Consider the following 57,671-nt stretch of genomic DNA (forward strand, 5'->3'; position numbering starts at 1 on the left):
TTGAAAGAGGATTAATCTGATAATTGCTTAAAGAAATCCCAGATAACAATTCCGGTCGTTACCGATACATTCAGCGAGTGTTTAGTTCCGTATTGGGGTATTTCAATACACATATCACAGTTATCAACAACAGATTGTTGAACGCCTTTTACTTCGTTTCCCATGATAACAGCATATTTTTTATCTCTGTCTAACAGCAATTTATCAAGCATAACACTACCTTCAGCCTGTTCTACTGCACAAACGATATACCCTTGTTGTTTCAGGTTATCAACAGCATCATGTGTATCTTTAAAATATTTCCAGTCTACAGTTTCTTCAGCTCCTAAAGCTGTCTTATGGATCTCCGCATGGGGCGGACAAGCCGTAATACCACATAAATAAATAGCCTCTACCTTAAAGGCATCTGAAGTACGAAAGACAGATCCGACATTATTCAGACTCCTAACATGGTCGAGCACAACGATTAACGGTATCTTCTTACTTTCTTTAAAGGCCTCCGGAGTAAGACGGTTCAGTTCTGTTATTTTTAATTTACGCATAACTCTTTTCTTTAGCTGCAAAAGTAGCTAATTAATGTGGATATGCCGTTGAAAAGGTATTGATAAGTAGTGAACAGAAAATGAAAAAAAGTTCTTGCATTATTCAGATTCTTATCTATACTCCTCCTCATTCCGAACACACAACATTTATAACCTATTATTTATGAAGAGCTATTAACAGTGGTTATACACGTATCAACACCCATCAACAGAGATAAACTTTTTCACATGACCAGTTATCAACATAAAACTAATAAAGTCCATAAAATAAAGAAGAACAGTACAAAAGCTATCTTTTATATTGTTGGTATCGTTTTGATAAGTAGTTCATATACTTTAATAACTCCTCAGGCAAGTATTGTAACAAAAATGTATTAACTGTTTCAACAGCATATCATATACATCATATTTTATTTTTAAATTAAAGATTAATATTAATATAATATATAATTGTGGATAACTAGGAGAGAGGCAAGGAAGAACCGGTAGCATTATCGAAGACCGATCTACTCTTTTACAATTTCATATCAGGTATTGAAGTCGGGTAGGATAAGAGTTGTATCACAATATATGATACTCCATTATTACAATATATGCTAAACCAGTATCATATATTGTGATACTATTCTTATAACTTGTGAACATCTGGTTGGTAAACAGTGATAAAATTAGTTTGTTTTAGTCATTGAAGATATTGTATAAGAGAATTATCGGAATGGCTGATAACTATGAATCGATACTTTCCCCGTTCTTTTAAAGATTGTTTTACACTGCTTTCGATGGCTGAAATGAATAAAGTTTTTACCTTTGCACATTATCAACAGTGAGTTGATAAGTATATTAATATAAAGATTATCAGCTATAAAGCCTGATGATAACTTTGTTGATATACTATTTATATCCTCGGAATGAGGTATGGGCGATTATTATATGAACCATTTTAACAGGATATTATATACATCCTATTTATCTTTAGAATTAAAATTAAGAATAATATAATAGATAAATCATGTTGACAAATCAATCGATCGGATATATGGATGCACCGGTTCCCAAAGATATGGATCTGAAGGAAGCCATTGATAAACTTCGCAAAGAAAAGAACGCTATTATTTTAGCGCATTATTATCAAACTGGTGATATACAGGATATAGCAGACTTTGTTGGGGATAGTTTGGCTTTAGCCCAGTGGGCTGCCAAGACTACGGCAGATATAATAGTTCTCTGTGGCGTTCATTTTATGGGTGAAACGGCTAAGATATTGTGTCCGGATAAAAAAGTTCTGGTTCCTGACCTGAATGCCGGCTGTTCTCTGGCAGATAGTTGTCCGGCTCCGGAATTTGCTGAATTTGTAAAGCAGCATCCGGATCATGTGGTTATTTCGTATGTAAATACGACAGCTGCGGTAAAGGCTGTTACGGATGTGGTAGTGACTTCTACGAATGCCCGTCAGATCGTAGAAAGTTTTCCGGAAGGAACAAAGATGATCTTTGGCCCGGATCGTAACCTGGGGAATTATATAAACAGTATTACCGGACGTAATATGTTGCTTTGGGATGGTGCTTGCCATGTCCACGAAGAATTCTCGTTAGAAAAGATACTGGAAGTAAAGAAACAATACCCGGATGCGGATGTGATTACTCACCCGGAATGTAAACAGCCTATTATACAGGTGTCAGACTTCGTTGGTTCGACTGCCGCTCTTTTGAAGCATACTATCAAGTCGGATAAGAAACAGTTCATTGTAGCGACGGAAAGTGGTGTTATTCACGAAATGAGAAAAAAGAGTCCGGATAAAGAGTTTATTCCGGCTCCTCCCAATGATAGCACATGTGCCTGCAACGAATGTAATTTTATGCGTTTGAATACGATGGAGAAGCTTTATAACTGTCTGAAGTTTGAAATGCCTGAAATATTTGTGGACGAAGAGGTACAAAAGAAAGCAATCAGACCGATCAGAAAGATGCTGGAGATTTCTGAGAAGTTAGGATTATAATAGTATAATTGTCCCATCATCCGCAGAACAGAGTCGTATGTTATTTAATTCGATAGAGTTTCTAATTTATCTTCCTATTGTATTTTTGTTATACTGGTTTGTATTCAACAGGAAGATAAAATTACAAAATCTGTTTATAGTAATTGTCAGCTATCTGTTTTACGGATGGTGGGACTGGCGTTTTCTGATATTGATTGCATTTACTTCCTTTTGTAGCTGGTTGAGCGGTGTAGCGATTGAAAAGGCGAGAGAGGGAAACTCATTATCGGAAGATACGCCATCTGTCCGAAAGAAATGCAGATGGATAACCGGAACCAATATTTTCCTGAATTTAGCTATCCTAGGATTTTTTAAATACTTCAATTTCTTTGTTGATAACTTTGTTGAAGCTTTTTCATTTATAGGGATTGCTTTGCATAAATCAACCTTACAGATTATTCTTCCGGTTGGTATAAGTTTTTATACTTTCCAAGCTTTAAGCTATACGATCGATGTATATAGAAGGAGATTGAAACCTACTAAGGACATTGTAGCTTTCTTTGCTTTTGTAAGTTTTTTCCCTCAATTGGTTGCCGGGCCTATCGAAAGGGCTACTAATTTGTTGGTTCAGTTTTATAAACCGCGGGTGTTTACTTATGGGGAGGCTGTAGATGGTATGCGGCAAATCCTGTGGGGATTTTTTAAAAAGATGGTAATTGCTGATAACTGTGCATTGGTAGTCAATGATGTATTCGGTAATTATATGAATTATTCAGCCAGTACGTTGGTCTTAGGTGCTGTTTTGTTTGCTTTCCAGATATATGGGGATTTTTCCGGCTATTCGGATATTGCGATTGGTACAGCCCGGTTGTTCGGCATAACATTAAAGCAGAATTTCAACTATCCTTATTTTTCAAGAAATATTATTGATTTCTGGCGTAGATGGCATATCTCATTAAACACCTGGTTTGTTGATTATGTGTATATACCTTTGGGAGGTAGCAGAAAGGGCCAGTATAAACATATACGTAATATTCTGATTATATTCCTATTGAGTGGATTATGGCATGGAGCAAACTGGACATTTGTAACCTGGGGAATATATCATGGTCTTTTATTTATTCCTTTGTTATTGCTGGATAAGAGGAAACAAGCTGATTCTGGTATGTTTCCTCCCGTTGTTTCGATGTTAATTACTTTTGGGTTCGTTACCCTGGGATGGATCGTGTTCAGGGCAGAAACGCTTTCTGTTGCGTTCGATTATATTAATAATATATTTTCGTCTTCTTTGTTGAGAATACCTAAAGTGAGTGGTGCTAATAATGTAACTGCTATGTTATCACTCGCATTCATCGTTATTCTGTTGTGTGTAGAATGGGTGAACAGGAATAAACCTTTTGGGTTGGATATAGAGAATATACAAAGTTCATTTGTCAGATATTCAATCTATGCCGGTATACTCTTTTCTATTTATTTCTTTGGGGCTGATTCTTCCAATTTTATTTATTTTCAATTTTAAGAAGTTATGGAACTGACAGGTAAGCAGATAAAGAGGTTAGTATTTTTTCTATTATTTGTAATAGTTCTAATGGCCTGTTTGAATAGGGTAACTCCCTGCTTTTTCAGGATGCTGCCAAATGATTATGCCCGTACTAAACTTATACTGAATACAATAAGGGATACAACACAAACTCCTGAAGTTGTTATCTTCGGTAATAGCAGAGGGATGAGTGGAGTAGATGGTTATCTGTTGGAAAGGGAGTTGAGTGATCATCCTGTTGTATACAGTTTTACTTCTACCGGGCAGAAACTGAGTGAGAGTGCTTTATATTATACTTCTTTGCCTGCTTCTGTAAAAACGGTTATTCAATGTCTTGATATAGATGCTTTATCCAAGCCGCTTGATATGGATATACCTAATCAGGTTGCTTTACATATGTATGGTTATAAAATGGATGATCAGACAAAATTGTTGGTACCTGCCTTATATGACGAATTGAATAAATCGGACTGGTACTATAATTATAAGGCCAGGAATTGTTTGTTTTCAGGATTCTCATTTGTTCTTCGTAATCTGTTAGATGATGATGCACCTGAAAATTCTATAGACAATGAATTACGTTATCCGGCGTCTCAGGCTTCCTATAGAAATGAAGCTGTTTATCAACGTGGCCTGGATGAACAGAATAAAGAAAACAAGTTTGAAGCATATGAAATCACTGCTGAATGGAAACGGTTGCTAGAAGAGTCTTATGCTTTTTTTAAAGCGAAAAATATTCAATATTACCTGGTATTAATGCCGTACAATCCTGATATTATATCAGCAAAAAAGACTGAAAAGCAGGAAGCTCTTCAGTCTTATATAAATGAATTGGGATATATTCCCTATATAAATTGTTTTGATTTACTGGAAGCATCCGATTTTTATGATGCAATTCATCCTAATGATAAAGGAGCTAAAAAGATAACCAGGCAGATACTTATTTCACTACCATAATCTTGGTAACTACGCTTTCTTTGGCTTCCGGTGTAGCTGATAATACCAGATAAACTCCTGTCGCAACACGGCCTCCTTTTCTACTTCGGCAATCCCAGGTGAAAGTTCCTCCGGCAGATTTACCCTGATATATGATATTACCTCTCAGATCTGTAATTTTTACATTCGAATCGTTCATTAATCCGACAATTGTAACCCGGTCGCTATGTTCCGGACGCACAGGGTTTGGGTAAGCGTATACATTTGAATAGTCTTCTTTTCCCTCTGTAGCATCGCCCATATAAGATACCAGTCCATTTTCAGTACCAATAAAAACTTCTCCGGTCAGCTGATTTATTGTCAATGAATTAATCTGATTAGATGGGAGAGGAGAGTTAGCTGTTGTAAAGTTCTCAATAGTTTCCATGCCATCTTCGCTAACTAAAAATACACCGGAGCTTTGGGTAGCTATCCATTTACGGTTTCCACCGTCTACAGCAATAGCGTTTATTTGTTCTCCGTCCAGGAAGTTATAAGGAACATCGTTTATTTCATCGGCAGGACGAATAACCCGGCTACATCTTATCTCTTCCAGTTTAGCTTTGGGATTGGTACAGTAAATCGGGCCTCTATTAGTTCCAATCCAGACCTGTCCATTTTTATCTTCAGTAATGCAAAAGTAACCGCTGGCATCGATTGTACCGTTTATATCACTGAATGTTTTTACAAAACGATGTTCGTCATCGCCAGTATCGTCTATGGTTCCATTATCATCAAATATTAAAATGCCGGATTCATTTCCATAGGGAACATTAACCCATTTACGATTATCGGATGTGATTGTTATTTTATCAGCCAAATGGACGTTTGTAAAATCATTGAATTGAAAACTACCCCAGGTTCCGTCAGTTTTTAGTACTTTAAGAACGCTTTCAACTTCACAGTTTGTTGCCCATAAATTACCCTTATTATCAAAAGTTATACCACCTATACGGGTATAATCGTAAGGATTTAAATTTCCTTTGATAGTGTCTAATGCACTGTTTTTATAAGTATAGAGTTGTATAGCTTCTTTATCTTTTAGTTCGGCTATCCCTTCTCCATAAGATGAAATAAAATAATGTTCCGGATCTTCAGGGTCAACTGCTATCCCTGTATAATCCCAAAAATATCTGAATTTATTATTTATCTCATTTTCATCAAAATTAAACCATTTTCCATCTTCATATTCCATAAATGTTCCTGGTCTTCCCCAACGATTTGTCCAGCGACCTCCTCCGATAACTAATAATTTATTTTCATGTGTTGTCATGAAATAATTATAGTTACGTTTCGGATATTGTGTATCATTATTAGTATTTTCCAGAATGACTTGGTATTGATTATTTTTCTTTTGTATACCTTTTATTCCGTTTGTACCTGAAGCTATCCAGAATGTATTAGGATCTTTAAGAGATGCCACACAGTTTATAATACCTACATTGATAACATCTCTGTTAGAATTGGATAAAGAAGAATAAATATATAATTCAGAACTGGTATAAGATATTAGTTTATTGTTTTGAAGAACCATATCTTTCAGGTTATCATTTTTTAATAAACTTTTTACTGTACCGTCTGTCTGTTGATAATAAATACCGCTTTTGTTCTTTTGATTTTGATCGGCTAATAAACAAAGGTTATTTTGAAAGAAACATATTTGACTAATACTATCTGTGTCGAATTCAGATGAAGATAATGCATAAGTTTTCCATTCATTATAATCCAGTAAATTACTATCTAATGAAGCATATATTAAACCAGTAGCAGAAGCTGCATAGATATGGTCATTATTAATAGCAACAGAATATATTACTCTATTTAGTTTATAAGTATCTTTCACTTCTTTTTTATTCATATTCAGAACGATGATTCCAAAATCAGTGGATAGATAAGCAAATTCTTTATATAGGTAGATGCTATTGATAGTTTTATTTGTTACGCTTGAATTATCAAGTAGATAAGATAAGTTATATACACCATTTTCTCCTAATAGATCAATATTTCCGTTACTGTAAGTGATGAGTAAAGTATTTACTTCAGGATTAAAACTTATATGATTTATATCATTATCGCTTAAGCCTGTTTGTCTTGAATAATGAGTAATGCTATTATCTTCTTTGTTATAGCTATATAAAGAACCGTCTGCTACTGCATATACATGATTATTACCTTCGGTAATCTTTGTTGTTGTATAATAAGCTAGATAAGTATTCCATTCTCCTACACTTTTTTGAGCTATAATATAAGGGGCTGTAATACAAATTAATAAAAGAGTATATACTATTCTTCTCATAACTTATTCTGATAATGTAGATAAAAATGCACTCAATTTCTTAACAGCTTCAGCCCGGTGACTGATCGTATTTTTAATATCATTACCCATTTCGGCAAATGTTTGCTCAAAACTGTATGGCTTGAAGATTGGATCATATCCAAAACCGCTTGTTCCACGTTTTTCATTCGTGATCTGACCATTTACTATACCTTCGAACAGATATTCTTTATCATCTAAAATCAGGGCGATAACAGTACGGAAACGGGCATTACGATTTTCTTTCCCATTCATTTCCTGAAGAAGTTTCTTCATATTAGCTTCAGAGTCATGACCAGGGCCGGCGTAGCGGGCAGAATATACTCCGGGTGCATTATTTAAAGCTTCCACTTCAAGACCGGTATCATCGGCAAAACAGTCGTAACCGAATTTTTCTTTGATATAGCGAGCTTTTTGTAAAGCGTTTCCTTCCAGAGTATCAGCTGTTTCCGGGATATCATCGTGACAATTGATAGCAGCTAAACTAATTATTTCAGTGTAACCTGCTGTTATTTTCTGTACTTCATCCAACTTATGTTGGTTATTTGTAGCAAATACGAGTTTCATGTTTGTAAATATATAAATAAAAAAGCACTTCTGTACGATATGTATAACGTATGGAAGTGCTTTAAATTGTTTGAATAATCGTTTTATGTCTTTATCTGATCAAATCCTTCTCCATATACTCCGCGGACGATGCTTTGTGATATGAATGCCTGGTGGTCTATTTGTTTTACCAGGCGGAAGATGGATATGGATTCTGATTTTTTAGCTAACAAGACAACTACTTTGACCGGCTTTTTGGAGTAACCTCCTACGCCATCAAGGATGGTACATCCACGATCCAGATCATGGATGATCCGATCAGCTATCTCATCATATTTTTGTGAGAATATAAGGAATTGTACGGATTGGCGGTTACCGTTTAACACCATGTCGAGGACATAGTTGCTGATAATCATTTCAACAAAACCGAACACGATCTTATCCACATTATGAAATAGGAAGAAAGAAGAGCTGATAATGAAGAAATCACAAAACAACAAGGCACGTCCGATAGATATGTTCTTGTATTTGTTTACAATAGCTCCGATAATATCCGTTCCTCCGGTACTTCCGTTGGCGGAAAATACCAATCCCAATCCAGCACCACAGAGGAGGGCACCGATCATAATGGCCATAAATGGCTGATCATGTAAGATCGGATTTCCTTTCAGCAACCATTCAAAAAATGACAGGGAAGCTGAAAGCGAGAATACTCCAAAGATTGTCTTTATCAGGAACTTAAGTCCTAAAATCTTTAGAGCGGCTAATAGTAAGACAACATTGATAACAAAGTATGAAACCGATACCGGTATGGCGCCGCCAGTGGCAAAGAATATCAATGCACAAATACCACTGACACCACCGGTAACAATCTCATTAGACAGGATAAATGCGTTGAATCCGAAACCGTATAAAATGGTTCCGAACAGAATCATCAGATAATCCTGTATGGAAAAGAAAACTTTATAAAACTGAGCTGTTCTCATTTAGATAACGATATTAACGATCTTACCTGGAACGACAATTACCTTTTTAGGAGTTTTGCCTTCCATCCATTTAGCGGAACTTTCGTGGCTGAGAGCAACCTTTTCTACCTCTTCGCGGGGCATATCAGCCGGGAGTTCCAGATTGAAGCGGGCTTTTCCGTTGAATGAGATGGCGTAAATAACTGAATTTTCTTTCAGATATTCTTCGTTGTGCTGCGGCCACGGAGCATCGCATATCGTTGTGGTATGACCACATACATGCCATAACTCTTCTGCAGTATGAGGTGCAAACGGGGCAAGTAATATGATCAATTGCTCCAGGATAGCACGCTTATTGCATTTCAGGCTGCCTAATTCGTTAATACAGATCATGAAAGCACTGATAGAAGTATTAAAAGAGAAATGCTCGATATCGAATGTAACTTTCTTGATCAGTTTATGTAATGATTTTAATTCTTCAGCTGTCGGTTCAGTGTCTGTGATCTGTAAGCTTTCCGTATTGCCATAGAATAAAGCCCACAGTTTCTTCAGGAAGCGGTGAACACCGTCGATGCCGTTCGTATCCCAGGGTTTAGACTGTTCCAACGGGCCTAAGAACATTTCATACAGACGCAAGGTATCCGCACCGTATTTGTCTACGATCATATCCGGGTTTACTACGTTGAACATAGATTTGGACATCTTTTCAACAGCCCATCCGCAGACGTATTTGCCATCTTCCAGTATGAACTCTGCTGTATGATATTCCGGACGCCAGTTTTTGAAAGCTTCGATATCCAGGATATCGTTGGAAACGATGTTTACATCCACATGGATAGGAGTTACTTCATACTGGTCTTTCAGGTTCAGAGATACGAATGTGTTGGTATCTTTGATACGATATACGAAGTTGGAACGTCCCTGGATCATACCCTGGTTGATCAGTTTCTGGAATGGTTCATCTTCGCAAATGACACCCATATCATACAGGAATTTATTCCAGAAACGGCTGTAGATCAGGTGACCGGTAGCATGTTCCGTACCACCTATATACAGGTCTACATTGCGCCAGTATCCGTTCACATCCTTATCGACCAATCCTTTATTATTGTGCGGATCCATATAACGCAGGTAATAAGCGGATGAACCGGCAAATCCCGGCATTGTGCAAAGTTCCAGCGGGAAGATTGTTTTGTTATCTATTTTGGATGTTTCTACAACTTCTTTGTTTACAGAATCCCAGGCCCATTTAGTAGCATGTCCCAATGGAGGTTCGCCTGTTGCGGTGGGCAGGAATTTATCTACTTCCGGCAATTGCAGGGGCAGTGCTTCCATCGGCAGCATCTGAGGCAGTCCGTTGGCATCATAATACACAGGGAACGGTTCGCCCCAATAACGTTGACGGCTGAAGATAGCGTCACGCAGGCGGTAGTTTATTTTTACACGTCCTAACTTATGCTCTGCTACAAATTTCTTGGTAGCGGCAATAGCTTCTTTAACAGTCAATCCATTCAGTGACAACTCGCAATAAGGAGTTACATCCGGTCTCGGTGAGTTGCAGACGATACCTTCTTTAGCGTCGAAACTTTCTTCGCTTATGTCGCAGCCTTCGATCAATGGGATGATAGGCAGGTTGAAATGTTTGGCGAAAGCATAGTCGCGGCTATCGTGAGCCGGAACAGCCATGATAGCTCCTGTTCCGTAACCGGCCAACACGTAATCGCTGATCCATACAGGCACTGCATCTCCGGTGAACGGATTGATTGCATACGATCCGCTGAATACACCTGTTACCTGACGGTCGGCAATACGTTCACGTTCGGTACGTTTTTTAGTACGTTCCAGATAAGCATCTACTTCTTGTTTCTGCTCCGGAGTAGTCAATTTCTCAACCAGTTCGCTTTCGGGAGCCAACACCATAAAGGTTACACCGAACATAGTATCGGCACGGGTGGTGAAGATCGTAAATTCCAGATCGCTGTCTTTTACTTTGAAGTTAACTTCGGCACCTTCGCTACGTCCGATCCAGTTACGTTGTGTATCTTTCAACGAGTCTGTCCAGTCGATCGTATCCAGTCCGTCCAGCAAACGTTGTGCATAGGCGGATACACGCAGACACCACTGGCGCATCATTTTTTGTTCGACAGGGAAGCCGCCACGTTCGGACACGCCGTTTACTACCTCATCGTTAGCCAATACGGTTCCCAGTTCCGAGCACCAGTTTACCATTGTATCACCCAGGTAAGCGATACGGTAGTTCAGTAATATTTCTTGTTTTTCTTTGTCGCTTTTAGCTTTCCACTCATCGGCAGTGAAGCTCATTTCTTCGCCACAGGCAACGTTAAGACCTTCTGTTCCTACTGCTTCGAAAGCTTCGATCAGGCTATCGATAGGAAGTGCTTTCTTTTCATCGTTGCAATAGTAGCTGTTGAACATTTTGATAAATGCCCATTGTGTCCAGTGGTAATATTCCGGTTCGCATGTGCGGATTTCACGGCTCCAGTCGTAGCTGAAACCTATCTTATCCATCTGCTCACGATAACGGGCGATATTTTGTTTTGTAGTTACTTCGGGATGTTGTCCGGTCTGGATGGCATATTGTTCTGCGGGCAAGCCGTAAGCATCGTATCCCATCGGGTGTAATACGTTGAATCCCTGTAACCGTTTGAAACGGGAATAAATGTCAGATGCGATGTAACCGAGCGGATGTCCTACATGTAGTCCGGCGCCCGATGGGTAAGGGAACATATCCAACACGTAGTATTTGGGTTTATCCTTATTTTCTTTCACTTTGTAAACCCCGTTGGCAATCCAGTATTCTTGCCATTTTTTCTCGATTTCTCTGAAATTGTACTCCATAATATCTAATCGTTTTTTATCGTTTTCAGTTTAAAGCCACAAAGTTAGTTATTTTATTTAGTTTTACTTCACATAACCTATTTTCGGACGGGGGTTATCCGGCTTTTCTTTGTTCTTTGCAGCAAGTTCCGCTAAAGCCAGATAAATATCATCAAAATGTTGTTCGTAATTTTCATGGTCTTTAGTAAGACTTTCCATATCTTCCTGAAGGTACTTGACTTGCTGTTCCAATTCGTTCAGCTTTCTGTTGCAGGGTAACTGGTCACAATTTGTGACTAGTTGTTTTCTCATTTGAACAAAAGCCCGCATGATGTAACGATTTATTTCTATGGCAATGTTACTATTTAGTACGGATGATAACATGGCTACACCTAATTCGGTGAAAGCAAAAGGCATATATTTGAAGTTTTTTCCTCTTCCTGTGTTCAAGGTCACAATTTGTGACCTTGAAAGTTCTTCTTTAGTAAGTTCGAACATAAAGTCTTCACCTTCAAATCGTTTTATATTACGTTTTACGGATTGTTTTAATACTTTGGTTTCAATATTATATAACTCTGCGAGATCAAAATCAAGCATGACTCTTTGTCCTCTGATCTCATAAATCCTGTTTTGTATTACCTGTAAGTTCATAGTTAATGATATTTTGATTATTAATTGGTGTCCAAATATATGAATAATATTTATCTATAGTTCCTATATTATTTTGTTTCTTTGTAAAGCATATAAGAAATATTACAAAACTCTGATTTATATGAAGATATTTGTTAATGTAAAGCAGTTGGGGAAACGACGGAATGCTGTTGAAGATAAAGAGGTGTTATTGGATGCTGTTCCCGGTACGGTTGCGGAATTGATCGTTGCGATCGTTATCCGGCAGGTGGAGGAATACAATGAACGGTTGGAACAAAATGATCTGTTGAAGTATCTTACGGATGAAGAGATAAAAGACAGGGCGACAACGGGAAAGGTTAGCTTTGAATTTAATTATAATGGCCTGCCTGCAGATACGGAGAAAGCTGTTCGTAATGCCTTGCAATCGTTTGAAGACGGCATATTCCGTGTCTTTCTGAATGAAGAGGAACTGGAATCGTCCGATCAGATAATTGATTTGAAAGAAGAAGATAAACTAATTTTTATCCGGTTGACCATGTTGGCCGGTCGTATGTGGTAATAAAGAAGGAGGGAAGCAACATGAGTTTATTCTGGAGAAAAGAATCCAATCAATACGTCTCCGATTATGTAGACAAAATCGTAAGTAACAAAAACAAACTTAGTGAAAACGAACGCGCTTTATTCGATTTGCTGATCAAGCGGATGACGGACTATACCTATGAAGCCGATCATTACCTGTATGGATTAATGCTTAAAGGCAAGTTCAGTTATATCGGCCAACTTTTCGAGGACGATCGCTATCATGTGCTGAAGCATATGTTGGGCGATGAATATGCCGGCAAGTATGTCGCCTGGCTGAATAAGATGGCCTTTATCCCTTATACTTCCGGTTATTACCGCCGGCCGCTTCGCTCTGCAAACGGTGGACTTCATTACGTGAAAGCATTGGATGCCCTGAAAGACTTCCTCGCTATCAAAGCTTCGGGTCTTTCGCTTGAAACCCTTATGGAAGGTGGCCGTTCCGAAGAGGAGCGTGTCTTTATCTCGGACATCAGTTTTCATCACCTGATGAGTGTGGAGATAGACGCCGGAAATAATGCTATCATCCAAAAGACGAAAGATATTATCTGCGGAGAAGAAAACAACGGAAGAATATCATATAGTTTATTGCAGGGAATAGTCACAAGCAATAACCGCGAACTCTATGAATTGGAGGGTAAACTTCTTTTGGCCGCCCGCTTGCAGGAAGGACTTCGACAGTCTATCTGTGAAACAATGGATAGCGGTACGACAGAAGCCTTTATCTATCTTTTCAATATAATCCGGACAAATGACCTGCAACGTTTCTCATCGGTTAAACGTGCTGTGGGAACCTGGACAGGCCTGGTCAATGAAGCGAATGCCGACCGTATCAATCAGAAACTGATCGAGTTGATCCATCTGATGCTGACTGATCCCACCTATGCCGACTCCTGTCTGAAAAGCGAGGATAGCATCGAAGTGTATATGGCCCTTTGGACGAAAGGTTTCTTTAAGATGGAAGACCTCGACGTTTGTGCCAATGAAATCATAAAAGAAGGGGTAAAACATAAGATACAAGTTTTGTTCTATTATCTTGTAGCTACCCAATGCGACTGGCTACGTGAGAAACTATCCAAGCAGGCTTTGGAGTTATATTCCGGTGATCTGTCGCTTGTTGCCGCCTTCCTCGACAGTTATTTGCATAGCGTATCGTTGGGATATTATAGCGATAAGAAGAAAGACCATTCTTATTTCGAATCACTGGCTGAAGCCAGGAAGCATTATGATATACTGAAAGATATCTATAATCAACTACCGAAGAAACAAACATTCTCTCCGTTTATCTTTCCCTGGCATAGCGTGGAATTATCCCGGCAGGATATAACCAGGAAGATGGTTGCCATTGTATATGTGCTGGGAAGCGAAGAACTGTTGAACGATCTGTGTAATTACTACGACCAGATGGATAGCAGTGTGCGTCATTGCGTAATCAGGGATTTGCTGAACGATCCTTCTTCAGCCATACAGGTCGATACAGTCGTAAAAGCATTGGGCGACCGGGCCGAATATCCCCGGAAGTCTGCTTATGAGGTATTGAATAAAATGGAATTATCCGGCAAACAGTATTTGTCTATCGAAGAACTGTTGAAATATAAATCGGGCGAACTGCGTCAACAAGCAATCTCCATGCTCTTGAAACAGGATAAGGAAGCCCTGTCGGGCAGTATCGAACGTCTGCTTACTGCTGCTGTGTCGGAAAAGCGGTTAGCCGGATTGGATATGTTGCTTACCATCCGTAAGAAAGAAGAGTATGCCGGAACTTACAAAAAAGCAGTTTCGTCGGTAAGCACAATAAACAATCCGACCTCGAAGGAACAACTGCTGATCGACCAGCTGACAGAAGAACATTCACCTTCGGAAGCCTATACCAAGGCGAATGGTTTCGGCCTGTATGATCCCGACTCTGCGGTTTCAGTGCCTGACCTGAAAATGGACGATGGTTTTGATATGAAGCAAGTATTCCCCATCCTGCAGGAAGGTTCTTTTCTGAAGAAGCTGTTCGGAAAGAAACAGGAAGATGTCTATACGATCCTGGAAAAGCTGAATGAACTGGTTGCCCGAAATGCCGGGTATGAGTATAAGACCCGTTACGGTTATTCTGTTTTACTTGGGAATAGTTTTTGGGAGACGGAAGGAAGCAATAAAGATATGCCTGAGATAGACCGTTATCCGCTGGCGAATGTATGGCGTAAATTCTATGAAGAGGAGATAGGCGATTTTGCCACCTTGCTACAAATCTACTTCTTTATAAATACTAGCTGGGATGATGTCCGGGAGTCCGGGCGTCCGGATGAAGTAAGCAAATACTATTCTCCGGCTATCCGTTCTTTTTACGGTTTCGATCTGACGGACAGGAAATCCCGGGTGGGTAAACTGAATTATGTGAATATTGTTAACCAGATACTTACCATCTTGTCAAGAGAATACTGGGATAACCAATATGCCCGCAGTGTCGCAAGAAATATAATGATTGGTTTTGGTCTTATCCTCAACAAGAGTAACCTATCCAGAATATATGAATACGAAACATACGGTGGCCGGAAAGAACGTTATACCACTTTCATATTCAGGGATGCGCGTATCGCTTTCTGGCTGACCGATCTCTTCGACTGGGATACCGATGAAGAATTTGTTTCTTATTTTATGCTCCGTTATAAGTTTTATCAGATGGCGGATTATTTCATGACTGATCCGGTCAGTGTAAGTCCGGAGAATAACCCTTCCATACTGGATTTTGCCAAAGCGTACGAAATGGGACTGATACCCGAAGCTGAGGTCATGAAAGAACTGATGGTACGCCGTGCTTCTGAAGATTCGCTTAGCTTCGTCTCCCGCTATTTTACCGACTCATTGAGCTATTGGCAAAAACAGAAGATAAAGAAGTATGAATATACGGAGTTCACGAAATTTCGTGAACTGGCAAACAAAGTGATCGGCCGTATCCTCGATATAGAGCTGAAGCGTGGAGACACACCGACCGAAGTTTCCCCTCTGGCCATGAAAATAGAATATGTGGAAGGGGTGAACTATCTGGTACAGATACTGAAAGCATTTGGCAAAGACACATTCGGCCGTTCCGACTACTATTATAACTCAAGTTATACGAAGAAAGAAGTATTGAGCAAGCTGCTCCGTTGTTGTTATCCGGCTAAGACGGATAATGCGGAAGTGCTGACTACCTTGCTGCAAGGCTCCGGTATTACTGAAGAACGTCTGGTGGAAGCAGCCATGTACGCTCCGCAATGGTTAGATATCATACAGGAATGCATCGGCTGGAAAGGCCTGACCAGTGCTGCCTATTACTTCCATGCCCATATCAACGAATGGTGCGACGACAAGAAGAAAGCCATCATCGCCCGTTATACGCCGATCGAACCGGAAGACCTTCGCCTGGGAGCTTTCGATATCGATTGGTTCCGCGAAGCCTACCAAGAGATAGGAGAGAAGCGTTTCGAAGTAGTCTACGATGCAGCCAAATATATCTCATCCGGTACGGGACATACCCGTGCCCGTAAATATGCGGATGCCGTGAATGGAAAGATGGTTGCCGCAGCAACGAAGGAGCAGATCAAAGACAAACGTAACAAAGACCTGCTGATGAGTTACTGCCTGATCCCGTTGGCAAAGAAAGCAATGCCCGACCTGCTGGAACGTTACCAATATCTGCAACAATTCCTGAAAGAGAGCAAGACCTTCGGTGCACAACGTCAGGAAAGCGAAAAGAAAGCCGTCGAGATCGGCATGCAAAACCTGGCACGCAATGCCGGCTACAGCGATGTGACCCGTCTGGTGTGGAGTATGGAAACCGAACTGATCAAAGAGATGGAACCTTATTTCACTCCGACCGAACTGGAAGGTACCACCGTTTATGTAGAGGTAGATGCCGAAGGCAAGTCCGAACTACGTTACAGGAAAGGAGAGAAGGCTTTGAACAACGTTCCCGCCAAGCTGAAAAAGCATCCTTATATAGAGGAACTGAAAGCTGTCCATAAGAAGTTGAAGAACCAGTATTCGCGTTCCCGTATTATGCTGGAACAGGCGATGGAAGACGAAACGCCTTTCTTCATCAGCGAACTGGCAGCCCTGACCCGTAATCCGGTGATCTGGCCCTTGCTGAAGAACCTTGTCTTTGTCAGCAAAAACGATACCGGCTTTTTCGCTGACAACTGCCTGGTAACGGCCGATGGCGAATGCATTGCCCAAAAGCCGGACACTTCCGTCCGTATCGCCCATCCTGTCGATCTGTATAACCGTGGCGTATGGCACCGTTATCAGCAATGCCTGTTTGAGAAAGGGATACGTCAACCCTTTAAGCAGGTGTTCCGTGAATTGTATGTGAAGACGGATGAGGAACGTCCGATGTCGAACTCGCTTCGTTATGCCGGTAACCAGATCCAACCGCAAAAGACAGTAGCCCTGTTGAAAGGTCGCCGCTGGGTTGCCAACTACGAAGAAGGGCTGCAAAAGATTTATTACAAAGAGAACATCATCGCCAGTATCTATGCGCTGGCCGATTGGTTCAGCCCCGCAGATATAGAAGCGCCTACGTTGGAATGGGTGGCTTTCTATGAACGAAAGAGCTATAAAGCGTTGAAGATAGAGGATATTCCGGAAGTGATCTTCTCCGAAGTCATGCGCGATGTGGATCTGGCTGTCAGTGTGGCACATGCAGGCGGTGTCGATCCGGAAGCCAGCCATTCAACCATTGAAATGCGGCGGGCCATTATCGAGTTCACGTTGCCGTTGTTCAAACTTTCGAATGTCACGCTGGAGGGAAGCCATGCCTTTATCAAAGGCACTATGGGCGAATATACGGTTCATCTGGGTAGCGGTGTTATTCATCAGAAGGCGGGAGCGGCTATCAATGTATTGCCTGTTCATTCGCAGCATCGCGGACGTCTTTTCCTTCCTTTCGTAGATGAGGATCCGAAGACGGCTGAGGTTATTTCGAAGATATTGCTCTTTGCCGAAGATAAGAAGATAAAAGATCCGTTTATACTCGACCAGATACGGATTGTGCGATAGGATAATAAGAAAAGGGGGACAATTACGTCCCCCTCTTCATACACTAGTATTAATACCGTTTAGCGGATAATAACTTTTTGTGATACGTTACCGATACGTACGATATAGAAACCGGCACGCAACTGCATATTGTAGTCGCCCGATACACCACGAAGTTGTTGCTGTAAAGCTCCGGTACCACTGATTACATATACATCCGATGTTTCCGGTACATGTATATATAAGGTAGAACCTACAGTCCAGGCACGAGCGACATCTGCAACATTTTCTTCAATACCCGTTGCGGTATTCTTCACAATACCTGATACAATGATCTTGATATCTTTCTGAATATTCTTGATCGTATAGTTGCCGTCGGCATCTGCTGTGATCGCTTTACCATCTACGGTTACAACCGGTTTCGACTGGTCATAATCTTTATCCAACGTAATCTTGAAGGAGAAGTTATCACCTTCGTCTACCGTAGTCGTTTCACTTTTGCTGAAAGTCGCACCGGTTACCTTATCAAGTGATACGGTGTAAGTAGGTGTCGACGGATTTGACGGCTCAGAGGGCGTACCTTCAGTGCGAAAAGTAACGGTGACAGCCGGGGTGTAAAGAGTGGTGGTTGCAGCATTTTTCGTACTCTTTACCTCGCAACGATACTTTATTGAACCATCCTGTGTCTTGTCTATTTTCAGGCTTGCATCTGTTCCGTTTGCTTCTACCCATTGAGTGGTATATTTCTGCCATTTATAAGTAATTGCTCCGTTTGTCGTTTCGGCAACAACATTCAGTGTAATACTTTTCCCGGTTGTAGACTGGTCTTTGGGAAGGGTAGTGATAGTCAGATCGGCATTACCCTCAACAGTAACAATTGTGGCCGTCTTATCAGTAAAGACTCCGTTGTTTACTACTGTTCCGACAGCACCTTTGTTTGCCAGTGCGGCACGTGTTTCGATAGCCAAAGTACGGGGAGCTATGGCGGCATCCTGCAATACCAGAGTTCCTTCATTGGTAATCTTAGTGATCTCATTGCCTGATTGCAGAGTAAGAGTAGTTGTTTTACCTGTGGCAAGAGTTATTTCCGGGATCATTGTTTCATTTAAGACAATCTCGCCGACTGATTCTTTCAGGTCGAGTTTTTCCTTAATCTCTGCTTTGCTGATAGTAAGTTGTTCGGTAGTAACACCCGCAGCAATCTCAACGCTCTTTACAGTCGTAGCTGTCTGACCGTCACCTATCTTATCGACAGGGTTATCATTTGTGATTTGAACATCTGTTGTCGATTGGTCACCGGTAACAGCCGGCATAAAGTTAGTGACCGTCGTCGTTCCCTGTATCGTTACGCTTGTGGCAGCTTCCAATGCATCACCTTCACCGTCTCTAACGGCCGACCAGCTAAAGACGTTTGTTTTTCCGCCTTCGCTTGAATAATCCTTGCTATTATTCTTACTCTTTTCATACGTCCAGCTCAATTTTGTGGGGATTACACCATTCGTTTTAATAACAACACCATCCATATCTGCCAGCAAAGCGATGGCTGCGGCTTCATCTTTTGCAGCTTCCGTCAGTTTGTAAGTGGCAGGAACGGTTACGGCTGTAATCTTTTCCTTGTCGACTATAAATTTGATGATAAAGTTTTTAGCTGTTGTACCGTCTTCGGCAGTGATGGTAAATTTGAATGCTTCGAGAACCGGAGTTTCATAAGAAGTTACTCCTTCGACCAGCGTTCCGTGCTCATTCGGTTGTTCAGTAAGGCTGACAGTAGCTTTAGAATCAGTCGGAGTGATGGATACGGTAATACTTTTTGTTCCGTAAGCAACTGTAACGTCGTTAGTCTCGGAGGCTTCTTTTACCGGTGCAATTGTTTCTATTGAACCTCCGGCAACCTGATAAGTCAATGTACCGATGCCGGCTTCTGCGCTTACGGTATAGTTGGTAACAGCAGTTGTTCCGGTGACTGTCACCTTTTGATCGGCTGCGATCTCGCTACCGTCTTCTTTTACAACTGTCCAGGTGAAGTTGTTCGACTGGCCGCTTGCTTTATTGAATTCATCTCCACTATATGCCCATTTCAGTTTCAGTGGTGCACCGCTGTTAGCCGTCAGGGTTATGGTTTTCATATCCATTGCATCAAGCAAAGCGATAGCTGCGTTTTCGTCTGCAACAACTTTCGGTAAAGTGTAAGTTTTCGGTACTCCGGCAACTACCGTTACCAATTCTTTTGCGGTGGTGAAATTGATAGTAACGTTGCGGGTTGTGCTTCCGTTTTCGGCTGTAATGATAAGAGCCAGCGATGCTTTACTTTCTGATAATGTAAGCGGGAATTCTGTTGCTGCTTCTTCTCCGGCAAGCTTTGCAGTTGCATTATCATTGCATGCTATATTTACCGTGATCGAGGCATCGGCTGCAGTTCCATACGGAAGTTCGACTGCATAGGTTTGATCTCCGATACCTGACAGGTCTCCGGTTACTGCAGTTGACTGGCCCTCTTCACCTATTTTATAAGTCAGTGATGAGATTACCGTCTTGTCGCTGGCGGCGGCGTTTTGAACGCTGACTGTCCCGGTTACTGCTACGTTATCCGGATTAAGCAGTTCGCCTAAATCATTCAGTGTCCATCTGAAATTGTTTGTGGCTTCGACTGCTGCATTATAGAGGCTGCTTCCATTGTCCGCTTCACTATATGACCAGGTGACAGGCAATGTTGTCACAGTCGATTTCTCACTTGTCACAGTTGCATTTTCATTAGATGCTCCTAAAGCCGTAATTACACTTGATGCATCTGCATAACGTTCAGTTAACTGGGCAACAGTGATAGTCTCAACAGTTTTAAGCTTGTCTTTTGATGTAAATGTGATGGTATAATCTTGTGTTGTTCCGTTTTCGGCTGTAACAGTAATGGTAGCATCGCCCGTTAAACCGGAATAAGAAGCGACTCCAAGATTAGCTGTTACATTAGCTAAACCGGTAGCCGTTACTGTTGGAGTTAAAGAAATAGCGGTTGCATTAGCTACAAACTGATTCAATTCTACAGTATATGTATAAGTTTCGGATTGGAGTTCGATAGCTTGATCTGTAATGCTCATGCTTGCAATGCTATAAGTCAAAGATTTTAAACTGGCATCGTTACTTTTGGGTTTAGCAGAAGCTATAATTACAATGTTACCGTCGATAGTCACTCCTGAACCGATTGTCAGAGTACCGTTCGAATAAGTATAACCGGAAGTTCCATCATTGGCTGTCAATCCTTCATTTGTCCCGATAACAACACTTTCCAATTCGTCAGGGAGCTTGGTATTCGTTCCGTCAGTAACCGTAAGTGTGAATTCTTTTGTATTTCCATCAGTCGTTCCCGGAGAAACACTTAAGCCACAGTTTTCGGCATCGGCTAATGTAACCGTGTATTCCGTAGCCAACACCTTTCCCGACGTCAGCAACGAAATCAATAACAAACTTGCCAGAAACATAAAGTGAGAGAATAGGCCTTTCGCAGTCTTGGTTCGTGCACTGCCGGACGGAGTCGAGTGTCCGGTTGTTGCCATCTTACTTTTCGACGATGGCTGGTCGGTTAAGAGTAAATTTGCTCTTTTCATACTAATGTGAATTATACCCATCAATCCCCGAGTGGATGGTTATAAAAAATAAAAGAGGCGTGAGGACTGTTGATATATCTTCTATCGAGGCCTTCGACTGCCTTGGAAACCGATATAAACAACAGCTCACGCCCTTTTATCTTGTACATCCATACAAACATATGCATATAGCAATGCCTATGAACAGATATAACAAGGAAAGGTACGTGAGCGTTTCATTGTCTATTATCCGGCTTCCATGAAAGTGTCGAAGTTTCGATAGAAGGATAATATATTTTTAACGCTCTTGTAATCAATAAAACGTACTGACCGATAACGCTATACCGGGGTACGGGAGCAAAAGTAGGGAGTCTCGTCGGATAAAACAAGCAAAAAGAAAAAAGTTTTTTAAGCATTGTGGGTTCATCAGCTATTTATATTCAATATCTAGCTGATATTCTGACGGATAGAAGATGAACCCACCTGCCTTCCCGCATTCATCCGGCCTTCATCGGGGCTTCATTTCGCCTTCATGGTTCATATTTTGGCAAATTTGAGCTATACAGCTGTGACTGTTATTGCATCCTTGAGGGCCTCGAAGAGGGCCTACTATGTTAACCGCTGGTGAAGCGAAGCGTAACCTGCGGTAAAAACTGCGTCTGATAACCGTCCTCGAAGAGGGCGAATAGGGTTGCTTTTCTGTCGCTCTTATTCGCCCCCTTCGAGGACGATCTGTCTCTATTGTCTGTTAAGTCAGTTGGCCCTCTTCGAGGGTCGGGATAGCTCAGTTTTTTCTAAATCCGGTAGTTTTTCCAGTGAGTGCGGCAGCCATCATATTTGGGTGCGGCACCTATTTTAAACCGCTGCGGCAGCCACTATTATTGAGTGCCGCAGCCACCGGAAACAGGTAGGCAGTTTTTAAGGAAAAGACTTACGCTTTTTATCTGGAAAGCTTACGGCTCTACTCTATACCCTGCGCAGCTTTACAATATACGGTAGTGGGTGATACCCTATAGGCCGCAAGCCAGCACTATATAGGGAAGAAGTTGGGATAGTAGTACCAGACTGCCAGCACTACTGTCCCAAACGACCAACACAGTAGTGCTGCCACTTGCCAAACCGGCTAGAACCATCCATAAAGAAACGGATAAGCATCGATAAGCCAACGGATAGGCATCGGATGGCGAACGGGTAGGCACCCGTTTATGAAGCCACTATGAACCCATTATGAACCCGGAAAACAAAGTGGCTTCATCTATTACGCATTATTAATCAATGGATATAAGAGAATGAAGGCCATGAAAGCCATTTGAGGAAAACAATGATGCCGTTGTAAATATCGCCCGTGCAGGGAGCCGATGTATATGTAATCAGCGGTGGTACCGGTACTTTGCGGCAATGGTTGCAATGACCGGAAGGAGGCGGATAAATACCGTTTATCGCCCGATAGATATATTTTAAGTAAAAGAATGAATTAAATAATTAAACAATTTCATACTTTTGAGAGTTATTTGAATAGGGCGATTACACAAACTCATTTTATATTACATATTAGCATTATGGAAAAAAGTATTAAAGGTACACGTACAGAACAGAATCTGCTGAAATCATTTGCCGGAGAATCTCAGGCAAGAAGTCGTTACACATTCTTCGCAAGCGTAGCTAAAAAAGAAGGCTACGAACAAATTGCCGCTGTATTCATGGAAACAGCTGAACAGGAAAAAGAACATGCAAAGCGTTTCTTTAAATTCCTCGAAGGCGGTATGGTTGAAATCACTGCTTCTTATCCTGCCGGAGTGATCAGCTCTACAATGGAAAACCTGGCTGAAGCTGCTGCCGGTGAAAATGAAGAGTGGGCTGACCTGTATCCTGCATTTGCCGACATCGCTGAAGAAGAAGGTTTCAAGCAAATCGCTGTTGCTTTCAGAATGATTGCTAAGGTGGAAGCTGAACACGAAAGACGTTATCGTAAACTGCTGGCTAACCTGGAAGAAGGAAAAGTATTCGAAAAGGATGAAGCTATCTTGTGGCAGTGCCGTAACTGCGGTTTCGTATTCGAAGGAAAGAAAGCTCCGGCTAAATGTCCGGCTTGCGAACATCCTCAGGCATACTTCGAACCGATGAAGCAGAATTATTAAAAAATTTCCTTATCAGGATCTAATTCAGGGCGTTCCCATCCAATATATTTTGGTTGGGAACGTTTTTTATTTGTATTAATGCGAATAAAGTATATCTTTACCAGCATTTTATGACTTAATTCTAACTTTCTTGTGAACCTTTGACTGAATGAGTATATCGATAAAGAACCTCAATAAGGTATATCCGAATGGCAACCATGCCCTGAAAGATGTGAATCTGGAGATACCGACGGGAATGTTCGGACTGCTGGGCCCGAATGGTGCCGGAAAATCTACATTGATGCGTATTCTGGTTGCTTTGATGGAACCGACTTCGGGACAGGTGGATATCTGTGGATACGATCTGCTCAGGCAGCGTAAAGAGATCAGAGGGATATTGGGTTATCTTCCTCAGGACTTCCGTTTCTTCGCTAAATATAAAACGTACGAGTTTCTGGATTATGCCGCCCGCCTGTCGGGTATGACCAACGGCAAACAAAGAAAGCAGGCTGTCGATGCCATGCTGGAAAATGTGGGCCTGTTCGATGTGCGCGAACGGTATGCCAATAAGCTGTCGGGCGGTATGAAGCGTCGTTTGGGCATTGCACAGGCACTGATCCATCATCCGAAGGTGATTATTGTCGACGAGCCGACCACCGGACTCGACCCGGAGGAACGTATCCGTTTCCGCAACCTGCTCTCGGAAGTGAGCGAGAATGATGTAACGATCATCCTTTCCACCCATATCGTGGGCGATATATCCAGTACCTGTAATTGTATGGCGCTGATGAACAAAGGGCAGGTGTCTTTCTACGGTTCCCCGCAGGATATGTTGAAGCAGGCGGAAGGCAAAGTATGGCGTATAAAAGTGACGAGCGATCAACTACATGAGGTAGATAAGAAATACCCTGTTATCTCCACTATTCCTTCCGGCTCCGGCTGGGAAGTGCAGGTGGTGGCCGACGAGATCAAGGGATATGAAGCGGAGTCGTATCCACCCAACCTGGAGCATGCTTATGTGTATTATATGGAGAATAAGTTAAACCTTTGGACGAATGATTAGCAATATACTATCGGTCGCTAAATATGAAAGTAAGATCTTGATCCGTAGCTGGTTCTTTAAGGTTTTTACTGTTCTGGCCATCCTTATACTCGGATTCTTCGATTTTGCCCTGCTGATCATGGAAGACTCCGGAGGATTCTGGCTGGTGAAGGCGATACCGGCCAATCTCCCTTATCTGAACCTGCTTTTGTTGAATACCGGGCAGGCAGTGATCTGTATATTTCTTTCTTCGGAGTTCCTGAAAAGGGATAAGAAACTCGATACTTCGGAGGTGTTTTATGTCCGCCCGTTGAGTAATGCCGAATATGTGATCGGGAAGATATGGGGAAACCTGCGTGTATTCCTGATCCTGAACCTCATCATTATGGCGATAGCCCTGCTGTTTAACGTTATGACGTCGGGGATGGCGGTCGACTGGCAGTCGTATATCTTCTATTTCCTGTTGATAAGTATTCCTACGCTGGTCTTTATTATTGGTTTGTCTATCTTCCTGATGTTGGTGTTGAAGAACCAGGCGTTGACCTTTATCATTCTGCTGGGGTATATCGGCCTGACGATCTTTTATATCAGCGACAAGTTCTATTACCTGTTTGACTATATGGCTTACAGCCTGCCGTTGGTGAAGTCCACCATTGTCGGTTTTACCAATTGGGAAACGGTGCTGAATCATCGGGCGATCTATTTCTTTGCCGGGCTTGCCTTTATCTTCTTTACGATCTTTCTGTTCAGGCGGTTGCCTAATTCCTCGCGCAGCAATTACCCGTGGTTGTTTCTTTCCTTCTGTATGTTGTTGGTCAGCGGGGCTGCCGGATATAAACATGTGCATTCCATCTTGGAGGAAAGCGATATGCGTGCCTTATACACTGCCGTCAACAATAAATATGTACATACGCCTAAGATGATCATAGACCGGTATGATATCTCGGTGGAGCAGCATCCGGAGACATTCTCTTCGGAAGTAACGATGAAAGGGACGGTATTGGAACCTGCTTCCGTATTTACTTTCTGTCTGAATCCGGGTTTACAGGTGCAGGAAATAACAAGCAGAGGAAAGAAGCTCGGCTTTGAGCGGGATAACCAGATCCTGCTGGTTGATTTCGGTGAAAAGATCGTGCCGTCGGATACGGTTACTTTCTCTGTTAAATATGGCGGCAGGATAGACAGTAAGTTCTGCTATCTGGATATTCCGGCGGAGGTTTTGCAGAAAGAAAATAAAAACTTCCTGTTCAATATAGACAAACAGTATGTGTTCCAAACCAAAGACTACCTTTTGTTCACGCCCGAAACCTATTGGTATCCGCGTCCCGGCACAGCTTACAGCGATGTCAGTTCCGACTGGCAGCAGACTTATTTCAGCCGGTTCGGCTTGCAGGTGAAACCGCTTCCGGGGCTGGTTCCCTTGTCGCAGGGAGAAGGAGTGAAGGGGGAAGACGGCAGTTATTCTTTTGCTGCCGAATATCCGGCGCAGACGGTCTCACTGATTATCGGTAAATATAAACAGCAAAGCCTGGAATCCGACAGTACCTTATATAGTATCTGGCATATCGAAGGGAACGATTATTATACGGCAACTTTCGATTCTATTCTCGACACGGTGCCGTCTTTCATCCACAATATAAGGGAGAACCTGGAACGTACTTACAAACTGTCTTATCCGTTCAAACGCTTTTCCGTGGTGGAAGTGCCGGTGCAGTTCTCTACCTATCCTCGCGCCTGGTCGCAGGCACAGGAAGCGGTGCAGCCGGAAATGGTTCTTTTCCCTGAAAAAGGTTGCGTGTTCGGACAGTTGGATGTAGAAAGAGCCTGGAAGAACCAGATCAAGTGGTCGAAAAGGGGAGGGCGTGAAATTACCGAGGAAGAAGCCAAGATACGGGCGCTTAATAACTTCCTCTGGATATTTACCCGACTGGAAGGGAACTACAACTTCTCGTCCAGCGGCCGGGGCAATTACAATATATCGTCGCAGGCAAATCCCTATTTCCTGTTTCCGCAGTTGTATAATTTCCGATACAATATATTCTCACCCGAATGGCCGATCGCTAATGCAGCTATCGAACTGTATCTGCAAAAGAAATCGGATAACTCCGGTTGGGAGCGCGATATAAACGGTATCAGTAACAATGAGAAAGCGAGCTTGCTGATGGAGAAGCAGACGTTTAAAGAGTTGCTTACGGATGTGGAACACCGCGACTTGCTGAATAATATCATTAGCCTGAAAACATACCGGTTGTTCGCCGTCCCGGAAATAAATATCGGGGTGGATGCTTTCAGGGATTCCCTTTATACATTACTGGAACGGAATACCTTCCGCAATATCCAGTTCGAGAGCCTGTTGGATACGTTGGGGCAGGTAGGCCATGCGGATATCCGTTCCGGATTTGCCGAATGGGAACGTCCTACACCGCTTCCTTATTATAGTCTCGAACGGTTTGAAGTAACGAAAGTGACAAACAGGGGGGAAGAGAACTTCGTGCTGAAAATACAGATAAGCAATAATTCCGATTATGAAGGTATTGTCCATCTGGAAATACAAGGTGTGCAGCGAGGTGGCCCTGACCTTGATCCGCGTGCTAACCGTAAGATCGTATTGGAGCCGCATCAGACAAAACTGTTGGTGTCCGTTTGGGAGAATGCTCCGCGGTATGTGATAGTCAATACCTTGATATCCGGGAATTTGCCGAGTGTGATCGGTCAGCAGATAGGGAATATAAAAGAAGAAAGAAGGCGGGAGGTGGATACGGAAGGCGACTTTATTATCTCCGGTTCTTCCCGTGACAATAAAGACGAGATCATTGTCGATAATGAAGATACTACGCTGTTCGTCCTCTCCGAACCGGATGTAGTGGGGCTGCTTCCCAAATGGCTGGATAAGGTGGAAGATACCTCATTCAAATATTCCGGTGTGTCCGACTGGCGTCCGCCATTGCAATGGACGGCTACGACCAATAATAACTATTACGGAAAATATATCCGTTCCGCTTATGTGATAAAGAGCGGTAACGGAAGTCAGACGGCTACCTGGAAAGTTCCTATCCCGGCAGAAGGGCAATATGACGTTTATTATTACGTGAGTAAAAGTAATGAGATAAGATATAACAACCGTGCGGAGGGCGAATACCGTTTCAAGGTACGGCAGGGAGAAGAGTCGGAAGACGCTTATATCGATCTCCAGAGAGCGAATGAAGGGTGGGAGCAGTTCGGTGTATATTACTTTACTGCCGATACGGCTTATATCACCCTGACAAACGAGTGTAAATTGAGAAGTGTGGCGGCCGATGCCGTTAAACTGGTCAAACGATAATAATTAATATGATCTTGTATATGCAAAGAGAGTTACTATTGATGAAAAAGATGATCCTTACGATTGTTGTACTGCTGGGAGTTCCGCTGATAGCTCACGGGCAACTGTCTCTGACCATCGAGAAAGCATTGGACATAGCGGAAGAGAACAGTCCGACCCTGCGTCGTTCGCACATGAACCTGGATCGGTATCAGGAGAATCTGGTTGCCCAGCGGGCTTCTCTTAAATCCCGGTTTTCACTCGATCTGACTCCGGTGGATTATAATAAGAACCGCCGGTTCGATAACCGTCTGTCGCAGTGGTATACCAACGAAACGTTCAGTTCGAGCGGCACCTTCCGGGTAGATCAGCCTATCTTATGGACGGATGGTGTGGTATCTTTGATAAACACCTTCGGCTGGCAAGACAATAACTCGGATGTGGAAGGATCGACAAACAGCAATAAGGCATTCAACAACAACCTTTACCTGCAACTCTCGCAACCTATCTTCACATACAATAAGCGGAAGATGGAGCTGAAGCAGATCGAGTATGATTACGAGAATGCCAACATCAGCTATGCTCTGCAACGTCTGAATACCGAAAAGGACATAACGAACCAGTTCTATAGCGTCTATATGGCGCAGAGCCAACTGGCTATCACCCGAGAGGAACTGGTGAATGCCCAGCAAAGCTACGACATTATAAAGAATAAGGTGGAAGCCGACCTGTCAGCCAAAGACGAACTCTTCCAGGCGGAACTTAACCTGGCAACCGCCCGCTCGTCGGTAGAAGAACAGCAGGTTTCACTCGAAAACGCAAAGGATAAGCTCAAGCAGACATTGGGAATGAACCTCGATGAAGACCTGATGGTCTTTGCCGAGATAGATATCAAGCCGATCGATGTGGACTTGCAGCAGGCTATTTCGCATGGCCTGGAGTCGCGTCTGGAACTTCGCCAGCGGGAGATCGAGAGCGATGAACTGGGCTTTGAGATGATCAAGACAAAGGCATTGAACGAGTTCAAGGGAGATATTGCCGTTTCCTTCGGTCTGATCGGTGACAACCGCAACCTGAAGAATATCTATGATAACCCGACACAGAACCCGCGTGTTGCCATCAGCTTCTCCGTGCCTATCTTCGACTGGGGAGAAAAGAAAGCCCGCGTCCGTGCGCAGAAGGTAGCACAGAACATCAATAAGCTGGACTTCCACGAAGACAAGGTAGATATCGAGTTGAATATCCGCCAGGTATGGCGTAGCCTGGAGAATCTCCGGACACAGATAAAGATTGCCGAGCAAAACGTGACGAATGCCCAGCTCACCTACGACCTGAACCTGACCCGTTACCGGGAAGGCGACCTGACCGGTATGGAAATGAGCCAGTTCCAGACACAGCTCTCGAACAAGAAGATATCGTATACCCAGGCACTCATCAACTACAAGATAGAGTTGCTTAATCTTAAAATACTCTCGTTGTACGACTTTGAGAGAAATATCCCTATTGTCCCGATGAAAGACTTAATATCAGCAAAATAATCAGCCATGAAACAGTATAATCATTCCCTCGTTGCTCTTTTATTACTAGCCGTAATAACCACCGGTTGCAACAACCAGCCGCAGAATGCTCCCAGTGATATCGCCACACCGGTTTCTGTAACGGAACTGAAGAAAGGCTCTATCAGCAAGCTGATCAATACGACCGGCACGGCACAACCGACTTACGGCGTGGATCTCAATTCCGAAATGAGCGGCCTTTACAAACTTCAGACCAACCCGAAGACAGGCAAACCTTTCAAGCTGGGTGATCTCGTATCCAAAGGACAGCTGATCATTCGTCTCGAAGATAAGGAATACGAAAACGGCATCGCCATCGACGCCAAGGAACTCAGCCTGGAAATAGCCGAGCAGGAACAAAACAAGCAGAAAGCCTTGTACGAAAAGGGCGGCGTAACACTCAGCGAAATGCGTAACACGGAGGTGAAGGTAACCAATGCCCGCTATGATCTGGAGAACGCCAAGCTCAGCCTTGAAAAGATGAATGTAAAAGCTCCTTTCGACGGTGTGATCGTCAATCTTCCCCATTATACCACGGATGTAAGGGTGGAGCAGGGAAAGCCGATGGTCGGCGTCATGGATTATGCCCGGATGTATATGGATGTCAACCTGCCGGAGAGTGCCATCAGCTATGTGAAGGCCGATCAGCCGGTGTACATCACTCATTATACCCTGCCGGAAGATACCCTGAAGGCGGTGATCAGCGAACTGTCGCCGGCTATCAGCACGGAGACACGTACTTTCAAAGGGAAGGTATTGATCATGAACAATGACCTGAAGCTGCGTCCGGGAATGTTTGTCAAGGCGGATATTGTGGTAGACAGGGCCGACAGCGCCATTATCATCCCGAAAGATGTGGTACAGTCCAACCGCCGCCGCAAATATGTATTCATCGTGGATAAGAATACGGCGATCCTGCGGAATATCAAGACAGGGCTGGAAGACGAGAACAATATCGAAGTGCTGGAAGGATTGAATGAAAACGACAACCTCGTGACCAAAGGCTTCGAGACACTGAAGGAGAACAGCAAAGTGAAAGTACAAAAATAGTGACCGATAGAGTATAATATGAAGAACATCGTCAAATTTGCGGTAAGCAATCCGGTCACTATCTGTATGGTTGTGCTGGCGATTCTCCTGTTGGGGAAGATCTCCTACGATCAGTTGAGCGTCGACCTGCTGCCCGACCTGAATAACCCCCGGCTGTTTATCGAGCTGAAAGCTGGAGAACGTCCGCCGGAAGAGATAGAGAAGCAGTTCGTCAAGAACATGGAGTCGATGGCGATCCGCCAGAGCGACGTCACACAGGTATCGTCGGTCGTGAAAGCGGGTTCGGCTCGTATCACGGTGGAATATACCTGGACGAAAGATATGGATGAGGCCTTCCTCGACTTGCAGAAGGCGATGAATCCCTTCTCTCAGAACAAAGATATTACCGAGCTGAAGATTACGCAACACGACCCGAACCAGTCGCCCGTTATCCTGATCGGCCTCTCGCATCAGCATATAACGGATATGGCGGAGCTCCGGAAAGTGGCCGAAAGCTATATCCGCAACGAGCTGATCCGCTTGGAAGGTGTGGCAGAGGTAACGTTGTCGGGGCAGGAGGAAAGTACCCTGACGATCCGTACCGACCCGTATAAACTTGATGCCTTCGGACTGAAGATAGAAGATATCGCTTCCCGTATCGAGGCAAACAACCAGAGTATCTCCGGCGGCCGCGTCAGCGAACTGGGCTTGCAGTATCTGGTAAAGAGCTCCAGCTTGTTCACCTCGGCCGAAGACTTCGAGAACCTGATCGTCGGTTATAAGGCGATCAATAAACAGGAGACGGCAGCAAGTACGAACAATACCGGCTCTGCTGCGGAAGCGACAGGCGACAAAGCCCCCCTTTTCCTGCGCGAAGTAGCTACCGTGACATTCGAGAATGCCCGTCCCGACAACATCGTCCGCATCAACGGGGAACGGAGTATCGGGTTGTCCATCTATAAAGAAATGCGTTATAATACGGTCAAGGTAGTGGATGGTGTAGCCCGTCAGCTGGCCGTGATCGAGCAGGCGTTGCCCGGTTATCATTTTAAGGTGATAACCAACCAGGGGACGTTTATCAAGAGTGCGATCGGGGAGGTGAAAGACAGTGCCGTGCTGGGTATCGTCCTGGCGGTGGTGATCCTGTTCGTTTTCCTGCGCCGTTTCGGGACGACGCTGATCGTCAGCATGGCGATCCCGATCTCGATCGTGGCTACGTTCAACCTGATGTTCTTTAACGGGCTTACGCTGAATATAATGACGCTGGGCGGTCTGGCGCTGGGTGCCGGGATGCTGGTGGACAATGCCATTGTGGTGATCGAAAGTATCTTCCGCAACCAGGAGAAAGGACTGTCGGTGAGGGAAGCGGCCATCAAGGGTACGTCGGAAGTGGCGGGGGCGGTTATCGCTTCTACGCTGACGACGGTTGTTGTATTCCTTCCGATCGTGTATCTGCACGGGGCTTCGGGCGAGCTGTTCAAGGATCAGGCCTGGACGGTGACGTTCTCGCTCGTCTCGTCGCTTTTCGTGGCGATCTTGGTGATACCGATGTTGTATGACCGCATCTCCGGAAAGAGAAAAAAAGAGACGGAGATAACGGAAACGAAATCTATCCAGATGGCCGGTTACAGCCATCTGTTGCGCCGTCTGATCGGCCATCGTTGGTGGGTGATTGCCGGGGCGGTGGGATTGCTGGTGATCACCGGTTTCCTGCTCCCGCTGATCGGGACGGAGTTTATGCCCCGGATGGAAAGCAAGGCCTTTACCGTCGTGGTGAAGATGCCGGAAGGGACTAGGCTCGAACGTACTTCTTCGGCCGTCTCGAACCTGGAGGAACTCCTTTATACGATATCGGGCGACTCCCTCTTGACGGTTTACAGCCATATAGGTGAGGGCAGTGGCTCCGAGAATGCCATCTTTGAAGGAGAGAACACGGCCATGATGAAAGTGATCCTTTCCCCCGAATGTAAAATCGCACCGGAAGCGGTCATCGAACAGTTCGTACGCACGGCGGAGAATCCCGACGGCCTCGAGCTGACTATCAAACAGGAAGAAAACTCCCTCAGTTCGCTCCTCGGCAGTGAAGGCGCCCCTATCGTGGTAGAGGTGAAAGGAGAGGAACTGGATGAAATAGCCGCTATCACCGAAGAAGTAAAGACCCGCATACAGGACGTAAGCGGATTATATAATATCGTTTCTTCCATTGAAGACGGTGCCCCGGAAATAACCATTTCCATCAACCGTACGATGGCGGGTATCAACAACCTGAGCGTCGCCACCGTTATCGAGCAGCTGAAGCAACAACTGGGTGGCAAGGAAGCCGGAAAGATGGAGTACCGCGGCGAGATGCGCGACATCGTCATCAAGACCCCCGATATCCCGCTAGCGGCTCTGGGCGACCTGGTGATAAAGAACGGCGAACAGGAGTTCCGCCTGCGCGAGATCGCCACCTTCGGCGAGTCGCAAGCTCCGAAAGAGATCTACCGGCGTGGACAGAACCGTATCAGCCGGGTGATGGCGAATATGGATGCCGGCAAGTCGCTGGATAAGGTGGCTGAAGAGATCCGCCAGACGGTAAAAGGCATCGAACTCCCTGCCAACTATTCCATCACGGTAACGGGTGAGGAGGAGAAGCGGCAGGAGTCGATGAACAGCCTGTTGTTTGCCCTGGCGCTTTCTGTGATACTGGTGTATATGGTGCTGGCTTCACAGTTCGAGTCGCTGCTCCATCCGTTTACCATCCTGCTGACGATTCCGTTGGCGGTGGTAGGGGCGATCCTGCTGTTTTTCATCACCGGGACAACCATTAATATGATGGGAGTGATCGGGATCGTGATGCTGGTGGGTATCGCTGTCAACAACTCCATCATCCTCGTCGACCGTATCAACCAACTGAAAACAGACCGCCCCCTGACCGACGCGATCGTGCAGGCAGGCCAGCAACGTATCCGCCCGATCATCATGACCACGCTGACGACTATCCTGGCTTTGCTGCCGATGACGTTCAGCTTCGGTGAGGGTGCTTCGCTGCGTTCGCCGATGGCTATCGCGGTGATCGGGGGACTGATAACATCTACTTTAATGAGTTTGATGGTGATACCGTGTGTGTATTATGTGTTGGAAAGGATGAAAAAGATATGAACTTTTTACTACATAGAAGAATAACGATCTCGATGCTGTTCATCGCACTGTCCCTGTTGGGCTATGTGTCGTATAAACAACTTCCGGTGGAGTTATTGCCGAATGCCGAACTGCCGATGCTCTTTGTCCAGGTATCTTCCCAACAGGACATGGATCCTCAGTATGTGGAGTCGGAGGTGATCATTCCCCTCGAGGGAGCGATCAGTTCGATAGGCGGGGTGGATAAGATACAGTCGAATATCGACAGCCGGCAATCGAATATACAGGTAGATTTTAAGAATACGGTCAACTTCAAGATCACTTCACTGCGCCTGCAGGAGAAAGTGAATGAGTTGGCGGCTACTTTCCCCGAGGGTTTTACGGTGCAGTTGCAGAAAGTGGATGTTTCGCAGTTGGCCAACAACTTCATGGTGCTTCAGGTGCGTGGCTCGGGAGGGATAGACCGTGTGCGTAATATCGTGGATAAAGAGATCCGTTCCGACCTTGAGAATATCGACGGGGTAGCTTCCGTCAATGTCTATGGCGGCCGGGAGAAAGCCATCGAGATACGGCTCAATCCCGAAGCTTGCCGGGCACTCAACCTCACTCCCTCGAAGATAAGCAGTCTGCTGACGCAAAACACACAGGACAAGGCCTTCGTGGGCTTTGTCGACGAGCCGGACAGCAAGTATTTCATTCATGTAAACTCGCTCTATACGGCGGTGAGCGACCTGGAGAACATCGTCGTTGCCCCTGGCCCTGTACTGCTGAAAGATGTCGGTACGGTCTTTTTCGACCTGAAGGAAGAAACCTCTTTCAGCCGTGTGAACGGGAAAGATGCCGTGTCCGTCGCCCTCACGAACGACTCGCAAGCCAACCTGATCGATCTGTCGCACCGCGCTACCGAAGCGATAGACAAGCTGAATAAGAAGCTGGAACACCTCGATGTAGAAGTCGTGGTGCAGGAAAATACGGCCGAAACGATGGAGAATAATATCGACCAGATCATCAACCTGGCTCTGATAGGCGGTCTGCTGGCCGTGCTCATCCTCTGGCTCTTCCTGAAGAACCTGCGGTTGGTGTTCTTTATCGCCCTCTCGATCCCGATCTCGGTCTACACGGCTTTCAATTTCTTCTATGCCTTCGGGATAACGATCAACAGCCTGACGCTGGTCGGCATGGCGCTGGCCATCGGGATGCTGCTCGACAACAGTGTGGTGGTACTGGAGAACATCTACCGTCTTTCCGGCACCGGAGCTACGCCCGAACGTTCCGTGACGCAGGGCACCCGGGAGGTGTGGCGCTCGATCGTGGCCGCTACGCTGACGACGGTGACGGTGTTCCTGCCTTTCGTCTTCTCCGATAATTTCATGATCAAGCTGATCGGACATCATATCGGCGTCTCCATCATCTCGACCCTTACGATCTCGCTCTTTGTCGCCCTTCTCTTTATCCCGATGGCTACGTATACCTTGCTTCGGAAGAAGACGGGGCAAAGCGTGTTCTACGAGAAAGTCTCGATCGTACAGCGTCCCGTTCAGATTTATCTGGTCTTTCTGAAGACTTGCATGCGTAATTCCGGAGTGACGATCATAGGTGCCATCATCCTACTGTTTGCCACGCTGATCCTCTCCATCACGCTGAATGTCCAGCAGATGAAGGATGTCGACTCCGACCGTTTCAACATCTACGCTACGATGCAGACCGGCAGCACGCTCGACAACACCGACAAGGTCGTCAAAGTGATGGAGGAACGTCTGACCGACTTTCCGGAGATGAAAGACCTGATCTGCCGTATCCGTGAGACGGATGCCGTGCTTACCCTTGTCCTGAAAGACGACTATACGAAAATAGGTAAACGTAAGATTGCCGATATCAAAGCCGATGTACAATCGAAGCTGGCCAACATCCAGGGAGTGGAAATATCCGTCAACGAGGCGATGGGTGGAGGAGGAGGAGCTGGCTCGGCCATGAGTGGCCTGGGTAGCTTTATGCGCCTGCTGGGAATAGGCGATAACCGCGAACGGATCGTGATAAAAGGTTCCGACTTCGATGTCATGCAGCTCGTAGCCGAAGATTTCCGTTATTACCTCGATGAGCAGGAGTTTATCCGCAACTCCAACGTTTCCTACAACCGCCGTCAGCCGGAGATACGGCTTGATTTCGATCCTATCCTGCTGACTTCCTACGATATCTCCCGTGCCAATATATCTTCCGGACTGGCGGCGCTCAATTCGGAATACTCGTCCGGCTCTTCCTTCAAGGTGGGAGAGGATACCTATGATATCATTATCCGTAACGATGTCCCCGAAGCCGAAGAAGAGGAGGAGGAAACCGGGAAGAAAGATAAAACGATCGACGATCTGCGTGCCGTGCAGATACAGAATGCGGCAGGGGGATTGCATAACCTGCAGGATCTGGCCTCTATCAACTATGGTCGTGGCCGTTCGCGTATCATGCGTGTCAATCAGGATAAGCAGATCGAGGTGTTCTATAACTTTTCCAAAGATGTGGAGTCGTCGAAAGAGCTGCTGGAAGGCTATCGTTCGGACATCGACCAGTTGGTGGCGGGGTATAACCTGCCTGCCGGGGTGGCGGTGGAGGTATTCCATGAGGAGGATCAGTTTGCCGACTTCAAGTTCCTGATCGTAGCTGCCTTTATATTGATCTTTATGATCCTGGCTTCGGTCTTCGAGTCGCTGGTGACGCCCTTTGTCCTGCTCTTCTCGATCCCGCTGGCTGCTATCGGTTCCCTGCTGGCCTTGCTGCTGACGGGCAACAGCCTCTTGAATGCCAATACGCTGACCGGCTTCCTGATCCTGCTGGGGGTGGTAGTGAACAACGGTATCATCCTGATCGACTACTCCAATATCCTACGCCGGCAGGGATACCGCCGCAATCGGGCGCTGATGACAGCCGGCCTGTCGCGTATCCGCCCGATCCTGATCACTTCGATCACGACCATCGTGGCTATGTTCCCGCTGGCGATGGGGGATGCGGAATATGCCGGGGCGATCGGTGCGCCGTTTGCCATCACAGTGATAGGGGGGCTGGCTTTCTCCGCTTTGCTTACCCTGATCCTGATACCGACCGTCTGCATGGGATTGGAAAATACGTTGCAATGGTATCGTGGCCTGTCCCCTAAAATATGGATACTTCATCTGGTCTTGTTCCTGTTGGGGATTGCCTGTATCTGGTTGTATGCCGATGGTATGCTGTGGCAGTCCATCTATCTGGTGCTACTGGTGTTCGGTATTCCGGGCGTGACTTATTTTGCACAGACCAGCTTGCGCCGGGCTCGCTCGAAGGTGATCGATCCCGGAGAGGAAATACATATCTCTGTCCGCAACTTGGTGAAAATATACGACTGGCCGGGACGCTTCAGCCGCCAATGGAACAGCGGACTGCATATCCGCCGGCATCTGGGACTGGGCAACGAGTACCGTTCCCTGAAAGACTTTGTGAATGTGATCTGGCAATTCGGAATGCTGCTCTTCGGAATCTATTTCACCTGGTTCTTTATCGACAACCGGCTGTGGATATTCCTGCTGTCGTTTGCCATTTATGCTACGATCCTTTACCTGTGGCGGAAAGTACGGGAGTATCTGTATTTCCGTTTTGCAGAGAGTAAGACGGTGAAGTATATCAATCGCGTGATCTTCTGGAGTATTCCGCCGGTTATCCTGTTCATGTTATTCCTGAAGATGGATAATACGAATCTGGTCGGTGTAGTCGGTTTGTTATGGGCGTTCTGTATTGCCGTCTATATCTCCTCTCAATATCTGTATGAAAAGGAGATCAATATCGAACGTATCAAAGGACGTATGGCCGGATTGCGGCGTTCGTGGTTCCGCATGGTCAAGAGTATCCCGCTGATCGGTAAACAACGCAAGCCGTTCAAAGCCCTTCGTGGAGTATCTTTCGAAATCCGCACGGGGATGTTCGGTCTTCTGGGGCCTAACGGAGCCGGTAAGTCTACCCTGATGCGTGTGATCTGCGGTATCCTCGAACAGAGCTATGGCAGCATCTGGATCAATGGCCTCGATACCCGTATCTACCGCGAAGAACTGCAGAGCCTGATCGGTTTCCTTCCGCAGGAATTCGGAACCTACGAGAATATGTCTTCCTGGGAGTTCCTCGATTACCAGGCTATCCTGAAAGGTATTACAGATACCGCACTGCGTAACGAGCGTCTGGAATATGTCCTGAAAGCCGTCCACATGTACGAGCGGAAGGACGATAAGATCGGCTCCTTTTCCGGCGGTATGAAACAGCGTATCGGTATTGCCCTGATCCTGCTTCACCTGCCGCGTATCCTGGTGGTGGATGAGCCTACGGCCGGACTCGATCCGCGCGAACGTATCCGTTTCCGTAACCTGCTGGTCGAATTGAGCCGTGACCGCATCGTGATCTTCTCCACCCATATTATCGAAGATATATCCAGTTCCTGCAGCCAGGTGGTAGTAATCAATAAGGGGGATCTGAAGTATTTCGGCGATCCGATCAATATGGTGGATATGGCTGCCGGCAAGGTATGGCAGTTCCATATCGGACGGGAAGAATTTGAGAAAGTATTGGATAAGACAATGGTAATCCATCATATCCAGGATGGCGATACGATACAGGTACGCTATCTTTCTGCCGTACCGCCTTATGAGGGTGCCGTACAGGTAGAACCGAACCTGGAAGATGCTTATCTCTGTCTACTAAAGAATATGAATGATTGATATGACAACGAAACAACTCATACAACTGCTACCTAAAGTAGTGAAGTACAACTTGAAGATCATCTTTGCCGGGAAGTTCATCTGGTTCCTGCTGGCGGCGTTTGTCTTCTTTGCCTATTTCATGTTCCAGGTGGCCTGGAACCGTTCGGAGATTAACGAAGGGGTGATCTATAACCTGCTGATGTTCCCATGTGTTCTGCTTGTCTTTTATCCGGCTGTATTCGGCATCCAGAACGATGAGGACAACCGGATACTGGAAATCCTTTTCGGTATCCCTGACTATAAGTACAAGGTGTGGGGAGTACGTCTGCTGATGATCTATGTGGCGATCTTCTTTATCCTTGTGGCTTTTTCGTATGTGGCGACCTTGTTGCTCTATCCGGTCAACCCGTTTGAGATGTCCATCCAGTTGATGTTTCCACTGGTCTTTTTCGGTAATCTGGCCTTTATGCTCTCCACGATTACCCGTAGCGGCAATGGGACAGCGGTATTAACGATCATCCTGGCAATCCTTCTCTTGATAACCAGTGAGATGGATTTCATAGAGCGTTCCTTCTGGAATATCCTGCTGAACCCGTTCAAGGTTCCCGAAAACTTCCTTCCGGTGATCTGGGAAAGCCTGATCATTAAGAGCCGTATCTTCCTTTTTACAGGCGGCCTGGTATGGATGATGATAGGGTTACTGAATTTGCAGAAGAGAGAGAGGTTTATATAATAGAAGGCCCGGATAGTAAGTATCTTATGAAGATATCCTGTTATCCGGGCTAAATATTTATTGTTAGCTTAACTGTTTCTCTCTAACCAATCCCTACCTTTCTTAGTTTTAAAAAGGAAGATATATCCTATAAGGGCTGCTGCTCCTAAAAGAGAATATAATAATAAAGCCGGTCCCATAATTATTTATTTTTAAAGATTAATACTATAAATCCCAATATAAAAAAGACTATTGCTATACTGAATGCAATTACAATGATCATTGATTTGCCTGTATTAAGTTGTAGGGATGTTGTAATAACAGCTCCTCCAATGACCAGTTTTGATACATCCAATAAGTATCTTCCCAATTCTTTAGAAATACTTATTCTCTCTTTCCGTATCTGCTCCTGTATGACAGGAACAGGTACAATCCTTGTCTTTCGTCTATTCTTCATAGTTAAATAATTTTGTTACAGGCAAAGATAGGATATATTATTGAAATAAAGCAAGGACAAGTATTAAATTATTCTATCTCATCCGGCCAGGGACAAGGCTTACCGGTCGCCTTAAATGCCGGTCGCTGTGCTTCCATCTTACGTAACTGCTTTCCTAAGTCTTTGGATAGCTTTTTTACCATCTTTGGGTTGGCAGCGGACAGGTCGTTCTTTTCGCCTATATCGTCAGGGATATTGAATAACTCTTTCTTTCCAGTTTCGTAATAGTAGATCAGCTTCCAGTCACCCTGACGGATCGTGCAGGTTGCTCCGATACCCGGGCCGGTATTTCCCCAAAGGTTCGGGAAGTTCCAGTAAAGGCTGCGTCCTTTGGAAGGGTCGCCGGTGTTGGTCAGTAACGGCATGAAGCTGACACCGTCGACAGGCTGGATCGTTTTGTACTTCTTTACGCCTGCCATTTCGAGGATGGTCGGGAAGAAGTCTTCGATGATCAGATACTTGTCGCATTTCGTCTGCGGCTGTACTTTCCCCGGCCAGCTAACGATCATCGGTTCGCGTACGCCTCCTTCATAGGCAGAACCTTTACCGCTGTTGAGGGGAGAGTTTTGTGTATGCGGTTTGCCGTCACGCCATTCCGGTTCGGCAGCCAGGCCACCATTGTCGGACATAAAGAGGATAATGGTGTTATCAGCCAGGTTGTTCTTTTCCAGATAATTCATGATGTCGCCCAGGCTTTTATCCATTCCTTCGATCAGGGCGGCATAAGCCGCTTCCTTTTCTCCCAGGCCTTTATCGATATACTTCTGATAAAAGCGCATATCCTTGTCGATCGGAACGTGGATGGCGTAGTGCGACATATAGAGGAAGAACGGCTGGTCGTATTGCTGTGCCTTATCCAGTGCTTTGGTTGCTTCTTGTGTCAGTGCTTCGGTGATGAATATATCCTGTCCCCAGTATTTATCCAGTCCGGGGACGGCAAACCACGGGCTCGGTTTTCCATCCGTACGGTTACCGAAGTTAGCTTCACCGAGATAGCTCGCCAGACCACCCCCGGCATGTCCGGCGATGTTTACTTCAAAGCCGAAGTGATAAGGGTTTTCGCCCGGGGTATCTACTGCCCCCCAGTGGGCCTTACCGCAATGGATGGTATGATAGCCGTTATCTTTCAGTATCTGGGCCATAGAGGTTACCTGATAGGTATGTTCGATACCCGGTACTTCACAGATACCGTTCACGTTCCAGTCCGGTAGTTCCAGTATATCGCTTTTACGGTCGGTGGAAGCATTCTTGGGATAGGTCCAGTTCGTTACCCGGTGGCGGCCGGCATTCATTCCGGTATAGAGACTGCAACGGCTGGGTGAACTGATACTCGACGCATACGCCTGTGTGAACATCATCCCCTGACGGGCCAGACGTTCCATATTCGGCGTTTCGTAGACCTCGTTGTAATGTGTCTTTTCTTTCCAGAAAGGAAGGGAAGTATCCTGCCACCCCATATCATCCACAAGGAATAGAATGATATTCGGCCGTTCCTGTATCTTGGAAGCTTTTGTCTGGCCTGTCGTCCCTACTAAGGGAAGTGCGGCCAGGGATAGAAGTAGGCTCTTGTTCATGATCGTATGTTTTTGGATTATTGTTTGTTTATTGTTATTTCTCCCGGATGACTGACCGGTATGGTACGTAATTCCTGCTGACTGTTTCCTTCCGCCCATACCCGGAGATTGCCCGGACAAAGAACGTTCAACTTTAACTGCTTGGGACTGGAGAAGATGACCTCGACTGTGGCCGGCGAGAGGAACTTCTCCTGTATTCCCACCACAGCCCATCCGTTACGGATCGGGCAAAGATGGAACAGGCAGTCTGTAAAGCCTTCCAATGCTATCTGCTTATCGGCAGTCAACACTTCTGCCGTTTGCTTTTCCCAGTCGTATAATAAGATACGTTCTGCCTGGGGAGCAGCTCTCCCGCTCATTGTTTCCCGGAGAGAATAATCCGCCGGACTGATTGTTGTTTCCACCTGGTGATGGGAAGGCGATGTATTCAGGTTATAACAGATCAGCGACACTGCTTCATCTCCTGTCGGAGCAAATACCCGGTACGCCTTTCCGTCCTTCAGCGGATTGGTTATCACCGACTCGGGTGTCGGTATGGCAGGCGCTTCGGGGCGGAATATTCTGCCCTCTTCATCGATCAGCGGCAGGATATTCTCTTTTACGAAATCAACCGGAGAGTCCGATAAATAGACCGGACCGCTGGAGATCGCTTTCGAGCGGGCCATCAGACTGCCACAGACAGTATCACTCGAATGAAACATATCATGGTCGGGCCAAACGGTTTGTCCTTGCAGCAATGTATTGGTATAAGACTGGAACAGATGCGATTTGGCCATGTCTTCATCATATTTCTTATAATCGATGCTGACGCGGGCCAGGTTACTGTATTGCGTATGATCGATATTCAGGATATTCTGCGCCATACAATTCATCAGTCCGACCTGCTGGTTGTGTGTTTGTTCTTCCAGCGCCAGGTTGCAGGCCTTGGCTTGCCGTATCACTTCCGTATTACCCATATAAAGAGGTAGCAGGAAAGATTGGTTGTCTATCTTCAGAAAGTCGAAGCCATAGTCTTTCAGCGTTCCGATATAATATTGATAGAATATCCCGATATTCTCTTTGCTTTTGCCGGGAAGCATACTTCCATTGTAGGTATAAAGGGTTTCTTTAATCTTTTCCGGGAAATCGTTTTCAGGCGATATCCCCATCCAGTAACCGCAGAAGTTATACCATAACCCCATCCATTTTATCTTATCTTCTTTCTTCCGGGAGATAATATTCTTCCATCCGTTTGGGAACCGTTCTTTATCCGGCACGAAGCTCGTCAGCTGGCGGTTCTTGTTTGCCAGGTGTCCGTCGTCTATGAGGACGTAACGGATAGGAAGGCCGGATGCCTCGATACCGTCCAGGTCGTTCAGCATCTTGGTCTCGTCTATATCGAAATGATAATGTTCCCAGGAGCACCAGCCCAGGTAGTTGAAGGCCTCGAAGTAGTCTTTGTCCGTTCTTTTCTGCAAAGCCGATACTTCCCGGTTACCGATCAGTGCGGTATATGCCTTATGGATCGCATCGTAAACCGTTTTCCCTTTTTCAGCCAGCAGGACAGGAGCTTGCGAAGCCAGGTTGTCAGTCCCTAACGTAGACAGGTAGGCAGTCAGCGAACCGTCCTTATTCACCTGAAACCAACTGATACTATTCTCTCCGGCCACTACTTTGGCAAAGAGAAACCCACCGTCGGCCAGTTCCAGCAACAGGGCATCACCCAGCACGGAAGGAGCCCCGTTGGACGGGATACCCGGATAAGCCTCTTGTGTCAAATCATCCAGTCGGTTGAATACCCAGGGTAATAACCTATTCGTATTGTTCGGCCATTGGTAATCGCCCGGCCGGCTATCGCGGCTGAAGAAGATACCCTGTTTATAGGCCGGTATCTCTATTCGATAGGAAACTGTTTGCTGTTTCCCCGGAATATTCTTTTCATAATATACTGGTGTTTGCTGCGTTCCCAACCCGATAGAATGCTCCATCTGAAAAGCTGTAACGTCAGTAAACATCTTCCCTTTTTCATAAACAAAGGAAGTCTGTCCTGTAAGACCGGGGCAAACCCATGCTGCACCACTCAGGATCAATGTCAACAGATATGTCTTATTCCTTGTCATTCCTTTGTTATTGAACGTTGAAAATACTGAAGTTACGAATATCCGGTTGTGCAACCGACCGGGAGATAACTAGGCGTAACGCCGAAGCCTCGACTGCCGGGAACTGCTCGATGCGTTTATGACCTACCGACTCACCCTCGCAGACTGTCTGCCATTTGCCATTCACTTTGGCTTCTACTTTATACTGGCGAATACGTTCCCCGTTTTGAATATTTTCCTGGATAATGCAGTGATTGACAGGTTGCACCTTATCCAGTTTCAGCGTCAGGCTTTTCTTCTGTCCGAAGGTTGAAGCGAGAGGGGAGGAGAAACGGCGGTTGATCTCGTCGCCCCATTCTTTCAGGCGTTGCGCATCACCGGCAGGGATCAGCCCGGTCGTATCGGGTGTAAGGCCGACAATCAGCGTTGCGTTTCTTCCCACCGACTTATAATACATGTTCATCAAGCTGTCTACCGGGTAAATGGCCTGCTCGTCATCCGGTTCCCAGAACCATTCGTGACGGCCGTTCATTCCGCGAAGCGGTGTATCAGCCATAGCCGGCACCCAGTAACGACCGTCTTTGTCGCCGTGTTTCAACAGATCGTTATGATTGCGAACCCCTTCCGTATTGTTGCTGTGCGAGAAAGGATAGGGGAAAGAAGACCAGCAGGGATAACCGACAGTTCCCGACTCGGAACCGCCCCAACGGAAGTCTGCCCGGTCTACATTATGATAAAAGAGGCATTCCGGCTGGTACTTGCTGATGATCGGCAATACGTCCGGCCCGTCCCCTTTCGGATCGTCTGCGCCACCGTCAAACCAGATCATAAACAAATCCCCGTAACGGCTGCATAGTTCTTCCACCATGCGCTCGCAGAAATGCTTATACCATTGTTGACGGTTGGCGGCAAACTCTCCTTCTCCCTGTACCTTGAAATTATGAACGCCAAAAAGTGAGTTCCATCGGATGCCGACATAAATGCCCGGCATAATATCGTATTTGCGGCAGGAGTTGACGAAGTCGCGGATGATGTCCCCTTTCCCGTCACGCCATTTCACCGCTTTCAGGCAATACGGATTGACATCGCTCTGATAGATGGCAAAGCCCGTCTCATGTGTGGCCGTCAGTACGGCAAACTTCGCCCCGGCTGCTTTGGCCGCCCGTATCCATTGGTCGGTATCGAGCTGTGTCGGGTTGAAGATATTATAATCCTCTATCGGCTGGACGCGGTTGTTACCCTGACCATACTTGATGCCGTCGAAGACATGCAGGTCATAATGGAAGACAACACCCATTTCCGACTCGTGCCACTTCAGCTGATGAGGTGCCGGGCGCGGAATATCGGTTTCCTGTCCCATTGCCGGGAAGATACTTACTATCAGAAGGATTGCCAGATAAAAATATGTTTTCATGTGTATGTTCGTTATAGACAGTTTACAAAAGGATCATTTGTCTTCTTCAGCCAGTCTTTTAACCGGGAGGAAAACTGTTTAATCAGTTCCGGCTGATCGGGGGCTATATTGTTTAGCTGGAACGGGTCTTGTTCGCGATCGAACAGCAACCACTCGTCAGTCTGAGCGTTTGTAGCATGTACCACAAAGGTATATTTTTTTGTTCGTAAACCCCGGTATCCGGTTGTTAAATTTTCAGGGACGACGTAATAATAGGGCTGTACAACCTCCTGGGTGTTCTCCGGGGAAAGGATAGAAGCCGACAAGTCGAATGTCTGTACCTCTGCCGGTATTTCATCTTTGAAGCCCATCAATGAGAGTAGCGAAGGATAAAGATCGGCAAAAGCGATCGCCAGTGTCGAGTCGCGGCGCGGTGCGATCTTCTCCGGCCAGCTGATCATAAGCGGGATACGCATCGCTTCTTCGTAGTAAATATCTTTCCCGATATGGTTGTGCATTCCCATACAATCGCCATGATCGGAGGTGAATACGACGATCGTATTGTCGAATAATCCCTGTTCTTTCAGCTGGCGGATGATGCGACCCACTTGTTCGTCTACCCCGGTCATGCAGGCATAATAGTCGGGCACGCTCTTCCGGAAGTAATCTCCCGACTCGGTTCCCCGGGGAGGGATAACGGGCGAGTCGCATAAAGTCTCGACATCCATGTGCCGGTATATCTCTTTGTATTTGTCGGGAACCAGCTCATATCCGGTATGCGGCGGGTTCATGGATACGACCAGGGCAAAAGGTTTGCCGCTGTCGCGTAGCTTGTTATCTTGATTGGCGATGTAGTCGATGGCCCGGTCGGCCTCATATTCCGGCCCCCATTGGTCGACGAAATAGTATTCGTCGCGAGAGGCATCCGTATCCCAGTACATAGGTTTCAGGTGATAATCGTACGTGCCGTAGGCGATCCAGTGGCTGAAGCCGTGGCGGCGTTCCTTGGGGCACCATTCGTTCCAGGCTATTTTGCCTTTGTTATTATAGGTATCGATGTAAGGTTGGTGAGGAGAGTCGAGATGCCACTTCCCGATATATCCCAGTTCATATCCCTGGTCTTTCAGCACATCCGACCAGCAACGGGCTTCGGTGGGTAGCTCCACATGGTAAGGAGCCGTGGCTGAATTGCAGTTGCCTGTTACCTTACTGTTTGTCGGGTACATGCCCGTCATCAGCATTCCTCGGGCAGGGGAGGAGACGGGATAGCTGCTGATTGCATCCGTAAAATAGACCCCTTCGGCGGCGAGACGGTCGAGATTGGGAGTCTGTACCGGCTCCAGTCCCAGGCAACCTATTGCCTGTCCGCGCCATTGATCGGCCATGATGAACACCAGGTTAGGTGTTTCAATCTTCTTCTGTGCCTGTGTTGCGTTGATACATAGGCAGGAAGTAAGTAATAAGAGCTGTTGGGGTAACTGTTTCATGGTGAACTTCTATTGTTTAGTACCCTACCTTTTCATCTTTCGGCAGTTGGCAAATGATTTTTTGACTATTGTCGAATAATCTTTTCCCAATAGTCGAAAGATTATTTGCCATTTGCCGAAAGATGAAAGAATAGGGACTTAAATGTTACTTACTCGTATTGTAGCTGTTAGTAGATACCTTACTTCTTAGCACTTGTTCCCGCCTGGACTTCCCAACCCGGGTTCTGGTAGATGTAAGCGGTACTTATGTCGCCACCCTTTTCCGGTGTACTCAGACGGATCACGTCGTAAGCGATAGGAGCCAGGTAATGAGCTTTCATAAAGGTATATCCGTTGAACGCCTTGTTGTTACGGTGTATCTGGTACGGACGGAGATACTTGTTGGCACGGGCAGAAACGTTAGGTTCGTCGGCTTCTCCTTCCGGTTTCAGGTCGTCATACAGTTTGTATTGTTCGTCCCAAAGGTTGAAACCTTCCACCTGGTAATCCTTCATGCGGTCGAGTGCTCTCCAGCGGTACAGGTCGTTGAGGCGTAGACCTTCGGCGATGAATTCCGAACGACGTTCACGACGGATGTTATATAAGGTAGCATCCACCTGCTGATCACCGGAATATACGGCGAAGTCGTTTTCTTTCGAAAGATCGGTTGCCGCGATTGTCTTCTGTATATCGCTGTCTACACCGGCACGGTTGCGCAAGGCTTTCCAGTAAGCGATGCTCTTGGCATCCAGCGAGTTGTTCAGTACATAGTGAGCTTCGATATAATTCAGATAAGCTTCAGCGGCACGGAAGATAACGCAACCTGTGTTGCCCGGCAGGGTTGCTCCCATGTTCGGGTCTTGATTTAAACCTTTACGCAGGCAATAGCCGGTTGTATTCTTATTCTCGGCGATGATCGTGATACCCGGACGGCTGAATATATTGTTCGGGTTGATCTGGTCGCCAGTGATACTCATGGATTCACGCAGGCGGTTGTCGCGGTCGGTAGCCACATCAGTCAGCGTTTTGTCACCTTTATAACCGGAACCGGCTGCATAGATCGGCAGACCGTTCTTCATCAGATAACTTTCTACCAGCGAACGGGTAAAGCCCGTATTACCACAACCGTTGCCACCCGGGTAAACAGCTTGCAGATAAGATACCACATAATGGAATATTTTCAGTCCGATGTCATACTTTCTCCAAAGAATGACTTCGGGCTTGTCTGACAGATCGATGCTGTTGAACATGCTGGAGTAATCTCCCAACGGGAACTTGTCGGCCACTTGCTCTGCGGCATTCTTGGCTTCTGTCAGGAAGAACTGCACTTCGCTGTCCAGGTTGATACTAAAACCGTTCAGGTAACTGGCGTTGGCACCCGGCCATCCCGGTCCACCCGGCACGCGGTCGGTTCCTGCGTGGTATTTCAACCAGGTTCCTTCGTACAAGGCTACTCTCGACTTCAAAAGAAGAGCTGCGTATTTTGTCAGGCGGTTAGCTTCGGGAGCTGTTTCCTTCAACATCTCGATTGCTTTATCCAGGTCGGCGAGGATGAAGCGTGCCACTTCGTTCTGCGGACGGCGCTGGTTGGCTTCGGCCAGTTCGGCATAGTCGTCCGAGAGTGTTTTGTCGACGATCGGGAAGTCTCCATACTTCTTCAGGAAGGTGAAGTACTGGAAAGCGCGGAAGAAATACATCTCTCCGATATAGTGGCGGATGTTTCCGTCTACGCCGCTGATCTTTCCATCTTCGTATTTAGGCAATACGGTTTCAAGGAAATAGTTGCAGTCGCGTATCTTCTTGAAGTCCCATTCTCCGCTGGTCGGTACGCGGCGTTCGCCGGGAACGAAGTTATCTTCTTCTGTTGTGGAACACTGATTGTCACTGTTATTGTCGGTCTTGAATACACCGATACTGTATTCACCCGGTTTATGTGCCGGAAGCGCATCGTATTGCGCGGCTCCGAAGCTGGCCAACTCCGCTTCTGTGTTCAGATAATGCTCCGAAGTTACGGACGATAGCGGTTCACGGTCGAGGAAGTCGTTACACGCAGTGAAACTTAGCGAGCCGACTGCCAGCGATAATATGATGATTGATTGTCTTTTCATGATGCTTTTATTTATTAGAATGAAACATTTACACCGCATGACAGTGTTCTTGATAGCGGATAGATCTTACCGGCACCCATTTCTCCGCCTACTGCTTCGGGATCGAATACGCCGAAGATAGAAGAGATGGTGAACAGGTTATCGCCGGAGAAGAATACGCGTACCTTGCTCAGACCTGCTTTTGATGTCAGGTGGTTAGGAACGGTATAACCGATCTGCAGGTTCTTCAGACGCAGGTATGCTGCGCTTTGCAGGTAACCGGATTGTACCTTCTGGTTCTTTGTCGCATTGGCATCGAAGTAAGGTTTCGGGAAGTAAGAATTCAGGTTGGCACCCATGTCATCGCCTTCCGGACGGAAGTAGTCGAAATGTTCCTTATATCCGATAGATTGCCAGAGGCCGCTGCCTACAGCACCCCAGAAGAAGTTACCGTCCAACCAGACATCGCGTTTGCAAACGCCCTGGAAGAAAGCGCGGAAGTCGAAACCGTTCCAGTCGGCTCCCAACGTGATACCTACCTGGTAGCGCGGAGTCTCGTTACCGATGATCTTGCGGTCGCCCGGATCGCCTACCGTATTGGAACCGGTTGTGATCTTACCGTCGTTGTTGATGTCCTTGTACATGATGTCGCCTGCGCCCCATTTGCTACCGATCTGTGACTGGTCTGTCGTAGCCAGATGATCCTGCATCTCCTTGTCGGTCTTGGCTATGCCGATGGTTTCGAAGCCCCAGATGTCGCCCATGTATCTGCCGTTGTAGGGAACGTATTCCATGATGCCGTCCGAGTTCTTGCGGTCGATGATCTGCGCGTCATTCGGGTATTTGGTGATCTTGGTACGGGCATCCGCCAATGTAAATCCGACAGTATAACCCACCTTACCGATCTGGTCGTTCCAGGTTAAAGCGAGTTCCCAACCTTTGCTTTGCATGGCTGCGTTGTTGATACGCGGCAGTTTGTCGTTGTCGATACCGATAATCGGCGATTTTTCTTCGGGAGGGCCTACCATATCGTCTGTCTTTCTCATATACCATTCAAATGAACCGGTCAGGCGGTTGTTCAGAGCACCGAAGTCGAAACCGATGTTGGTTGTTGTGATCTTTTCCCAGGTCATCAGGTCGCTGACCATCAACGGAGCAGTTGCTGTAGTCGGTTGCTGCCCGCCGATCAACCATTTACCATCTTTCAGTCCGAGTGGCTGAGAGGGATAGAACGGATAGAACTCCTTGGTGTTCTGGTTACCCAGCTTACCCCATGAGAAGCGAGGTTTCAAAGTGCCTACGTATTCCGACAGATCTTCCCAGAATGCTTCACGTGCGATGTTGTATCCCAGCGAGAAAGAAGGGAATACATTCCAGCGTTTGTCACGCAGGAAGCGCGAAGAACCGTCGTAACGAATATTGATCTCAGCCAGGTAACGACCGTCGTAGTCGTAGTTCAAACGTCCGAAGAAACCGGCGGTGGCCCATTCCTTTTTGTTGGCGGACGTATAGTCTTTACCCATACTGGTATCGATGCTCGGCACTTCGTCGCTGATTACATCGTCACGTTTAGCATACACATAGTTCTGCTTGTAGAGTTCGGTGTTGAAGCCGACCATCACTTTAAAGTTGTTTTTGTTGAACGACTTGAAGTAATCGGTATACAAGCTGGTTGTCAACAGATTGTTGTCCTGTGCGGAAGACCATGCATACGTTGCACCAGGACCGTAGCTACCGGCAAATGCCAAAGGTACCGGTTCGTTCTTTGAGTTCCATTCATAGATTTTAGCCAGGTTTTCGTCTTTGTTTATATGTTCTGCCTTCAGGCTTACGTCTCCTCGGATGTTCCAGTCTTTCAACGGGGTGATGGTTACGTTGGCCTGTGTATAAATAATGTCTTTCCGGCGTTTGTAACGTCCTCCGTCTTCTATCTGGATGATTTTGGAATTACGCATGTAATGGCCGTTCGGATCTTTGAGAGGCATGGTCGGCCAGGTACGTGAGATGTCGTGGTAATATAAACCGACCTGGATACCGTTTGTGGTATTGTCCGGATCATCGTTTGCGTAAGTCGGACGGTCGAGTTCTTCACGGATGAAGCGAGTGCTTAGGCCGATCTGCAACCAGTCGTTCACCTTCGAGTTGATCTTGGCTGATGCGTTCATACGTTTGAAGTCGTCATCACCGTAACGCATGTTACCACCTTGATCCATGAAGGCACCCGACATGAAATAGGTAAGTTTCTCAGTACCGCCGCTTACGTTTACATTATGTTCGTGGCTGAAACCCGTTTTGAAATGGTTGCGTGTCCAGTTCTGATTGTCGTTCGCCCTTTGATGGAATTCGTACATGCCGTTACCCGGATTAGGAACAGTGGTTGTCGATAGTTCTCCTTTCTGATAAGCGATAATGCGTCCTAATGTTTCGTCATTGAACGGGCTGTCCTGTCCGCTGTTCAACGCGGCTGCATTAAAGTACTTGGCAAATGTGTAAGAATCCATCATATCAGGCAGATTGGTTGCCGTAGACCAGCGGAGACTGTTATTATAAGAAACCTGTGTCTTTCCGCTTTTTCCGCTTTTGGTCGTAATAAGGATTACACCGAACGGAGCACGTGAACCGTAAATACTGGATGCGGCTGCATCTTTCAGTACGGAGATGTTTTCGATATCATCCGGGTTCAAAGCATTCATATCCCCTTCGATTCCATCGATCAGGATCAGCGGGGCGTCGTTCGAACCTTCACCGATCGTACCTGTACCGCGGATGTTTATTTTCAAGGCGTTACCCAATGCTCCCCCCTGGTTGTTCAGCGAAAGGTTCAAACCGGGAACAACTCCCTGCAGGGCTTGCCCTACCTGTGCTACCGGGCGCGACTCCAATGCTTTGGTATCGACTGTGGAAACAGCTCCGGTCAGGTTCACTTTCTTCTGTGTTCCGAAACCGACAACAACCACTTCATCGAGTGCCTGTGTGTCTTCCCCTAATTGAATGGTGTAAACCTGTTGTGTACCGTCTATTTTAACGGTTTGTGGCTGGTAGCCGATATAGGAGATATTTAATACATCTCCTTTGGAAGCGTTGATAGAAAACTTACCGTCCATGTCGGTAACAGTCCCGTTGGTGGTTCCTTGCACGAGAACGGTCGCTCCGATAACCGGATCGCCCAGGCCTTTGTCAATAACAGTACCAGTAATGGTCAACTGCTGCGCGTATATATAGGATATACTGGCCATCAGCAGCGCAATTAATAATGTGACTCTTTTCTTCATCCTCTTTTAGTTTTAAGGTTGTGAATACTAATTTTAAATAATCTTTGTAAGCAAAAGTATCGGGTATATACAGATGGGATAACAGGTGTTTTATTCATTAACAGCGGGTGTTCTCTTTAATTTACTTATTGATATACAGTATGATGGGTGATTTATTCACAAATGACTGGTGTTTTAATCATTTGTTCTTTTTTGTCAGTTTTATTTACTCCGATTAGGATTATTCTCCCTCTTTTTTTCTTTCTTTGTATGACTTATCGTTTTATGTATGGGGAGATTTATCGTTGCGTTATTATTGTTTGCCTTCTGTCATACTTCCGGATATGCTTTTTTTGAGAAAGATATACGGGTGCTTACCATGCAGAACGGATTGGCTGATAATACCGTTTCCTGTATCCATAAAGACAGTGACGGTTTTATGTGGTTTGGTACGGATAACGGCCTGAGCCGTTACGACGGAAAAAATATGAAGAACTTCGGGCCGGATAACAACTATGTGAAGGTTTCGCAGATACGCGAAACACCCAACGGCTTCCTTTGGCTGATAGCCAATCAGCAAATTTATTGTTTTGACCGTAGACTGGAGCGGTTTGTCCCAATTCATTATGTCGGAAAGAAGGATGAAGATACCAGAGTCCAGGATGTACTAATTCAAAATGACTCTTCTTTCTGGTCGCTTTCTTATGATAATCTTTCTCTGGTTTCAGTAGATTATGTGAAAGATAAAACAGGAAATATTAAAGAAGTGAGCCTGAAAGTAGAAATGGAGTTTACTTCATTGGTTGATGAAGGGACAAACTTTCTGGCTTTTTGCCAGTCGCCGGATGGAGTTATATATATCGGAACGGACTGGGGAAATATTCTTGCTTTCGATCCTGCTTCCTACACCGTTCTGAATAAAGGAGATTTACCCAAAGTAAAGAAAATACATATCAATCGCCTCTTATATTCAGAGGGTTATGTCTGGATCTCCACCTGGGCAAACGGGGCGATCCGCTACAATCCTGTCTTGGATACTTATTCACAATACACGTATGATCCTAAGAACAAAAAGAATTCCTTGTCACACTGGGATGTTTATGAGATCGTTCCGCTCAGTAACGGACGTTACCTGACAGCAACCTGGAATGGATATGCTATCCTGATTCCTGATAAGGAAGATCCTACCCAATATTCAACGGAAGTCTATAATAATACGGCTTCACAGCTTCACCGGAATCTGGAAACCCGTATGATCTCGGCTTATTATGATGCGGATGGGCTTCTTTGGATCGGAACACAGGGGGGTGGTGTGTATTCTTCCGATTTAAGAAAGCAGTTTTATCAACGTTTCCATCAGGATACGCATAATGAAATATGTGCGATGACCACCGACAAGGAGAACTATATCTGGCTGGCAACCTTCCACAAAGGAATTATGAGAAGTACGGAAGCCTTTGACCCGCAACACCGGTTGTCTTTTGAACTGGTTCCGAACGAAGCGGGAAATACCGTATTAAGCGCAATAACTGATAAAGCGGGTGATCTCTGGTTTGGAAATACCAATTCGGAATTGATCCGTTATTACTCAACCGGTAAAACATTTACTGTCTACCCGATACGTTTGTCTGATAATCCGGCATGGAATGGTTCTATATGGTCTTTATTCGTCGATAGTCAGGAACGTTTATGGCTGGGTACGTCGGATGGGTTATTATTGTTTGATAAGTCATCCGGACAATTCACACGTTATGAGGTTCGTCCCGATATAATCCGGGCAATAACGGAAACTCCCGATAAAAACTTATGGTTGGGAACCACGTTCGGGCTAAAGAAATTCAATCCGGAGAAAGAGAGCCTGCAAGCAGATTTTGAGAAGGAAGCGGATATCCCGGCACGCGAGATACGTGCTCTTTTTGCTTCTTCCGATAAGAATCTTTATATCGGATATACGGATGGATTCGGTGTTCTGGATGTTGAATCCAACCGGATCGATACTTTCTATACAACGCACGACGGTTTAAGCAGCAATTTTATCGGTTGTATCAGCGAAGATACGAAAGGACATCTTTGGTTGGGCTCCAGTTCCAGTGTCTGTCGTTACAGCAAACATCAGAAGCTGTTTTATAACTACTATATATCAGGGAATAACCGTTCGGTAATGCTTTATCATGATTATTTGTTCTGGGGTAATAATAAGAATATGACTTACTTTACGTCAGAAGACGTAATGGACGAACGTCCCGTGCCGGATAAAGTGGTAATAACCCAGATAGAGGTAGATAATAAACCAGTTGAAATTGGGGAGAAAATAAACGATCAGGTCATTCTTACGGAAGGAGTTCCTTATGTGCATAATCTGATATTATCCAGTATGAATAATAGCTTCTCTCTGCTTTTCAGTAATCTGACTTATTCAGAAACGTTACAGAAATACAGCTACCGCCTGGCTCCTTATCAATCGGAGTGGCTGATTTCGGGGGAAGGCGAGAAGATTTCCTATACAAATCTTCCTGAAGGCGAATATTTGTTTGAAGTGAAAAGTATCTTTCCGGACGGTTCCAGCGGTGATGTAACGTCGTTTGCTATAAAGATTTTACCTCATTGGTACGAAACGGTCTGGTTCCGGTTGATTGTGTTCATCTTTGTTGTGCTGGCCTTGTATTACTGGATGCGTCGTGTAAAGATCCAGCAAGCCCGCCTGAGGAAAGAGGAACGTTTGAAGCATGAGTTGTTTGTGGCCAATCTGGAACGCGAAAAGGAAAAGCAAATCAACAGGGAGCGTGAGAACTTTTTTACCAATGTATCCCATGAACTCCGTACGCCGCTGACATTAATTCTTTCTCCCTTACAGGAGTTGTTGCAGGCCGATCGCCTTTCACAAACTATGTATGAAAAGTTGTCGCTTGTTTATAAAAATGCCTCTTCATTATCTACTCTGGTGAACCAGCTCCTGTATGTTCAGAAAATAGAAGCCGGAATGGTGCAACTTCATTTGTCAGAAGTTGATATTGTTGACTTAGTTAAGAAGGTTATGGCATCTTTTAAACACATGGCTGAAATAAAAAATACAGAGTTCATCCTGGACTCTGGTATCCGTTCCTTCGACCTTTGGATAGATAGTGGAAAGATAGAATCCGCCTTAAGAAATCTTTTATCGAATGCTTTCAAATATACTTCCAGCAACGGAAAAATAAGCGTTTCATTATCCGAAAAGGAACTCGACGGAATAAAGTACTGTCTTCTTTCTGTTGCAGACAATGGCCCTGGAATTGCCGAAGAGTTGCAGGAACATATCTTCGATTCTTTTATTACAGGGAAGAATGAACCCTCATTTTCTACCCGGATGGGTATTGGTTTACGTATCGTAAAAAACACGATGGATATGCATCACGGGAATGTTTTATTGGAGAGTTCTCCGGATAAAGGGACAGAATTTACTCTTTATATCCCATGTGGAAAAGAGCATTTCAGGGATGATCACTATGAATTGATTGAAAAAACACAGGAGCCGGATGGAAAGGATACTTATTTTGATGTGGAGAAGCAGAGTGAACCTTCCCAACCGAATTCGGGTAAAAAGCTTCTGATAGTAGAGGATAACGATGAAATAAGGGGTTATATCAATACCTTATTCAGCAAGGAATATCAGGTTTTGGAAGCGCATAACGGAAAGGAAGGAGTGGAGACGGCCATAACAGAAATCCCCGATCTGATCGTTTCGGATATAATGATGCCGGTAATGGATGGATTTGCTTGTGTACGGGAGATCAGGCAACATTTGCAGACAGCCCATATCCCTGTCATCATGCTTACGGCAAAGGCCGAGGAGGAGGATCTGTTGAAGAGTACCCGGATGGGGGCGGACGATTATGTGATGAAACCGTTCAACCCGGAAGTGCTCAAAGCAAAAGTCGAGAATCTGATCCGTATGCGGGAGCAGCTGAAACGTATTTATACAAAGACATTGATGCTGAAACATACGGCAGAAGAGCCGGAAGAGGAAGGGAAAGATCCATTCATGCAACAGGTTATCAACATCATCGAAGCCAATCTGACGAATCCCGATTTCAGCGCGAAAGCTCTTGCCGGATTCTTGAATATAAGTCAGCCGACTTTATACCGGAAGATCAAACAGCAAAGTAACCTGTCCATCATAGAAGTGATCCGCAGCATCCGTATCAGTAAAGCGGCTTCATTGATCATGCAGCGGAAGTATTCTGTCCAGGAAGTTGCAGAAATGGTAGGCTATAACGACATAACAACGTTCCGTAAGCATTTTACGAACCAGTTCGGGGTATCGCCGTCACGATATAATGCCTTATAGTCTCCATTACCCTTGGGATATAGTCGATTACCTGCCGGATATTGTCATTTCCCCGGCGAGTAGTGCTACTTACTACTGCATTCCCTTTTCATACCACAGCTGTGGTATGAAAGAAACTCAACTGTGAAACAAACGGAATCCATCTGTGGTATGAACGGAATGCGGCTGTGATATGCAATGTTTGTTCAAAATCTATTTAGGGAATAATACCTTGATCTTGTCATAAGATATACATGTAACTTCTTTAATTAACAAATTAAAAATTGTGAGGTATGAAAAGACTTATTTATTGTTTGGCGACTTTATTCCTGCTACTGTCATCCGGATGTGGAAAATCAAAAGCAAAGGAAATTATTGTTTGTGGCGAAGATCAGGCTCTGATTATTAATGTTGATGAATCGGAAGACCATCATATAGATATTCTGTGGAGTTGGAAAGCTTCAGAAGATCTGGATTCTCAGGTTCCTGTTGAGTATAAAGAGTATATGAAATCATTAGATGAATGTAAACCTGTGGATAATGGTTCAAAAATTTTGTTGACATCTTCCAGTGGAGGAGTTTTGTTGTTGGATAGGGAAAGTAAAAAAACGTTGTTTTATGCACGTGTACCGATGGCACATTCTGCTGATTTATTGCCTAATGGACGAATTGTTGTCGCTTTATCTACCAGCGTGGAGGGGAATAGTCTGGAACTATATGATATTCAAAAACCTGAACAGGTGCTTTTTAAAGATAGCCTTTATTCCGGACATGGAGCGGTATGGCAAGAAAGCAATGAAACTTTGTATGCATTAGGTTTTGATGAACTGCGTGCTTATTCACTGAAGGATTGGGAAACATCTTCACCATCTCTTCATTTGGAAAAAGTTTGGAAAACACCCATAGAGAGAGGGCATGATTTGATTGCTGTTACTGACAACGAACTTATTTTCACAGGGCATAATGGCGTTTACTGGTTTGATATAGCCAAAGAGTCTTTTACTCCATTTGAACCGCTGGCAGACAGGGAGAATATCAAGTCTGTTAATTATAATAAAGAAACAGGATATATGGTATATACACAAGCTGAAATTAATTTTTGGACACATCATATTTATATGGAAAATCCTAAGAAAGTTTTGACAATTGAAGATATAGATCTCTATAAGGTCAGAACATTTAAATAAACATATTCATATTTGTAAGTGACAGACCGTTTATCAACCTTGAAAGAATGGGTGATAGGCGGTCTCTTCTGTGTCGGTATAGAGATATTTTGCAATTTAACTTTGTGATTATCAAATAAAAATTACTTTTGCTGAATATTGCTATCAACCCGGAGAGAGATCGTGTACAATGAGTACTATTAGCTTCAGTGAAATATATACGAATTATTACAAGCGTTCCTTCTTGTTTGTAAAGTCATACATCAGAGATGATATGATGGTAGAAGACATTGTATCCGAAGCTCTTATTAAATTATGGGAAACCTCAAAACAAGAAACCATACAGCACCCCCAATCATTACTTCTGACTATTTTGAGAAATAACACTCTGAATTACCTGAAGCACCAGGAAGTAAGAAAAAAGGCTATCGAAACAATGTCGTCCAAGATGGTGAGAGATTTGGATTATCGTATCACAACCTTGGAAGCTTGCGACCCGCAGGAAATCTTTTCTTCCGAAATAACACGTATTATTCAGGATACATTGCAATCCTTACCTGGCCAAACCCGTCGTGTTTTTGAGATGAGCCGTTATGAATCACTATCTGTAAAAGAAATAGCCGAAGAATTATCTATCTCTCCTAAAAGTATTGAATATCATATAACAAAGTCATTAAAAGCTTTACGAATTGCTTTAAAAGATTACTTGCCGATATTTTATTTCTTGTTTGGGGCCTAAAAATCGTAGAAAAAAGATTTTTTGCTTTTAGGGGTTC

General features: G+C 45.1%; 31 protein-coding genes (1 of these 31 cut by a window edge). 17 read left to right on the forward strand and 14 right to left on the reverse strand.

What is annotated here, in order from left to right; all coding sequences use genetic code 11:
* A protein-coding gene (locus HMPREF1212_RS21200) for a DUF4294 domain-containing protein (protein ID WP_369800849.1) crosses the window boundary here: on the forward strand, positions 1 to 20 show its 3' end. Its footprint begins 553 nt before the window's first position; the window shows 20 of its 573 coding nt (coding positions 554–573); its start codon lies beyond the left edge, outside the window; it ends in the stop codon at positions 18 to 20.
* Here the strand turns inward: HMPREF1212_RS21200 and HMPREF1212_RS21205 are convergent.
* Entirely contained in the window at positions 12 to 542 is a 531-nt protein-coding gene (locus HMPREF1212_RS21205) for an RNA methyltransferase (RefSeq protein WP_028730008.1), read from the reverse strand. The genes HMPREF1212_RS21200 and HMPREF1212_RS21205 overlap by 9 nt on opposite strands.
* A gap of 1,009 nt (positions 543 to 1,551) precedes the next feature.
* On the opposite strand from HMPREF1212_RS21205, the gene nadA reads away from it, so the two are divergent.
* From nadA to HMPREF1212_RS21220, 3 genes are read left to right on the forward strand one after another with little or no spacing between them, the layout of a single operon-like run.
* A complete protein-coding gene (gene nadA / locus HMPREF1212_RS21210) occupies positions 1,552 to 2,538 on the forward strand; it encodes a quinolinate synthase NadA (protein ID WP_028730007.1) in 987 nt (328 codons plus the stop codon).
* A gap of 37 nt (positions 2,539 to 2,575) precedes the next feature.
* Complete coding sequence (locus tag HMPREF1212_RS21215) at positions 2,576 to 4,036, forward strand: MBOAT family O-acyltransferase (RefSeq protein ID WP_028730006.1); 1,461 nt, start codon at positions 2,576 to 2,578, stop codon at positions 4,034 to 4,036.
* A 6-nt stretch (positions 4,037 to 4,042) separates the two neighbouring features.
* The gene (locus HMPREF1212_RS21220; protein WP_046150995.1) at positions 4,043 to 5,014 is read left to right on the forward strand and encodes an SGNH/GDSL hydrolase family protein; all 972 of its coding nucleotides are present in this window, start codon (positions 4,043 to 4,045) and stop codon (positions 5,012 to 5,014) included.
* Here the strand turns inward: HMPREF1212_RS21220 and HMPREF1212_RS21225 are convergent.
* From HMPREF1212_RS21225 to HMPREF1212_RS21245, 5 genes are all read right to left on the reverse strand, one after another.
* A complete protein-coding gene (locus tag HMPREF1212_RS21225) occupies positions 4,998 to 7,328 on the reverse strand; it encodes a type IX secretion system anionic LPS delivery protein PorZ (protein WP_046150996.1) in 2,331 nt (776 codons plus the stop codon). The genes HMPREF1212_RS21220 and HMPREF1212_RS21225 overlap by 17 nt on opposite strands.
* Before the next feature lie 3 nt (positions 7,329 to 7,331).
* Positions 7,332 to 7,913 carry a non-canonical purine NTP diphosphatase gene (locus HMPREF1212_RS21230; RefSeq protein ID WP_046150997.1) on the reverse strand — a complete coding sequence of 194 codons (582 nt, stop codon included), beginning with the start codon at positions 7,911 to 7,913 and terminating at the stop codon, positions 7,332 to 7,334.
* An 83-nt stretch (positions 7,914 to 7,996) separates the two neighbouring features.
* Positions 7,997 to 8,878 (reverse strand): YitT family protein, encoded by an 882-nt coding sequence (locus HMPREF1212_RS21235; protein ID WP_028730002.1) that lies wholly within the window; start codon positions 8,876 to 8,878, stop codon positions 7,997 to 7,999.
* The gene (gene leuS, locus HMPREF1212_RS21240) at positions 8,879 to 11,716 is read right to left on the reverse strand and encodes a leucine--tRNA ligase (RefSeq protein ID WP_046150998.1); all 2,838 of its coding nucleotides are present in this window, start codon (positions 11,714 to 11,716) and stop codon (positions 8,879 to 8,881) included.
* 63 nt (positions 11,717 to 11,779) lie between these two features.
* Positions 11,780 to 12,346, reverse strand: a complete 567-nt coding sequence (locus tag HMPREF1212_RS21245; RefSeq protein WP_046150999.1) for an ORF6N domain-containing protein — start codon at positions 12,344 to 12,346, stop codon at positions 11,780 to 11,782.
* Positions 12,347 to 12,467: 121 nt separating this feature from the next.
* On the opposite strand from HMPREF1212_RS21245, the gene HMPREF1212_RS21250 reads away from it, so the two are divergent.
* A complete protein-coding gene (locus tag HMPREF1212_RS21250; RefSeq protein WP_046151277.1) occupies positions 12,468 to 12,887 on the forward strand; it encodes a hypothetical protein in 420 nt (139 codons plus the stop codon).
* Positions 12,888 to 12,907: 20 nt separating this feature from the next.
* A complete protein-coding gene (locus HMPREF1212_RS21255; protein ID WP_046151000.1) occupies positions 12,908 to 17,935 on the forward strand; it encodes a DUF4132 domain-containing protein in 5,028 nt (1,675 codons plus the stop codon).
* Positions 17,936 to 17,994: 59 nt separating this feature from the next.
* Here the strand turns inward: HMPREF1212_RS21255 and HMPREF1212_RS21260 are convergent, their stop codons facing one another.
* The gene (locus tag HMPREF1212_RS21260; protein ID WP_157317091.1) at positions 17,995 to 21,513 is read right to left on the reverse strand and encodes a hypothetical protein; all 3,519 of its coding nucleotides are present in this window, start codon (positions 21,511 to 21,513) and stop codon (positions 17,995 to 17,997) included.
* A 1,538-nt stretch (positions 21,514 to 23,051) separates the two neighbouring features.
* On the opposite strand from HMPREF1212_RS21260, the gene rbr reads away from it, so the two are divergent.
* The 8 genes from rbr to HMPREF1212_RS21300 all read left to right on the forward strand — a co-directional run bounded on the left by rbr (position 23,052) and on the right by HMPREF1212_RS21300 (position 39,099).
* Positions 23,052 to 23,630, forward strand: a complete 579-nt coding sequence (gene rbr / locus HMPREF1212_RS21265; protein ID WP_028729997.1) for a rubrerythrin — start codon at positions 23,052 to 23,054, stop codon at positions 23,628 to 23,630.
* 148 nt (positions 23,631 to 23,778) lie between these two features.
* On the forward strand, positions 23,779 to 24,672 hold the full coding sequence (locus tag HMPREF1212_RS21270; protein ID WP_028729996.1) for an ABC transporter ATP-binding protein: 894 nt from the start codon (positions 23,779 to 23,781) through the stop codon (positions 24,670 to 24,672).
* Positions 24,665 to 27,973 carry a golvesin C-terminal-like domain-containing protein gene (locus tag HMPREF1212_RS21275; protein ID WP_046151002.1) on the forward strand — a complete coding sequence of 1,103 codons (3,309 nt, stop codon included), beginning with the start codon at positions 24,665 to 24,667 and terminating at the stop codon, positions 27,971 to 27,973. The genes HMPREF1212_RS21270 and HMPREF1212_RS21275 overlap by 8 nt, the downstream gene beginning before the upstream one ends.
* A 20-nt stretch (positions 27,974 to 27,993) precedes the next feature.
* Positions 27,994 to 29,490 (forward strand): TolC family protein, encoded by a 1,497-nt coding sequence (locus HMPREF1212_RS21280; RefSeq protein WP_028729994.1) that lies wholly within the window; start codon positions 27,994 to 27,996, stop codon positions 29,488 to 29,490.
* A 6-nt stretch (positions 29,491 to 29,496) separates the two neighbouring features.
* Positions 29,497 to 30,558 (forward strand): efflux RND transporter periplasmic adaptor subunit, encoded by a 1,062-nt coding sequence (locus tag HMPREF1212_RS21285; RefSeq protein ID WP_046151003.1) that lies wholly within the window; start codon positions 29,497 to 29,499, stop codon positions 30,556 to 30,558.
* 18 nt (positions 30,559 to 30,576) lie between these two features.
* The gene (locus HMPREF1212_RS21290; protein WP_046151004.1) at positions 30,577 to 33,678 is read left to right on the forward strand and encodes an efflux RND transporter permease subunit; all 3,102 of its coding nucleotides are present in this window, start codon (positions 30,577 to 30,579) and stop codon (positions 33,676 to 33,678) included.
* Positions 33,675 to 38,384: an efflux RND transporter permease subunit gene (locus tag HMPREF1212_RS21295; RefSeq protein ID WP_046151005.1), complete on the forward strand. Its 4,710-nt coding sequence runs from the start codon at positions 33,675 to 33,677 to the stop codon at positions 38,382 to 38,384. The genes HMPREF1212_RS21290 and HMPREF1212_RS21295 overlap by 4 nt, the downstream gene beginning before the upstream one ends.
* 1 nt (position 38,385) lies before the next feature.
* Positions 38,386 to 39,099, forward strand: a complete 714-nt coding sequence (locus HMPREF1212_RS21300) for a hypothetical protein (protein ID WP_046151278.1) — start codon at positions 38,386 to 38,388, stop codon at positions 39,097 to 39,099.
* 181 nt (positions 39,100 to 39,280) lie between these two features.
* Here HMPREF1212_RS21300 and HMPREF1212_RS21305 read toward each other — a convergent pair whose 3' ends face one another.
* The 7 genes from HMPREF1212_RS21305 to HMPREF1212_RS21335 form a co-directional block, all read right to left on the reverse strand.
* Complete coding sequence (locus HMPREF1212_RS21305; RefSeq protein ID WP_046151006.1) at positions 39,281 to 39,535, reverse strand: DUF6722 family protein; 255 nt, start codon at positions 39,533 to 39,535, stop codon at positions 39,281 to 39,283.
* Between the two features lie 68 nt (positions 39,536 to 39,603).
* Positions 39,604 to 41,148 carry a sulfatase gene (locus tag HMPREF1212_RS21310; RefSeq protein ID WP_046151007.1) on the reverse strand — a complete coding sequence of 515 codons (1,545 nt, stop codon included), beginning with the start codon at positions 41,146 to 41,148 and terminating at the stop codon, positions 39,604 to 39,606.
* A gap of 17 nt (positions 41,149 to 41,165) precedes the next feature.
* Positions 41,166 to 43,247, reverse strand: a complete 2,082-nt coding sequence (locus tag HMPREF1212_RS21315) for a Sip1-related alpha-galactosidase (protein WP_046151008.1) — start codon at positions 43,245 to 43,247, stop codon at positions 41,166 to 41,168.
* Between the two features lie 7 nt (positions 43,248 to 43,254).
* Positions 43,255 to 44,586 carry an alpha-L-fucosidase gene (locus HMPREF1212_RS21320; RefSeq protein ID WP_369800857.1) on the reverse strand — a complete coding sequence of 444 codons (1,332 nt, stop codon included), beginning with the start codon at positions 44,584 to 44,586 and terminating at the stop codon, positions 43,255 to 43,257.
* Between the two features lie 65 nt (positions 44,587 to 44,651).
* Positions 44,652 to 46,106 carry a sulfatase family protein gene (locus HMPREF1212_RS21325; protein WP_028729986.1) on the reverse strand — a complete coding sequence of 485 codons (1,455 nt, stop codon included), beginning with the start codon at positions 46,104 to 46,106 and terminating at the stop codon, positions 44,652 to 44,654.
* Between the two features lie 179 nt (positions 46,107 to 46,285).
* Positions 46,286 to 48,193, reverse strand: a complete 1,908-nt coding sequence (locus HMPREF1212_RS21330; protein ID WP_046151010.1) for a RagB/SusD family nutrient uptake outer membrane protein — start codon at positions 48,191 to 48,193, stop codon at positions 46,286 to 46,288.
* Between the two features lie 14 nt (positions 48,194 to 48,207).
* Positions 48,208 to 51,444 carry a SusC/RagA family TonB-linked outer membrane protein gene (locus HMPREF1212_RS21335; protein WP_046151011.1) on the reverse strand — a complete coding sequence of 1,079 codons (3,237 nt, stop codon included), beginning with the start codon at positions 51,442 to 51,444 and terminating at the stop codon, positions 48,208 to 48,210.
* A 268-nt stretch (positions 51,445 to 51,712) separates the two neighbouring features.
* Between HMPREF1212_RS21335 and HMPREF1212_RS21340 the strand changes: the two genes are divergently transcribed.
* From HMPREF1212_RS21340 to HMPREF1212_RS21350, 3 genes are all read left to right on the forward strand, one after another.
* Complete coding sequence (locus HMPREF1212_RS21340; protein WP_046151012.1) at positions 51,713 to 55,750, forward strand: two-component regulator propeller domain-containing protein; 4,038 nt, start codon at positions 51,713 to 51,715, stop codon at positions 55,748 to 55,750.
* Positions 55,751 to 56,022: 272 nt separating this feature from the next.
* Complete coding sequence (locus HMPREF1212_RS21345) at positions 56,023 to 56,916, forward strand: DUF6528 family protein (protein WP_046151013.1); 894 nt, start codon at positions 56,023 to 56,025, stop codon at positions 56,914 to 56,916.
* Between the two features lie 169 nt (positions 56,917 to 57,085).
* Positions 57,086 to 57,634 carry an RNA polymerase sigma-70 factor gene (locus tag HMPREF1212_RS21350; RefSeq protein ID WP_046151014.1) on the forward strand — a complete coding sequence of 183 codons (549 nt, stop codon included), beginning with the start codon at positions 57,086 to 57,088 and terminating at the stop codon, positions 57,632 to 57,634.
* Positions 57,635 to 57,671: the final 37 nt, after the last annotated feature.

Source organism: Parabacteroides sp. HGS0025, assembly GCF_000969845.1.
GTDB classification, from domain to species: Bacteria; Bacteroidota; Bacteroidia; order Bacteroidales; family Tannerellaceae; genus Parabacteroides; species Parabacteroides gordonii.

Bases quoted from the DNA above. Each gene is read 5' to 3' on its own strand.
- HMPREF1212_RS21335 (WP_046151011.1), bottom strand. From the start codon at position 51,444: ATGAAGAAAAGAGTCACATTATTAATTGCGCTGCTGATGGCCAGTATA.
- HMPREF1212_RS21260 (WP_157317091.1), bottom strand. From the start codon at position 21,513: ATGAAAAGAGCAAATTTACTCTTAACCGACCAGCCATCGTCGAAAAGT.
- HMPREF1212_RS21300 (WP_046151278.1), top strand. From the start codon at position 38,386: ATGACAACGAAACAACTCATACAACTGCTACCTAAAGTAGTGAAGTAC.
- HMPREF1212_RS21235 (WP_028730002.1), bottom strand. From the start codon at position 8,878: ATGAGAACAGCTCAGTTTTATAAAGTTTTCTTTTCCATACAGGATTAT.
- HMPREF1212_RS21290 (WP_046151004.1), top strand. From the start codon at position 30,577: ATGAAGAACATCGTCAAATTTGCGGTAAGCAATCCGGTCACTATCTGT.
- HMPREF1212_RS21325 (WP_028729986.1), bottom strand. From the start codon at position 46,106: ATGAAACAGTTACCCCAACAGCTCTTATTACTTACTTCCTGCCTATGT.
- HMPREF1212_RS21330 (WP_046151010.1), bottom strand. From the start codon at position 48,193: ATGAAAAGACAATCAATCATCATATTATCGCTGGCAGTCGGCTCGCTA.
- HMPREF1212_RS21340 (WP_046151012.1), top strand. From the start codon at position 51,713: ATGGGGAGATTTATCGTTGCGTTATTATTGTTTGCCTTCTGTCATACT.
- HMPREF1212_RS21230 (WP_046150997.1), bottom strand. From the start codon at position 7,913: ATGAAACTCGTATTTGCTACAAATAACCAACATAAGTTGGATGAAGTA.
- rbr (WP_028729997.1), top strand. From the start codon at position 23,052: ATGGAAAAAAGTATTAAAGGTACACGTACAGAACAGAATCTGCTGAAA.
- HMPREF1212_RS21295 (WP_046151005.1), top strand. From the start codon at position 33,675: ATGAACTTTTTACTACATAGAAGAATAACGATCTCGATGCTGTTCATC.
- leuS (WP_046150998.1), bottom strand. From the start codon at position 11,716: ATGGAGTACAATTTCAGAGAAATCGAGAAAAAATGGCAAGAATACTGG.
- HMPREF1212_RS21320 (WP_369800857.1), bottom strand. From the start codon at position 44,586: ATGGGACAGGAAACCGATATTCCGCGCCCGGCACCTCATCAGCTGAAG.
- HMPREF1212_RS21205 (WP_028730008.1), bottom strand. From the start codon at position 542: ATGCGTAAATTAAAAATAACAGAACTGAACCGTCTTACTCCGGAGGCC.
- HMPREF1212_RS21285 (WP_046151003.1), top strand. From the start codon at position 29,497: ATGAAACAGTATAATCATTCCCTCGTTGCTCTTTTATTACTAGCCGTA.
- HMPREF1212_RS21220 (WP_046150995.1), top strand. From the start codon at position 4,043: ATGGAACTGACAGGTAAGCAGATAAAGAGGTTAGTATTTTTTCTATTA.
- nadA (WP_028730007.1), top strand. From the start codon at position 1,552: ATGTTGACAAATCAATCGATCGGATATATGGATGCACCGGTTCCCAAA.
- HMPREF1212_RS21250 (WP_046151277.1), top strand. From the start codon at position 12,468: ATGAAGATATTTGTTAATGTAAAGCAGTTGGGGAAACGACGGAATGCT.
- HMPREF1212_RS21275 (WP_046151002.1), top strand. From the start codon at position 24,665: ATGATTAGCAATATACTATCGGTCGCTAAATATGAAAGTAAGATCTTG.
- HMPREF1212_RS21310 (WP_046151007.1), bottom strand. From the start codon at position 41,148: ATGAACAAGAGCCTACTTCTATCCCTGGCCGCACTTCCCTTAGTAGGG.
- HMPREF1212_RS21215 (WP_028730006.1), top strand. From the start codon at position 2,576: ATGTTATTTAATTCGATAGAGTTTCTAATTTATCTTCCTATTGTATTT.
- HMPREF1212_RS21315 (WP_046151008.1), bottom strand. From the start codon at position 43,247: ATGACAAGGAATAAGACATATCTGTTGACATTGATCCTGAGTGGTGCA.
- HMPREF1212_RS21350 (WP_046151014.1), top strand. From the start codon at position 57,086: ATGAGTACTATTAGCTTCAGTGAAATATATACGAATTATTACAAGCGT.
- HMPREF1212_RS21280 (WP_028729994.1), top strand. From the start codon at position 27,994: ATGCAAAGAGAGTTACTATTGATGAAAAAGATGATCCTTACGATTGTT.
- HMPREF1212_RS21345 (WP_046151013.1), top strand. From the start codon at position 56,023: ATGAAAAGACTTATTTATTGTTTGGCGACTTTATTCCTGCTACTGTCA.
- HMPREF1212_RS21225 (WP_046150996.1), bottom strand. From the start codon at position 7,328: ATGAGAAGAATAGTATATACTCTTTTATTAATTTGTATTACAGCCCCT.
- HMPREF1212_RS21305 (WP_046151006.1), bottom strand. From the start codon at position 39,535: ATGAAGAATAGACGAAAGACAAGGATTGTACCTGTTCCTGTCATACAG.
- HMPREF1212_RS21255 (WP_046151000.1), top strand. From the start codon at position 12,908: ATGAGTTTATTCTGGAGAAAAGAATCCAATCAATACGTCTCCGATTAT.
- HMPREF1212_RS21245 (WP_046150999.1), bottom strand. From the start codon at position 12,346: ATGAACTTACAGGTAATACAAAACAGGATTTATGAGATCAGAGGACAA.
- HMPREF1212_RS21270 (WP_028729996.1), top strand. From the start codon at position 23,779: ATGAGTATATCGATAAAGAACCTCAATAAGGTATATCCGAATGGCAAC.